This window comes from Neptuniibacter sp. CAU 1671, from assembly GCF_029222905.1.
In the GTDB taxonomy this organism is placed as follows: Bacteria; Pseudomonadota; Gammaproteobacteria; order Pseudomonadales; family Balneatricaceae; genus Neptuniibacter.
On record NZ_JARHUE010000002.1, the window covers coordinates 285,460 to 343,130 of the forward strand.

A 57,671-nucleotide genomic window follows, 5' to 3' on the forward strand; every position below is an offset into this window, starting at 1 on the left:
GGCCGATTTCAGGGCTTCCAGCCAGGCTTCCAGCAGTGGCTGGCAGGCTTCGCCTGAATCCAGGGCATTTTTCAGAGCATCCACCAGGGATTGGTCCGGATCCTGTTTCAGCGCTTGCTGATCATCCATGCACTGCATGTAATTCTTCAGGTAAATCTTGCTGGTATCAGACTGCTGCTGCATTAATTCAGGCAGTTGTTGCAGCCATAGTTGCCAGTGCTCGGGTATTGGCGACTCTTCGGCTGAAGTCACTGCAGAAAATGTAAGCATCATCAGGGCAAGGGTTATATAGATTCTTTTCATGAGTTTTGGGTTACCTCGCTCCAGTGGGTGCCGGGAATCAGGGGCGATACGTCCTGAACTTCAATTTCAGTACGCCGGATACAAAAACGGATGTTCAGGTCATGCAGCTGCACACCAAACACCCGGTCCTCATCCTCACGATCATAGGCCGGGCGTGGGTCGCAACGTAACAGTTCGGTGATCTGAGCTTCCAGGGGTTCCTCTATCTTGGCTGCCAGGATTTTGCACTGCTGCTGCGCCTGTTCAGCGAACACCACCGGCAGATCCAATTCGCCTATCTGTTCAACCAGATCAAATCGCGCTTCAGCCACACAATCAGAATAGGGCAGGTAGGGCTTTATATCGATGATGGGGGTGCCATCCAACAGATCAGCCCCACTGACATGCAGGGTCAGTTTGCCGTCTGTCTGTTCAATCTTTTCTAGTTTGACCGCTGACATGCCGATTGGGTTGGGCCGGAAAGGTGAGCGGGTGGCAAACACGCCATAACGCTTTTTACCCATACGCGGGGGTTGCACAGTGGGGCGCCAGCCCTGATCGGCAGTGGCACTGAAGATAAACAGCAGCCAGATATGGGTACAGTGTTCCAGGCCACGCACCATCTCCTGACGGTTAAAACCCGGCAAAAGTTCTATCTGGCTGATAATTCGGGTGGCGAGTCTGGGTTGCCGCGGGATACCGAATTTTTGTCGATATGGACTGTGAACCCGGGCGATGGGGGTGATGCTGTAGTGGTTTTGCATAAGGGTATCTGTCGCAAGTGATGCGGGTATTTTATCAGTCGCTATGCACAGGGTCATGCACGGTTGGCTGGCGGTGTTGCATTGGCAACATGCTGCTCCAGTAACGGGCTGCTTTTTCCACCTGCTGGCTCAGTTGATGTATCTGACTGAGACTGTCGAGCAGCTCAAGGCTGTCGGTGGTGGACAGGTGACCGGCAACGGTCCATTCCAGTACGCTGTTTTTGAGCCGCTGGTAATGTTTTTCCAGCTGTAGAAATTGCTGGTGAGGCGCGCTGGTTTCGCAACGATCTGGAGTGATTTCACAGCTGTCGATGAGTTGGATGGCGGCTTGCTGATATTCAATCAGCTGATGTGTCAGTGACTGATCGGCCAGTGAATTCAGAACGTCATAGTATTGCGGCAGTCGTGCAGCCAACTGTGCGATATGGCCGTAATACCGGGTAACTCGCAGGGCTACAGGCAGCAGGGTGCTGGTTTCATCTGACAGGCTTTCACGGGCGATTTTCTGGTTGTACTCAATGATATGGCTACAGAGTTCCAGGATGGCATCACGCTCCTGTTCCAGCCGGGCAATGTTTGAGGCTTCAGTGCTTATTGCTTCCCGTGCCAGTCTGGAGGTGTGCTGGCTGACCCGGGCCAGTTCCTGACTCATGGCTTCAAGGGCCAGGCTGGGGGTCGGAAGAATGTTGCGATCCAGATATTGTGGCTCGGACAGTGTTTCACTTTGGGTGCGGAACCACTTCAGCAACAGCTGACTGAGACGGGGGATCAGGCCCCAGAACAGGATAATACCCAACACATTAAAGACGCTGTGGAAGGCGGCCAGCAGTATCACCGGATCTCTGTGCTCAGGGAGCTGATCCAGTTGTTGTCGTAATGAAATCAGGAGCAGGAAGCCGATCAGCCCGGTGATGAGATTAAACAGCACATGTACCGCGGCAATGCGTTTTGCATTAACGGTTGCACCTATGACAGCCAACACTGCTGTCGAAGTAGTGCCCAGATTAGCGCCAATGACGGCGGCCGCCATCATGCTGACGGGTAAGGCAGTGCTGGCGATCAACGACAGTATCACCACCATCGCCGCTGAAGAAGACTGCATCAGCAGGGTCAGCACAAAACCTGCCATCAATGCACTGAGCAGCCCCAGGATGCCGGTAGCTTCGGCCTGCAGACTGATGGTTTGTTCGATGCTCTCAAGCGCTGTTTTCAGCAGGTCCAGACCGACAAAAAACAGGCCAAATCCGGCCAGAGCTGTACCCAGATGTGCAATCTTGCGATGCCCTCCTGCCAGTCGCAGGGCCATGCCCAGTGTCACCAGAGGGAGGGCAAACAGATGGGTGGCCACCTTGAAGCCGATCAGGGCAACCAGCCAGCCGGTGGCCGTGGTGCCCAGATTGCAGCCCAGAATGACAGATATGGACTGTCTGAGGTTTAGCAGACCTGCATTGACAAAACCGATGGTGGCGACAGTCACAGCGCTGGAGGATTGCACCATGGCGGTAATCAGAGTGCCCGAACAGAAGCCGCGCCAGTCAGACTTGGTGCCGGATTGAAGAATCGTTTTCAGTTGCCGGCCTCCAGCCTGTTTGAGCCCTTCGGTCATTAACTGCATACCCAGCATAAACAGGGCTAAGCCCCCAAGCAGTCCTGAAATTGTCTCTAGATCCATTAAGTTGCACTCATTACAGCGGTGTCTATGTCCATTGTAGGTGGCTTTTGTGATCTGCACATCAGGGGGTGCGAGCGAGTACCCAGGCATCTACCCGTTGTGCACCCTGCTGCTTGAGTACCCGACTGGCTTCGTTCAGCGTCGCACCGGTGGTCATTACATCGTCGATTAACACAACATGAGAGCTGATGTTGCCTCTGCATTGAAACACACCTTTCAGATTTTTTTGCCGGGCGGCTTTACTCAGTCTGTGCTGTTGCTCGGTGGCCGTTGTTTTTATCAACCGATCTTTGTGCACCGGGATGTTAAGTAACTTGCCTAAACAGTCAGCCAGCAGAGAGGACTGATTGAACCCCCGGCGCTGCTGGCTTAACCAGTGCATGGGAATCGGTATCAGGCAATCAGGTCTGGGCTGGTCCTGAAAATGTTGTTTGGCCAGTTGCGCAAGATGCCCCAGATAGCCTGGTTGTCCACGGCTTTTAATCCGCTGGATGCAGTGATCAATGGGAAATTTATATAACAGCAGCGCAGATACCTGGTCGAAGCTGGGTGGATGTTTGATACAGTCGGCACAGAGTGCAGGGCTGTTAAGTGACAGCGGCAAGGCGCAGCGTTGGCATGTGGAACCCGGCCAGGGCAGGTCGACACGACAGCCGGGGCAGATACTTTCGGCCGAATAGCAGCGGCCGTGACAGAAAATACACTGCTTATAAAATAAACAGCAGTTCTCGTATAGGAAAGTCATTGGTTGACAGCTCCTTCTGTCATTATAAAATGGCCTCTATACATGCAGCCACCACTCCCATCACTCCGGGCTGCTGATATTCGAGGAATACCTTACGATGCAAGCTAACGCCGAGATTCGACACAACTGGACTGAAGCCGAAGTCAAAGCCCTGCTGGATCTGCCATTTAACGATCTGCTCTTCCGTGCGCAAACCGTGCATCGTCAATACTTTAATCCAAACGAAGTTCAGGTCAGTACTCTGCTATCGATCAAAACCGGCGCTTGTCCTGAAGATTGTAAATATTGTCCGCAGAGCGGTCATTATAATACAGGCCTGGAAAAGCAGCGGCTGATGGAAGTGGAAGCGGTGATTGAAAAGGCCAAACAGGCTAAAGCCACCGGTTCTACCCGTTTCTGTATGGGCGCCGCCTGGAAACATCCCTCTGACAAAGATATGCCGTATGTTGTAGAGATGGTAAAGCAGGTGAAAGCACTGGGTCTGGAGACCTGCATGACCCTGGGTATGCTGGATCAGGACAAGGCGGGTCAGTTGGCTGAAGCCGGTCTTGATTATTACAACCACAATCTGGATACCTCGCCTGAGTTCTACGACAAGATCATCACCACCCGTACCTATCAGGATCGTCTGGATACGCTACAAAACGTGCGTGACTCAGGCATGAAGATCTGTAGCGGTGGTATTCTCGGCATGGGTGAAACCCAGACTGACCGTATTGGTTTGCTCTGCCAGCTGGCTAACATGCCGGTACAGCCGGAAAGCGTGCCGATCAATATGCTGGTTAAGGTTGAGGGGACTCCGCTGGAAAACGTGGAAGATCTCGACCCGCTGGACTTTATCCGTACCATCGCGGTAGCGCGTATCATGATGCCGGCATCCCATGTGCGTCTGTCTGCCGGTCGCGAAAAAATGAGCGATGAGATGCAGGCGATGACGTTCTTTGCCGGGGCTAACTCGATTTTCTACGGTGAATGTCTGCTGACTACGCCGAACCCGGAAACACACCGCGACCTGCAGTTGTTCAAGCGCCTGGGTATCAATCCGGAGCAGCGTATCTCTGAATCCGATGATACGCAGGAAGCCGCGTTGCTCAATAACCTGCAGAAGCAGCAAGACAACACGCACTTCTACGAAGCTTAATGAACGGGCACAGCCGTGCCCCTTTTAATCTGTACGAGTTACCCGATGTCCTTTGATACGCTGGGCGCTGATCTGTTAGCCCGCAAAGAAGCGTCACTTTACCGTGAACGTCGTACCCTTCAGTCTCCACAGGCCCCTGAAGTGCTGGTGGATGGCCGCCGCTGTCTGGCGTTTTGCTCCAATGATTATCTGGGGCTGGCCAATCACCCCGAGGTTATTCGTGCTCTGCAGGACGCGGCTAACCAGTATGGTGTCGGTGGCGGAGCTTCACATCTGGTGAATGGCCACAGTCAGGCGCATCACGCACTGGAAGAAGCGCTGGCAGAGTTTACCGGCCGGCCAAGAGCGTTGCTGTTTTCCACCGGTTATATGGCTAATCTGGGTGCGGTCAATGCGCTGCTCAGCAAGCAGGATGCTGTGTTTGAAGACCGTCTGAATCATGCTTCTCTGCTGGACGCGGGTTTACTGTGTGGCGCCCGTTTTCAACGTTACCTGCATAATGATCCTGAAAGTCTGGCGCAGAAACTGGCCAGGACCGAGGCGCGTCGTAAACTGGTGGTCACCGACGGTGTCTTCAGTATGGATGGCAACCTGGGCAACCTGCCTGAACTGGCCGCCGCGGCGAAGGCGGCAGGGGCATGGCTGATGGTAGATGATGCCCATGGTTTTGGTTGTCTGGGCCAGCAGGGCGGCGGCTGTGTTGAATATTTCAATCTGGGCATGGATGACGTGCCGGTGCTTGTAGGCACCCTGGGTAAAGCCTTTGGCACCGCTGGAGCCTTTGTGGCGGGCAGTGAAGAACTGATTGAAACCCTGATCCAGTTTGCCCGTACCTATATCTATACCACCAGTATGCCACCCGCTGTGGCCGCGGCGACGCTGACCAGCCTGCGTCTGCTGAGAGAAGAAAACTGGCGACGTGATAAGCTCAATGCACTGGTAGGTCAGTTCCGCAAAGGCTGTGAACAGCTTGGCCTGACCCTGATGGATTCCTTTACCCCCATCCAGCCGATCGTCATTGGTGATGCCGCCCGGGCCATGCAGATCAGCCAGAATCTGGAAGCACAGGATATTTTTGTTGGCGCTATCCGGCCGCCGACTGTGCCACAGGGCACAGCCCGGTTACGGGTGACTCTGTCAGCTGTGCATACGGAAGAGCAGGTGGATCGTCTGCTGGACGCACTGGAGAGTGCTACCCGATGAAACTCTACACGGAATCCTACCCAAATGAGGGTGCGCCAGAACTGGTGTTATTACACGGTTGGGGCATGAGCAGTGATATCTGGCAGCCGCTGCTACCTGAGCTCTCTCGTCGTTATAGTCTCACGCTGATCGACCTGCCGGGGCTTGGTCGGTCGCCTGCGCTGCCAGAGCCCCTGACCCTCAGCTCTGTGGTGGATGCGTTATTATCTGCCGCGCCTGAAACAGCCAACTGGCTGGGGTGGTCCCTTGGCGGGCAGCTGGCACTGGCCTGTGCTGCTGCGGCTCCTGAACGGGTTGAACGGCTGGTTACTGTGGCTTCAAATCCCTGTTTTGTGCAGTGTGACGACTGGGACTGTGCCATGGAGGAAGCTGTTTTCGCCGGGTTTGAAACTGCATTGCAGGATCAGCCTGCAAAAACCCTGACCCGATTTATGATGCTGCAAACGCAGGGCGCTGAAGCGGGCAAAGAAACCCTGAAACAGTTACGCGAGATCCAGCAGTCACTGTCCCACGCGATGTTGCCGCAAACCCTGCAATTGCTCCGCGAGGATTGTCGTGAGCTGCTGGCAAAACTCAGCATGCCTGTGATGCAGATCTTTGGTGAACGTGATCAGCTGGTGCCTCAGTCGGTAGCGCAGGCCTGCGCCTCGCTAACCGGTCGGTTCTCTCATCTCTATTCAGGTGCGGGTCACCTGCCATTCCTGTCTCACCCGGATCTGTTTTGTCAGGACCTGAAAGCCTTTCTGGAGAGACCCGTTGGTTGAATCGCAGCGCCTGAAAAAGCAGCGGGTCGCGGATTCCTTCAGTCGTGCGGCCGACAGTTATGACCGGGTAGCGGAGCTGCAGCGTTCTGTTGGCGGGCGGTTAAGTGAGTTTTTGCCAGCGTTTACGCCGCAGGTGGTAATGGATCTTGGCTGCGGTACCGGCTATTTCGGCGAGCAACTCAGGGCGCAATATCCTGATGCATCTTTGCTGAATCTGGATCTTGCCGAGGGCATGCTGCAGTATGCGCGCAAGCACAGGCCGTTGCGGAATGCCCAGTGGCTCTGTGGTGATGCAGAGGCGCTGCCGCTGCAGAATCAGTCGGTGGATCTGATTTTTTCCAGCCTGGCGATTCAGTGGTGTGAACAGCCAGCACTGCTGTTCAGTGAAGTGTCCCGGGTCCTGAAACCCGATGGATATTTTGTTGTGGCGACGCTGGGACCTGATACCTTAAAAGAGCTGCGTCAGGCCTGGGCCTCTGTAGATGACTTTGTCCATGTGAATCGTTTTATTCCGCTGGCAGATCTGCAGAATAATCTGCCTGCTAACCTGCATTGTACCCAGCAGCAGGAGGAGATCAGGCTGCTGAAATATGCACAACTGAAACAGCTGACTGATGAACTTAAAGAGCTGGGTGCACATAATGTGAATCAGGGACAGGCAACGGGTCTGACCGGACGGCAGCAGATCCGCCAGTTTCGGGCCGCCTATGAGGCGCAGCGACTCAACGACGACACACTTCCGGCCACTTATCAGGTCTACTATCTCGTCTTTCAACGCACATTCTGACAGGACTTTTCCATGGCGAAACAGGCTTATTTTGTCACAGGAACCGATACCGATGCCGGTAAAACGGTGGTCTCAGCAGGCTTGCTGCAGGCCGGTAATAACCGGGGTTGGAAAACGCTGGGCCTGAAACCGATAGCGGCAGGTTGTGAAGAAACCCCGGACGGACTCAGAAACAGCGATGCCTTATTGTTGCAGCAAACCGCCTCGGTTGAACTGAGCTACGATCAGGTCAATCCGGTCAGTTTTGCACCGCCAATCGCCCCGCATATTGCTGCCATGCAGTTGCGGCGACAGCTCAGTGCAGATCGTATCGCGGCGTACTGCCGTGGTGCCCTGATGCAGAGTGCTGATCTGGCAATTATTGAAGGTGCCGGTGGTTGGCGTGTTCCTCTCAGTTACCGTGAAACATTGGCGGCTGTCCCCCGGTTGCTCGAGCTGCCGGTGATTTTGGTGGTCGGCATGAAGCTGGGCTGTATTAACCATGCCCTGCTGACGGCAGAAAGTATTGCCCGTGATGGTCTGCCGTTGGCCGGCTGGGTGGCAAACCGGGTTGATCCCGATATGGCCTGTTACGAGGAAAATATGGCGAGCCTGAAAGCCATGTTACGCGCACCGTTGCTGGGTGAAGTGCCCTGGTTGTCATCCCCAGAGCCGGCTGCCGTGGCGACTCATCTTGATCTGGATAAACTGGCTGTACAGTAACTGTACAGTTTTATCTGCTGGTCTATACTCTGGTGTAGCTGTTATCTGAACGCTACACCATAGGTTGCTCCATGAATATTCCCAGTGTTTATCAGGCGGTTCAGCAGTTTCCTGCGCGCAATACAGAATCCAGTCCGCCTCGCGACAGCGCAGCACCCAATCCAGTAAATACACCAGGTCAGGTGTCCCCAGCGGAAGAAACCTCAACCTCTTCTGCTGCTCAGGGCGCCCAATCAGTTGCTGCGTCTGAGCAGGGACAAAACCTGAGTGAGCTGGCGACGACTTTAGTGAACGCATCCGGCAGGCCCCTTGAGCCCGGTGCCATTATTGATCTGTTTATCTGAAAGGCCAGCCTCAGGAAGGGTTGACCGGAGTAGACAACAAGAGGGAGCAGTATCGTGCAGATGAACCTGGCAGTCACTGCGCCAGCGCAATCTCTGAATACCTCAGGGAGGGGCAGTGTCGCGCCTGTATCTGCTATTTCCTCGGCCAGCACCACCCGTGAAGCAAATGCATCTGATGTCGATGTGACCCTATCCGAGGCTGCAAAAAATCGCCTGTTGAATGAACAGCAGGGGGCTGCATCAAATCAGGCACAACCCGCGGCAAACACAGCTATTAATTCCAACGGGGCCGCACAGAATGCTTCATTTGATCCCGAACAGCAGCAACTGATCCGCCAGCTTGCGCAACGTGACAGTGAAGTCCGAAACCATGAACGGATACATGCAACGGTAGGCGGACGTTATACCTCGGCGCCCAGCTATACCTACGAACGCGGGCCGGATGGCCGCCTTTATGCGGTGTCTGGTGAAGTGCAGATCGATACCACGCCAATTCCCAATAACCCGCAGGCAACTCTGGAAAAAGCCACAATGGTACAGCGGGCGGCTTTGGCAGTGCCTGATCCCTCTCCGGCTGATCGCAACGCCGCAGCTCAGGCCCGAGTGATGGCAGCTGAAGCGCGTGCTGAAATTGCCCGGGTAGCGCGTAGTGACTCAGTGGAGAGTGAGAATGCAACGCCTGTGGTACGGGAGACGACACAGGTAGAAAAAACTGAAACTGATGCAGAACGGATTGATGACACAGAAGATCAGCCGAATCAGTTTGAGTTAAACAGTGCCCGCATGGCTGCTATTAGCCAGCAACTGGCGGAACTTAACCGCAAACTCTTCGATGCCGGTGTGATGGAGCAGCTTTATCCTGCCGGTTCTCTGGTTGACCTGACGGTCTGAACTCAGCTTTCGCTTAACAGGAAACGTCGAACAATGCCGGTAAACTCGGTAGGTTGCTCTGCATGGGGCCAGTGACCGGTGTTGCGCATGATCTGGTAACCAGCGTTGGGGAAGTGGCTGAGAATGGTCGAGCGGTACTCGCCCAGCAGGTAATCGGAATTCCCCCCTTTGATAAACAGAGTCGGGCCTTTGAACGGCTCGCCATGGGGCGCGGCGGCAATCTCATCGTAATTTTGGAAGAGACCTTCCAGATTCATTCTCCAGCCAAAACTGTTCTGTTCCTTGCGGTACAGATTAGTCAGCAGAAAAGCCCTGACGCTGGCTTCAGGAATATGTACTGCCAACTGTTCATCGGCGTCGTTTCTTGATTTCAGTGACGCCAGGTCGATTGAGCGTAACCCTTCAAATACATTGTCATGTTGCCGGGGGTAACGCACGGGTGCGATATCAACCACAATCAGCTTTTTAACGTAATCTGCGTGGTTCAGCGCCAGTTGCATGGCTACCTTGCCACCCATGGAGTGACCCAGAATATGGGCCTCATCAAAGCCAAGCTGATCCAGCAATTTGACAATATCCCTGGCCATAATGTCATAGGTCATCAGCGGGTCATGGGGTGATTTGCCGTGATTGCGCAGGTCGACGCAGATAACGTGAAACTCGGCGGCCAACTGGCGGGCAATGCCCGCCCAGTTGCCAAGGGAGCCAAACAGACCGTGCATGATAATCAGCGGAGGACCTTCGCCCTGAGTCTGAAAATTCAGTTGCATATTGGACTCCCTAAGGTGCCAGAAATTAAAGGATATCGAGCAGTTCTACATCAAAGATCAGGGCTGAGTAGGGCGGAATGCCACCCGGAGAACCCTGAGCGCCGTAAGCCAGCTGATAAGGAATGTAGAGACGCCATTTGGCGCCGGTGTTCATCAGCTGCAGCGCTTCAGTCCAGCCTGCAATCACGCCGCCAACAGGAAACTCAGCTGGCTGACCGCGGTTGTAAGAGCTGTCGAAGACCTTACCGTCGATAAAGGTGCCGTGATAATGGGTGCGGACTTTGGAAGACTTGGAAGGCTTCTCAGAACTGCTGTCACCGGCTTCAACAATTTCATACTGCAGACCGGATTCCAGGACCACGACTTCTGAGCGCTTGGCATTTTCCGCCAGGAAGTTTTCACCTTCAGCGGCGGCAGCTTTAGCTTCCGCTTCACGGGCTTCGCGAATACGATCATTGATGGTATTAAACGCCTGCTGGATTTTGGCAGCGTCTACACGCAGGCTTTCACCCTGGTAAGCATCTGAAATCCCCAGTGCAACTGCATTCAGATCAAGGCCTTCAAAGCCGTTCTGTGCCAGTTGATCGCCCATCTGGCGTCCGATGCCGTAGCTGGCATGTTGCTCCAGTGATTCAAGTGTTGTGTCAGTCATTATTCATTCCAATCGGTTGGGTGTTGGCCGAAGCCCTTTACTCTGAAAGAAACAGTGTGGGGTCGACCCGGGTGTTATTCAAGCTCACGCTCCAATGTAAGTGCGCACCGGTGACGCGTCCGGTTTTACCTACAGCGCCAATGATATCCCCCGGCTTGAGCTGATCACCTTCGGTGACATCGATACGACTCATATGGCAATACAGGGTGGTCAGGCCAAAACCGTGGTCGATGATCACAGTGTTGCCGTTAAAAAAGTACTCGCCGGTATCGACCACGATGCCTGCAGCCGGTGCAGTGATGGGTGTACCCTGTGGGGCGGCAATATCCAGACCGCTATGGGGTTTGCGCGGTTGCTCATTAAAAAAACGTTTCAGGCCAAAAGCGCTGCTAAAGGGACCCTGAGTCGGCAGGCCAAATGTTGTCACCGGCTGTGACGGTTCACTCCAGGCAACAAACGCCTTGTTCATCTTTGTCCGTTCGCGTTGCCAGCGCGCGACATCCTCCGGGTTTGGATCGACATGACGTTTGTTGGGTACCGTCAGGTATTGCGCCTCGTACGCTTTGTCCTGAATTGAAAAATAGAACGAAGTGCCCTCAGAGCGAACATGCTGTTGTTCAGTGATTTTGGCGCTCAGCGGGATACCAACTACCGCGACCCATTTTGCCTGATCGGCAAATTCGGTATTGATACTGGGAATGACCATCACGCGATTGCTGCGATACCAGGTTGAGGGCAGGTGAGCCGTGTTGATACCTTTCAGCGGCAGCAGTGCTACGCCACCGGGCACTCTGGATTCTTTGGGCAGTGCCAGTGCTGAGAGGGGTAACAATAAACTCAGAAACAATATCAATGTGCGCATAGTTAATCCGGTTGAGTTGCGTTTACAGTGCAAAGCAGGCTGCCTTTGTGCAGGCGGGCAGATACCTGATCGCCGGGTTGTATGTCGGTTGTGGCAGTCAATACATGCCCCTGCTGGTCCGTCACAATGGCATAGCCGCGCTCCAGTGTTGCCAGTGGGCTGATGCCTTGCAGGCGAGCCACTGCCATGGCCAGTTGCTGTTTTTTCAGGCGGACAAGCACTTCAGACTGGCGGGTCAACTGACGGTTCAATGTATTGAGTTTTTCCTGCAGCCGTTGCCTTAGCTGCTCAGGTGAACGGTATTTGAGCCGTGTGCTCAGCTGGTTGAGTCGATCCTGTTTGGACTGCAGCCGTCTTTGCAAGGCCTGCATTAATCGCAGCTCAAGATGATCCAGCCGCTGGGCCTGTTCACGCAGGGTTTGTCCCGGATGGCGTAAGCGCGCTTTCAGACTCTGGAGTTGCTGCCGTTGCTGCTGGATGCGTTGGCGTGTGCTGCGTTGCAGACGCTGTTCCAGCTGGCGTAAGCGAAATTGCAGTTGCTGGCGGTCCGGACTCAGTAATTCGGCAGCGGCAGAGGGGGTAGGGGCTCGCAGATCCGCGACAAGATCAGAGATCACCACATCCACTTCATGGCCTACGGCACTGACAACCGGCAATGAACAGTTGAAGATAGCCCGCGCGACGCGCTCTTCATTAAACGGCCAGAGATCTTCCAGCGAACCACCGCCGCGGCCGATGATCAGGACATCACATTGGGCATGTTGTTCGGCAAGACGTATCGCCTGACAGATCTGTCCCGCTGCATCGGCACCCTGCACCGCGGTGGGGTATAAGGTGATAGGCAAGGCAGGAAAGCGGCGTTTAAAAACCGTCAGAATGTCATGTATGGCCGCGCCGGTGGCTGAGGTGATAACACCAATATGTCTTGGGTGGGTGGGCAGGGGTCGTTTATGACCGGTATCAAACAGGCCTTCCTGCTGCAGTTTGTTTTTCAGGTCTTCATAGGCGCGCTGCAGGGCGCCACTGCCTTCCGGTTCAAGCGATTCGCAAATCAGCTGATAATCACCGCGGCCTTCATACAGGCTGACCTTGGCGCGTACCTGAACCCGATCACCCTGCTTGGGGATGCTGCTCAGACGTTGATTGTATTGACGGAATAACGCACAACGCACCTGCGCCCGCTCATCTTTCAGGGTGAAATACCAGTGGCCGGAACTAGGGCGGACAAAATTGGAAATCTCCCCCACCACCTGAATGGTGAGAAAAGCACGTTCCAGCAGGTTTTTGACCTGTCGGTTGAGCTCGCTGACACTCAGCGCAAGCGGAGTCGGGTTAAATTGTTCTGACATGACGCCATGGTATATGAACTGTTAAGAAGTTGGCAGTGAGTCCTCTTACTTTTAACCCGAATATGCGTGCTGAATCACTGGCGTTTATCGACTTTTGCACTAGATTTGGATTGTCCGTAATTGGGCAAATCTGTATAATTTCGCGTTTAACTTTTTACTGGACTACAGGCGGGCATAGAATGTTGCGAATTGTTGAGGAAGCACTCACTTTTGACGATGTGTTGCTGGTTCCGGGCTACTCTGAGGTATTGCCCAAGGACGTATCCCTGAAAACTCGCCTGACCCGCGAGATTCAACTGAATATTCCGCTGGTCTCCGCCGCGATGGACACTGTAACTGAATCCTCCCTGGCGATTGCCATGGCGCAGGAAGGCGGTATTGGCATTATTCACAAAAACCTGACCATTGATCAGCAGGCCGCAGAAGTCCGCAAGGTCAAGAAATTTGAGTCTGGTGTTGTGAATGACCCTGTGACCTGTCGTTCCGATATGACCGTGGGTGATCTACGTCAGCTGGCGATTGAAGTCGGCTTTTCAGGTTTTCCGGTAGTCGATGATGGCAATCTGGTCGGTATTGTCACAGACCGGGATTTCCGTTTTGAACACAAGATGGAAGCCTCTGTTGCCTCCATTATGACGCCCAAAGATCGTCTGGTGACAGTGAAAGAGGGTGTGGACCCTGATGTTGTACGCAACCTGCTGCGTAAACACCGTATTGAAAAAATTCTGGTGGTGGATGATGCCTTTAAACTGCAGGGCATGATGACCGTTAAGGATATGAACAAAGCCCAGTCTCACCCAAATGCAGCAAAAGACAGCCGCGGCCGTCTGCTGGTGGGTGCTGCGGTGGGTACCGGTCAGGAAACGCCGGATCGTGTTAAAGCGCTGGTAGATGCCGGTGTGGATGTGATCATTGTAGATACCGCCCATGGTCACTCCAAAGGTGTGATCGACCGCGTAGCCTGGGTGAAGCAGAATTTCCCGCAGGTTCAGGTGATTGGGGGTAACATCGCCACGGCTGAAGCGGCGATTGCGCTGGCGGATGCCGGTGCGGATGGTGTGAAAGTGGGCATTGGCCCCGGTTCTATCTGTACCACTCGTATTGTTGCCGGGGTTGGCGTGCCTCAGATCAGCGCAGTTGCTAATGTGGCTGCAGTGATGAATGAGCGTGGTATTCCGGTTGTGGCGGATGGTGGCGTGCGTTTCTCCGGCGATCTGGCTAAGGCGATTGTTGCGGGTGCATCTACCATTATGGTGGGTTCGATGCTGGCGGGTACCGACGAAGCCCCAGGCGAAGTTGAGCTGTTCCAGGGCCGTGCGTTTAAATCCTACCGTGGCATGGGTTCTCTGGGTGCCATGGGTCAGAGCACCGGCTCGTCTGACCGTTACTTCCAGGATGCCTCCAAAGGCGTTGAGAAGTTGGTGCCGGAAGGTATCGAAGGCCGTGTGCCATGCAAGGGTCCTATGGGCGGTGTGGTGCATCAACTGGTGGGTGGTCTGCGCGCTGCGATGGGTTACACCGGCAGTGCTACCATTGAAAATATGCGCACCGTGCCGCAGTTTGTTCGCATTACCAATGCGGGCATGCAGGAAAGCCACGTGCACGATGTCAGCATCACCAAAGAAGCACCTAATTATCGGGTTGGTTAACAACTTCGGATTCCAGAAGTGGGGTGGTAACTGAGCTGCCCCATTTTTTTTTTGCAGGCCCAGTCGCCGGCAAAGTGAGAGACACAAGGCCATGACCAAAGATATTCATGCACAGCGTATTCTGATTCTGGATTTTGGTTCCCAGTACACACAATTGATTGCCCGTCGTATTCGTGAAATCGGCGTGTATTGTGAGATTCATGCCTGGGATATGCCTCCTGAAGAGATCGAGGCGTTTGCACCCAAGGGTATTATTCTTGCGGGTGGTCCGGAGTCAGTTACAGAAGGTAATTCACCGCGGGCACCAGAGCTGGTGTTCGATATGGGTGTGCCGGTACTGGGTATCTGTTATGGCATGCAGACCATGGCTGAGCAGCTGGGCGGCAAGGTCAGCACATCTGACAAACGCGAGTTTGGTTATGCGCAGGTGCGTCTGGACAGCAGCCCGAGCCGTTTGCTGGAAGGCATTGAGGACCATGTTGCCAATCATGGCGGCCTGTTGCTGGATGTCTGGATGAGTCACGGTGATAAGGTCACTACACTGCCAGAGGGTTTCACGGTCATCGCGTCAACTGACAGCGCGCCGATTGCGGCGATGTGCCATCCGCAGAAAAAACTGTTTGGTGTGCAGTTCCATCCGGAAGTGACCCATACCAAACAGGGCGGCCGTATCCTTGAGCGTTTTGTCATTGAAATCTGCGGTACGGATGCGTTGTGGAACTCTGCCAACATCATCAATGATCAGATTGAAAAAGTCCGCCAGCAGGTGGGTAATAACAAGGTCCTGCTTGGCCTGTCGGGTGGTGTGGATTCCTCTGTGGTTGCGGCGCTGCTGCATAAAGCCATTGGTGATCAGCTGACCTGTGTGTTTGTTGATAATGGCCTGCTGCGTAAAGCAGAAGGTGATCAGGTTATGGATATGTTCGCCAAAAATATGGGCGTACGTGTGATCCGTGCCGATGCTGAAGAACTGTTTCTGGGGCGTTTGGAAGGTGAAAACGACCCGGAGAAAAAACGCAAAATTATCGGTAATACCTTCATTGAAGTCTTCGATGATGAAGCGACCAAACTCAAGGATGTGAAGTTCCTGGCGCAGGGTACGATCTATCCGGACGTGATTGAATCAGCGGCCGCTAAAACCGGTAAGGCGCATGTAATCAAATCACACCATAATGTGGGTGGCCTGCCGGAAGATATGCAGTTTGAGCTGGTTGAACCCCTGCGTGAGCTGTTCAAGGATGAGGTGCGTAAGCTCGGTCTTGAACTGGGTCTGCCATACGATATGGTGTACCGCCATCCATTCCCGGGTCCGGGTCTGGGTGTGCGTATTCTGGGCGAAGTCAAAAAAACCTATGCAGACATTCTGCGCGAAGCTGATGCGATCTTTATTGAAGAGCTGCATAACTCTGGCTGGTATCACAAAACCAGTCAGGCCTTTGCCGTATTCCTGCCGGTAAAATCCGTGGGTGTTGTGGGTGATGGTCGTCGTTACGAGTATGTAATTGCGCTGCGTGCGGTAGAAACCATCGACTTTATGACAGCACGCTGGGCACACCTGCCATATGAACTGCTGGAAAAAGTCTCCAGCCGGATCATCAACGAGATCCCGCAGGTGTCACGCGTTACCTACGATGTCAGCTCCAAACCGCCTGCCACGATTGAGTGGGAGTGATTGATCAAAAGCCTGCTTAAGCAGGCTTTTTCATTCTATTCTGCATAATGTTGAGTTGATTGATGGTAAGTGGCAAATGAGTGAGACCGCTCAATCAGATGAGCTGTGGATGCATCAGGCGCTAACGCTGGCGGATCATGCTGAGCAGGCAGGTGAAGTGCCTGTGGGGGCAGTTGTCGTGCTGAATGGCGAGGTGATTGGTGAGGGTTGGAACCATCCTATCAGTGGTCATGACCCTACCGCGCATGCCGAGATAATGGCGTTGCGTGATGCGGCGAACCGTGTCGGTAATTATCGTCTGGTGGATGCTGATCTGTATGTGACCATTGAACCCTGTACCATGTGCGCAGGGGCGCTGGTACATGCCCGCATACGCCGTTTAATCTACGGTGCATCTGAACCTAAGTCCGGGGTTGTACAGAGTAATGGTCAGCTGCTCTCTCAGGCCTGGTTCAATCACCGGGTTGAGGTGGTTGCGGGTGTGCTGGCTGATCAGTGCAGCGCCAAGATCAGCCAGTTTTTTCAGCGTCGACGTGATGCCAAAAAAGCCAACCGCGGGTCTGACGCCGAGTCATCCTGATCGTCCCGGTTACGGCTTGTACGGCGCGGGAAACCTTAGTCCGGAATCAGGGTGTCGATCAGGTCGATCATAAACTCTGTTTGTTCTTCGCTCATGGGGTCCCAGCCGCTCAGGCCCATGTTTTCGAGTACGATGGCGCCTTTTTCATTATTTCCCATGGTCAGTAACTTTTCTTTCAGTTGCGGAATGTGGGACTGCATTTTGGGGCCGACCAGCAGGGCATGATGAATCACGCTGATCTGACTGCTGACGAGGACTTTCAGGTCTTTCCGTACCAGCTCAGATAACTCTTCATACGCATCCTTGAGAAAAAAACCGATATCCGCGCTGCCATTCAGTAACGCTTTGGCGACGACGACATATCCACCCACCGTGCGGGTGTTGATATTTGAGCGGTCTAGGTCGGCGGGTTCCAGCATGATCATTCCCATGGTATGCACGTCAGGATCATCGGTGGTAGCGACGGTAATGCCGGGTTTAAGGTCCTCAACGCTGTGAATGTCAGATGACCTCAGTGTCACAATCACGGTTTCATCGGGTCTGCGTGCGGGACGTGCTACAGCTTTAAAGCCCAGTTCCCGTACCAGCATTGAGGCGTCATAAGGGTTTGCATAAATCAGGTCGATGCTGCCGTTTTTCAGATCCTCTCGTTGCTGGGCAAAATCATCGTAGAGCTCCAGATGAATACCTACATCCAGTTGCCGTTGCAGCCAGGTATTGAAGTAGTACCAGCCGGAAATATGGCTCGGGGCGAAATCGGGACTCACGGTCAGGTTAAAGGTCATGGTCTTTCAATCCTCTTACATGAGTGTCGCGTAGAGCGTTTCGCTTTCAGAAATTTTGCTGCGCGAAGGTTTGCGCCGAACGGAGGTGTAGCCGACCAGCTTGCCATTGCGAATATTTGGAATCACGGTGGCTTTGACCCAGTAGTAACAGCCGTCTTTACGTAGGTTCTTGACATATCCGTGCCATTTCTTGCCCGACTCTATGGTTTTCCAGAGATCCTCAAAGGCCACGGTGGGCATATCCGGGTGACGCAGAATGGCGTGGTTGGCGCCGATCAGTTCCTCTTTGCTGTACCCTGACATCTCGACAAAAGCGCGATTTACATGGGTGATAATCCCCTTGGTATCGGTGCGCGATACAATCAACTTGCCATCGGGGTATGGCACCTCCTGATTGATGATTTCCGCTTCTCGGCGGGTGCCATCAAAGTAGCGTAGCGTGACTGTACGGGGACCCTGTTTATTCGCTTCCGGCATCTGTCTCACCTTCCTATATCGTTACTGACCGCTGAGTCGTGATTTACACAAGTACCTTGCCAATCTCATCAGCCGCTTTCCTGACATCGAAAAAGATCAGGCCCAGCCGTGCATTGGCGTTAGCGACTACTGTCAGTACGGCATCCTTGCTGGCATTGGTCATCAGGATGTAGCCCTTGTCCCCCTTGACCAGTACCTGCTCCATAACACCTCGGGCCAGTTCTTTGGCGGTGCGTTCGCCAAGTGAGAGCATGGCGGCGCTCATGGCACCCACCCGGTCTTCATCCAGGCCATGCGGCATCTGCGCCGCCATCATCAGACCGTCGATGGAGATCACTGCGCAGGCTTCAATGTCGGCGCTGGTGCCGTTGAGGTTTCTTAAAATGGAGGTCAGCATCTCGGCTCGCATTACGTGTCTCCTCTTGGTTAACAAGCCAGAGCAGCGTAAGTGATTCGGAGAAAATAGGAGTTGATCGTTATCAATAAATGGATAAAACAGATAAAAAAATTATTTATTTCAATAGCTTATTAATTTTTATCCGTTTTTTATCAACCCATTAAAAGTCGAAGGGCTATAGGGCTGGCAGGATATTTTCTTTGACTGTAGCTTGTTCCCAGCTGGGATGGTCGGGGTCAAAATCGGCTGCCTCGTCTTGCTGCCGGGTTTGCATTAACTGAATTTCCCAGTTGAGCAATTTAAGGTAGCGGCGAATATTACGCACATACTGTACCGGCTCATAGCCGCGGGCATAACCGTAGCGTACCTGTTTGTAATATTTCTCCTGGGTCAGCAATGGCAGATACTGTTTTACATCATCCCATTTGTCGGGATTTTTACCGGCTTTGGAGGTCAGTTTGCGCGCATCTTCCAGATGCCCGAAACCGACATTGTAGCCCGCCAGCGCAAACCAGATCCGATCCTGGCCCTGAATGCGTTCCGGGATTTTATCCATTACGCGGGTAAGGTAGTGAGCACCGCCAATAATGCTTTGCTGAGGATCGGTGCGGTCCGTTACACCTACTTCGGCGGCGGCGGCATTGGTCAGCATCATAATGCCACGTACTCCGGTAGGGGAGACCGCATCCGGATTCCAGTGGGATTCCTGATAGGCAATGGCGGCCAGCAGGTGCCAGTCGATGTCGGTTTCCTGTTCGCCCATGAGAAAATACTGTTCGAGGCTTGGGAACCGGGTTTGCATATGCTCTCTGAATGCTGCGGTATCATAAAAATTCAGGGGATTCTGGCGCTCAAAGTATTTGGTTTTCAGTTGCTCAATCAGCTCAAGGGTCTCGGGGCGGGCAAAAAATCGATCCAGCGCCATGGCCAGCGAGTTGTCATGATAGGGGGTAATCATCCAGGCCAGTGGTTGTGGGTCTCCGAGTTCCAGCGCGACTTCAACCCCGGGGAAGAATGAATGCTGGGCGTCAAACGCCACGCCATCAACCACCGTATAATCAATTTCCTGATTGTGAACCATCTCCATCAGCTCGATGGAGGAAAAATCCTGTGTTTCCTGCCAGACCAGCTCCGGCTGAGATTCTTTAAGTTTGGCAAGCAGAGAGGCATGGCTGCTGTCTGCGATGACAACAAGCTGTTTGTCAGGATTAGCGGCCTCTGCCAGCGTCGTCGGTTTTTTTTCACCCTGGGTGATGCGATAGATAAGGACTGCTGAGGTTTCCAGATACGCGGGTGAGAACTGGAACTCCTCCTCCCTGGAAGGGGTTACCGTCAGCATGGCCGCAGCAACGTGCCCATCACGGTGGCGCATGGTGGAGAATATGCTACTGAAATCGATGGGCACGATCAGTTCGAGTTTTACATCAAGGTAATCTGCAAAGGCTTTACCCAGCTCATATTCAAAGCCGGCAGGTTCGCCTTTATCCAGGAAATAGGTATTAGGGGAGTTGCGGGTCACCAGTTTCAGTACCCCGGCCTCCTGAATTGCAGCGAGCTGAGTCTTGCTGTTCCAGCTCAAAAGCACGGGAATGCAAAACATCAGCAGCAGCAATAGGGCATGTACGGCGTCTTTTTTACGTCTAAGGTCAAACATATACTGCTTTTCTGGCAACCCTTTGGCGGTTTCGGTAAAATCCGATGCCTGATTTTCTCCTGTAATCCCGGTTATCACCGGACCCGATCAAGAGGCTCACATCGAGATGCTGGCACTGCGCGGCGCACCCGCCCTTTCTGCTTTTCGCCACGAAAAGCTACTTTCCGTGATTCAGGCAACTGTACCCGAAGTTACCGGGCTATATGCTGAATTTATGCATTTCGCTGATCTGTCTGAACAGTTATCGGCTGAACAACAGGAAGTTTTGCAACAGATTCTTCGATATGGACCCAAGGCGGATGTTCAGGAACCCTCTGGGGATCTGTTTTTAGTTATCCCGCGCCTGGGTACGATATCGCCCTGGTCATCCAAGGCTACAGACATTGTGCATAACTGTGGCCTGCAGATGATTCGCCGTGTCGAACGCGGTATTGCTTATTATATTCAGTCATCGGTCGCGCTTGATCAAGCAGCACAGCAGGCTGTTGCCGCAATCCTGTACGATCGTATGGTCGAAACCGTACTGACTGATCTGTCAGCAGCCGCGGATCTGTTCCGTCAGGATGCACCGCAGCCCCTGACCGCCGTAGATATTCTGGCGGGTGGGCGGGACGCGCTGGCTGAGGCGAATGTTACGTTGGGGCTCGCGTTAGCGGATGACGAGATTGATTACCTGGTAACCAGCTTTGTTGACCTTGGGCGCAACCCAACAGATGTTGAGCTGATGATGTTTGCCCAGGCTAACTCTGAACACTGTCGCCACAAGATTTTTAATGCCTCCTGGGACATTGACGGTGAAGCTCAGCAGAAATCCCTGTTTGCCATGATCCGCAACACCAACGAGGTGGCGGGTGATAATGTATTGTCCGCCTACAAGGACAATGCGGCCGTGATGGTGGGTGCAACCGCGGGCCGTTTCTTCCCTGACGCGCAGAGCAAAGAGTATGGCTACCATCAGGAACCGATTCATATCCTGATGAAGGTCGAAACCCATAACCACCCAACGGCGATTGCACCGCATCCGGGCGCTGCGACCGGTTCTGGTGGTGAGATTCGTGATGAAGGCGCCACTGGTAAAGGTTCAAAACCGAAAGCGGGCCTGACCGGTTTTACCGTCTCTGATCTGAAAATTCCCGGCTTTGTACAGCCCTGGGAATCGGACTACGGCAAACCTGACCGCATTGTGACGCCGCTGGATATTATGATCGAAGGCCCTATTGGTGGGGCGGCGTTTAACAACGAATTTGGCCGTCCGGCACTGACCGGTTACTTCCGTACCTTTGAGCAGAAGGTCAACGGTGCGGCGGGCGAAGAAGTGCGCGGCTATCATAAGCCGATCATGATTGCCGGTGGTTTGGGGAACATCCGAGAAGAACACGTTGAAAAAGGTGAGATTCCGGTGGGTGCCAAGTTGATCTGTCTGGGCGGTCCTGCGATGCAGATCGGTCTGGGCGGTGGTGCTGCGTCCTCTATGTCTTCCGGTACATCTTCTGCTGATCTCGATTTTGCCTCTGTGCAGCGTGATAACCCGGAACTGGAACGCCGTTGTCAGGAAGTGATCGATCAGTGCTGGCAGTTGGGTGATGCTAACCCGATTGCCTTTATCCATGATGTGGGTGCAGGTGGTTTGTCCAATGCGTTCCCAGAGCTGGTAAAAGACGGTGAGCGTGGTGGTCGGTTTGAACTGCGGAACGTCAATAATGATGAACCGGGCATGTCACCGCTGGCGATCTGGTGTAACGAAGCACAGGAGCGTTACGTGCTGGCGGTTGCGCCGGAAGATATGGCGCGTTTTGAAGCGATCTGTGCCCGTGAGCGTTGCCCTTATGCCGTTGTAGGTGAAGCGACCGAAGAAAAACACCTGCAACTGAGTGATGCGCATTTTGGCAATAACCCGGTTGATCTGCCGATGAGTGTTCTGTTCGGCAAGCCACCCAAAATGCACCGTTCTGTTCAGCGTCAGGCCTATGAAGTCAGCGCGTTTGATGCCAGTGCACTTGAGTTGGCCGAAGCGGTTGAGCGGGTACTGAAATTCCCGGCGGTGGCGTCAAAATCCTTCCTGATCACCATTGGTGACCGTTCAATTACCGGACAGGTGGCACGGGATCAGATGGTGGGTCCGTGGCAGGTGCCGGTGGCTGACTGTGCGGTCACAACGGCCTCTTATGACAGCTATGCCGGTGAAGCGATGGCGATGGGTGAACGCACGCCGCTGGCGTTGATTGATGCGCCGGCATCAGGGCGGATGGCGATTGGTGAAACCATCACCAATATGGCGTCGGCACCGATTGCTGAGTTGCGTGACATTAAATTGTCTGCCAACTGGATGTGCGCCGCGGGTCATCCGGGCGAAGATGAAAAACTCTATGACACAGTGCGTGCTGTGGGTATGGAATTGTGCCCTGAACTGGGCATCACCATTCCGGTGGGCAAGGACTCCATGTCGATGCGCACTGTTTGGCAGGATGGTAACGAAAATAAATCGGTCACTGCACCGATGTCACTGATTATTTCCGGTTTTGCGCCTGTCTCCGATGTACGTCAGACCCTGACGCCACAGTTGCGTACGGATCTGGGTGAAACCGATCTGATTCTGCTGGATCTGGGGCAGGGGCAGAACCGTTTGGGTCTGTCTGTATTGGCCCAGGTGTATAATCAGGTGGGTCAGCAAGTACCGGATGTTGATGAAGCTGATCTGCTGGCGACTTTCTTTGCAGCGATTCAGGCATTGAATGCGCAGGGGCTGCTGCTGGCTTACCATGACCGCTCTGATGGCGGTTTGCTGGCGACCGTTGCAGAGATGGCATTTGCCGGTCATGTGGGCGTGGATATCAATCTCGACATGCTGGCCGGTGAAACCAGTGAGCTGGCAGCGGCGCTGTTTGCAGAAGAGCTGGGTGCAGTTATTCAGGTAAAACGTGAGCATCTCGAACAGGTGCTGACAGAACTGAATGCGGCAGGTCTGGGTGACATTGCTCAGGTAATTGGTTCGCCCAATTCGGATGACACGCTGAACTTCTATTTTGATGAAGAGGAAGTGTATTCGGAAAAACGCACAACGCTGCAGCGCTGGTGGGCGGAAACTTCCTATCGAATTCAGTCCCTGCGTGACAACCCTGAGTGTGCCAAGCAGGAGTTTGATGGCCTGCTGGATGCGGAAAATCCGGGTCTGCATGCTGACCTGAGCTTTGAGATTCAGGTTGATGTGGCAGCGCCCTACATCAACACCGGTGCGCGTCCTGAAATGGCGATTATTCGTGAGCAGGGCGTAAACGGTCAGATTGAAATGGCTGCGGCATTTGACCGTGCCGGTTTTGCTGCCCGTGATGTGCACATGAGCGACATCCTTGAAGGGCGTGTCTCGCTGGATCAGTTCAAAGGCCTGGTGGCCTGTGGTGGTTTCTCTTACGGTGATGTACTGGGTGCCGGTGAAGGTTGGGCGAAGTCGATTCTGTTCAACAGCCGTGCTCGTGATGAGTTCCAGCAGTTCTTCCAGCGTGCAGATAGTTTTGCTCTGGGTGTCTGTAACGGCTGTCAGATGTTGTCCAATCTGCATTCTCTGATTCCGGGTGCTGATTTGTGGCCTCACTTTGTGCGCAACCACTCTGAGCAGTTTGAGGCGCGTGTTGCCATGGTTGAAGTGATGGACAGTCCGTCAATCTTCCTGCAGGGCATGGCGGGTTCACGCATGCCGATCGCAGTGGCTCACGGTGAAGGCCGGGCTGAATTCAGTGGTGCAGATCATCTGGCTGCGCTGCAGGGGTCAGGTACAGTAGCGCTGCGGTATGTCGATAACTATGGCCTGCCAACTGAGCAGTATCCGGCTAACCCGAATGGTTCGCCGCAGGGTCTGACGGGTGTTACCACGCCGGATGGTCGTGTCACCATTATGATGCCGCACCCGGAGCGGGTATTCCGTGCCGTAACGAACAGCTGGGCACCGGATGAGTGGCAGGAGGATGGCGCATGGCTGCGTATGTTCCGTAATGCGCGGGTCTGGGTTGAATAACTGCACTCAATAATGAAAAAGGCATCCGGTTGGATGCCTTTTTTGTTTCTGTTTTATCGTGGCTTCGGTTCTGCAGGGTGATTTTTTCCAGGCACAAAAAAAGGTGCCGAAGCACCTTTTTTTAAGTCGCTTGCAGATTACTGCATGATCACTTTTTTACCAGTGATAGCGATTTCTACACGACGGTTAGCGCGCAGACAGTCGATCAGATCCGCACCGCGGTGACCTGTACAGGATTTCGCTGGTGCAGTTTCGCCCATGAAGCCAGTGGTGATTTTGTTGGCATCAACGCCGCCAGCAACCAGTGCGTCCTGAACTTTCAGTACGCGACGCTCAGACAGTGCGTCGTTGTATGCATTGGTACCGATACGGTCAGCGTGACCAACCAGACGCACTGCATCCAGTTCTTTCAGAGACGCGATGTAATCAGTGATATCTTTAACACTGTCGACTTTAGAGCTGTCGAAATCAAAATAAACAATGTGTTTTTCTTCAGCGTCAACCAGAACTGGTTTTGGAGTGTGTGGAGCAGGCGCTGGTTCTGGTGCAGCAACAACCGGTGCTACATAACCATCGCAGCCTTCAACTGCATTTTCTGGCTTCCAGAAGCCGTGACGCCAGCAACCACCAGTACCGGTTTTCCAGATGGTTTTACCCTGTACGTCCCAGTAGCCTTCATTTTCTGGATGTGCTTGAGCACCAGTGGCAAGGCCCATAGCCATTACCAGACCGGTAGCAAGTGCGAGTTTTTTCATGATTGCTGTCCTTACGTATGTGATTCTTTAATTAGAATGATAATAAACTGTGTGGTTATTACAACATTTCACCAGATTGCTTCAATAATGAAACAGTCGTAGAGGGGCTTTTGTGCAAACCACGTTTTTCCAGTTTTCAGAGCTTTTAGTCTTCCCTGATGCTGTATCCCTATTCTAAACGTCAACCATTATAGTTTCCGTAAATCTAAGGTAGAACCTTTTTATACGGTTTAACCGTGACATTTTTGTAAACACCCTGTTGCTTGTAGGGATCCTGATCGGCCCAGGCTTTTGCTTCTTCCAGGCTGTTAAATTCTGCAATGACCAGGCTGCCGGTAAAACCTGCCGGGCCCGGATCTTCAGAATCAATAGCCGGATGAGGGCCTGCTACCAACAGTCGTCCAGCTTCTTTGAGTGCTTCCAGCCTGGCCAGATGTGCGGGACGGGCGGCCAGACGTTGTTCAAGGCTGTTTTCAATATCCTCAGCAATAATGGCGTAATACATGGCTGGGATTTACTCCTTATGTTCTGAGTTCTGAATATGGCGAGACAAATAAAAACCCTGGGCCAGAATAAATAGAACGGTCAGGCCCAGCATGCCAAACAGTTTAAAGTCGACCCATATCTCCTCACTGAAACTGTAAGCCACGAATAAATTGACAATACCCATCAGGACAAAAAATATAATCCAGGCAATGTTCAGATGGCGCCAGGCCTGTGCAGGTAGACTGATGCTGTTACCCATCAGGCGCTCTACAATCGTTTTCTGACCAATAAAGTGGCTACCCAGAAAGGCGATTGCAAACAACCAGTTCACAACGGTGGGTTTCCACTGAATAAAGGTTTTGTCCTGCAGTAACACCGTGGCGCCGCCCAGCAACACGACCAGGCCCAGTGTGACCAGCTGCATGGTTTCTATGCGGTGAGTTTTCAGCCAGCTATACAGCATTTGTACCAGCGTCGCTGGTATCAGAACTGCGGTGGCAATGATAATATCCCCTGTCATCTTGTAGATGATGAAGAAAATCACCACGGGCAAAAAATCTAACAATAACTTCATGACAACCCTTTTTAAAATTTCGCTGGCTCAAGCTGATATTTGAACAGTGTCTAATTAAGTTGCCGCCTAGTATAAAGTTGGGATGCCCGGATATACAGTAGAGATGCATCAACTTGGCACAGCTTTCCTTAACCTAAACAGAACCGTGATCCCTAATATGCTGCCGCGATACGATTTACATTGCCACTCGACTGCATCTGATGGCGCATTGACCCCATCGCAGCTGCTTGGTGTTGCGCTGGAACGCCAGATCGAAGTGCTGGCATTGACAGACCATGACACCGTGTCGGGTGTGCTTTCGCTCCGCAGTGAACCGCTGCCTGATGGGTTGCAACTGATCCCGGGTGTGGAGTTGACCTGTCTCTGGGAGGGTCGAGTGATTCATCTGCTGGGTTTGGGTATAGATCCTGAAACATCCTCGTTAAGCGATTATCTGGAGAAAGTCAGAACCCTGAGGATTGAGCGGGGGAAATCGATTACCCGGCGTTTACAAAAACATAATCTGCCGGATATCTATGCCAGTGCCTGCGAAATTGCCGGCAGTGAGATACTGGGTCGTCCGCATATTGCACGGGCTTTGGTTGCAGCGGGTGCACTCTCCTCTGAACAGGAAGCGTTTAAACGTTATCTGGGGACAGGTAAGCCGTGTGATATTAAGGCGGTATGGCCTTCTCTTGAAGAGGCAGTGGCGGTGGTTGCTGAATCTAAGGGTGTCTCAGTGATTGCGCATCCCACCAAATATAAGATGACGTTCAGTAAATTGCGACGCTTGGTGGCTGATTTTGTAGAAGTGGGGGGCAACGGGGTTGAGGTGGCGTACCCGGGTGCTACACCTGATCAGCAGAGGCATCTGCTCAGAATTGCCGATCAATATCAGTTGATGGTTTCCGGTGGCAGTGATTTTCATACACCTGAATGTAATTGGACAGCGTTGGGTAAGTTTCCGCCAATGCTGAATTCGGATCTGCACGTTTTACACCATCTATAATTCAAAATTATCTCGGTTTTAAACCAAGGACAAATTCGCAGTGAGCCAGTTTTTTCAGATTCATCCAGAGAATCCGCAGGCAAGATTAATCAATCAGGCGGTAGAGATTATCCGTAGTGGTGGTGTGGTTATTTATCCCACGGATTGTGCCTATGCTTTAGGTTGTCATTTGGGCGATAAGGGTGCAATGGAGAAAATAAAACGCATTCGACAGTTGGATGATAAACATAATTTTACGCTGGTCTGTCGTGATTTAAGTGAAATTAGCACCTATGCCAAGGTGGATAACAGTAATTATCGAATGCTGAAATCCTGTACCCCCGGTGCTTATACTTTTATTTTGAAAGCAACCTCTGAAGTGCCGCGTCGGTTATTGCATCCAAAACGTCGCACGATAGGTATTCGTATCCCTAATAATCCTATTGTGCTGGCGCTGACTGAAGCGTTGGGTGAGCCTATCATGAGCACCTCCCTGATTATGCCGGGAGAAACTGACCCTCTGACCGACCCCTATGAGATGCGGGAACTCTTGCAGCATCATGTGGATCTGGTCATTGATGGTGGTTATTGTGGCATGGAGGCAACCAGTGTTATTAATTTAACTGAAGACGTGCCAGAGGTAATTAGAGCGGGCGCGGGTGATGTTTCTCTTTTTAATTAATAAAAAAAATATTATTTAAATGGCTTTGAATCTTGATTCATTTTTCGCTATATAGATAATTACAACTTTAAAAAGCACAGATAGTGAAGCCATTATGTCAGAATTTGCAAAAGTAATTACTCGTAAGAACTCTTTGCGTAAACAATGCCACGAACTTTCCGTCAGTGAAATTGAAAAAGTTATTTCAGATCTCACTGAAATTCTCGAAGAGCGTCGTGCAGAAGAAAATGAACGTCTGGCGGCAGAAAAGGAAAAACTGGCCAAGATTGAATCAATCCGTAAGACCATGCAGGATGCGGGTGTTGATATCAGTGATCTGCTCGAATTAGTGGGTGAAGCTAAACCAGCCAAGAAAAAGGTTGAAGCAAAATACCGCGTGACCGATGCAGAAGGTGTTGTGCATGAATGGTCTGGACGTGGCCGCACCCCGCAGGTATTTAAGGATCACTTCGCTAAAGGATTTACTAAAGACGATTGCCTGATCTAAAATTATCGTCTTGAACAGCAGGCCCTTTCGGGATTACTCGAGAGGGCTTTTTTTATGTCTATATCGATCAAATTTATTGATCGGGTATCAGGTGCGTCAATGGCAGATGAAAAGTTACATAAAGTTTTGGCGCGCTCCGGAATTGGCTCACGTCGTGAGATGGAGCGTTGGATAGAAGCGGGTCGGGTCAAGCTGAACGGTCAGTATGCCCGTTTGGGTGATCGAGTTGGGCCGACAGACAAGGTGTACGTTGATGGTCACCTTGTTAGCATGATGTTTGAAGAGGACACGCCGCGTCGTGTTCTTATTTATAACAAGCCGTTGGGTGAAATCTGTACCCGTCATGATCCTGAGGGTCGGCCCACGGTATTTGAAAAACTGCCCAAGCTGCCGTCCGGTCGCTGGATTGCAGTTGGTCGTCTCGATATAAATACCACCGGTTTGTTGTTGTTTACTACCGATGGCGAGTTGGCGAATGCGTTGATGCATCCCTCAGCCCAGATCGATCGCGAATATGCGGTACGTGTTCTCGGGCAGGTGGCTGATGAAACGTTGCAGCGTCTCAAAGAGGGTGTGTTACTGGATGATGGCATGGCCCGCTTTAGCGACGTTCAGTTTTTTGACGGGGAAGGTGCTAACCGCTGGTATCACTGTGTGGTCATGGAAGGTCGTAACCGTGAAGTGCGTCGTCTCTGGGAGTCTCAGGGGGTTCAGGTTAGCCGTCTGAAGCGTGTACGTTACGGGCCGGTCTTTTTGCCCAGCGATGTGAAAGTGGGCAAGTGGAAAGAGTTAGAAGGTAATCAGGTCAATGCCCTGGCAGGCATGGTTGGGTTGTCAGATAAAGCTGTTTTTCAGCCGACGCCGGGTCAACGGAAAGAGCAGGTTCGTCAGGTGCGTAAGCAGACGGCCCGGCAGCGGGTGGAGCCGGAACGGCGCAAAAAACCAATGCCTAAACCACAAAAAAAGCAGCGTTAAGCTGCTTTTTTTATTTAAGGGCAGTTTACTGAGCGTTCAGTGACTGACCATTGACCTCCAGGCTGTCATCACCCATCAGGTAGAGGTAAACCGGCATGATTTCTTCAGGTGCTGGATTGTCGGTGGGGTTTTCAGCCGGATAGGCCGTGGTGCGCATCTGGGTTCGGGTGGCGCCCGGGTTGATGCAGTTGCAGCGAATCTGGCTGATATTGCCAAGCTCATCTGCCAGTACCTGCATCATGCCTTCAGTCGCAAATTTAGAAACACTGTAGGCACCCCAGAATGCACGACCCTGACGGCCAACGCCGGATGAGGTAAATACGATGGAGGCATGTTCTGCTTTGTCCAGCAGAGGCATGACCGCCTGGGTCAGCATAAAAGGTGCGGTGAGGTTGACCTGCAGGACCTGCTGCCAGATGGTAGGGTCATAGGACGACAGGGGTGTGCGTACGCCGAGAATACTGGCGTTGTGCAAAATACCGTCCAGACGGCCAAACTCATCTTCAAGTTTAACGGCCAGTTCATCAAAATCGTGTTCTGGTGCGCTGTCCAGATTCATCGGTACAAGCGCGGGCTGGGGATAACCAGACGCTTCAATTTCATCATACACCGCTTCCAGTTTTTCCAGTGTGCGACCCAGCAGAATCACTGTGGCACCGTGAGCTGCATAGCTCAGAGCCGCCGCGCGGCCGATACCGCTACCGGCACCGGTTACCAGAATGACTTTATCCTTGAGCAAGTTGGCCGGAGCCTGATAATCAAACATGTTCAGTACGGTCCTGTAACAAACGAGGTCGAATTCTTATATAGGGAGTCTAGCAGGGGAAGTAGCTCTGTAGGTTGTTCGATTAGATAATCGGCCTGCCAGTCTGCGGCATCTTCCCCCTGGTTCAGGTAGCCATAGGCGGCTGCGATGGTGTGCATGCCGGCGCGTTTGCCTGCCTCAATGTCTCTGGCGTGGTCGCCCACATAAATGGATTGTGTGGGAATGCAGCCGACCTCTGTGCAGGCTTTGTAAAGGGCTTCAGGGTGTGGTTTGCGCTCTGTTACGTGGTCAGGGCAGATGACGGTGCCGGCGGTCAGATCGAGACCCAGCTGGTTAAGCAGTGGGGTGGTATAGCGTTCAGGTTTGTTGGTGACAATACCCCATGGAATCTGCCTGGATTGCAGCCAGTTCAGGCATTCGCCTAAACCTGCAAAGAGTTGGCTGTCCACGGCAATATTCTCCAGATAGAGATCAAGCATGCGTTGATGCAACCGGGTAAAGTCGGGATCTTCTTCTTCAAGCCTGAATGCTGCGCCGACCATGGCGCGGGCGCCATTGGAAACATAGCTGCGCAAAAACTCGAAACTGACCGGTGGTTGCGCTTCCTCTGCCAGCAGGAGATTCACCACACGATAAAAATCCGGTGCGGTATCAATCAGGGTGCCATCCAGGTCAAACAGTACAGTGCTTTGCATGGGTGTCATGCGATGTCCGGTTTGTGTGTTGCGAGCAGGTAGTTTACGTCTACATCACCGGGCGTCAGGCGGTAGTGTTTGGTCAGTGGGTTATAGGTCAGCCCGGTGATTTCAAGACTTTCCAGTCCGTTGTTACGCACCCAGTTACCGAGTTCAGAGGGGCGGATAAACTTATTGAAATCATGGGTACCATCCGGTACCAGTTTTAGCAGCTTTTCGGCACCGAGAATGGCAAACAGGTAGCTTTTGGGGTTGCGGTTTAATGTCGAAAAAAACAGATATCCACCTGGGCGGCAAAGAGTTGCGCATGCATTGATGATTGAAGCCGGATCAGGTACATGCTCCAGCATCTCCATGCAGGTCACAATATCGAATGATTCGGGTTGCTGTGCTGCGAGTTCTTCGACGGCGATCTGCTGATAGGTGACGTTAACGCCGGATTCCAGGCCATGCAGACGGGCTACTTTTAGCGGGGCTGCGCCCATATCAATGCCGGTCACTTCAGCGCCACGTTGGGCCATGGATTCGGACAAAATGCCACCGCCACAGCCTACATCCAGTACCTTTTTGCCTGCCAGTTTGCCGATCCGATCAATAAAGCCCAGTCGAAGTGGGTTGATATCGTGCAGCGGCTTGAATTCACTGTTGCGGTCCCACCATTTGCTGGCAAGTTCTTCAAACTTGGCAATTTCCTGAGGATCGATATTCGGGCTGGTCTGAGTCATGGCTGCTGTTCTTATGGCAATTTTGGCCGCATTTTAGCACCCCCGTCTGAGCGGTGACAGTTTGCTGCGCGTGCGTCTTGTAAAGAGGCTGATCCGGGTCGGTAAAACTGTGCGCAAGGGCTTAATTTAACAGGATTCCCCTGTTTCAGTTGTGGTATACTCCTGCGGTTAAAAAACACGCGGAATGTCTCCGTGGAACTATAAGCAAGGAATCGGAATGGGTGATCTAGCCAGAGAGATTCAGCCAGTCAATATCGAGGATGAACTGAAGCAGTCTTACCTCGATTATGCGATGAGTGTCATTGTCGGGCGAGCACTGCCTGATGCGCGTGATGGTTTGAAACCGGTGCATCGTCGAGTGTTGTTTGCCATGAATGAACTTGGCAATGACTGGAATAAACCCTACAAGAAATCAGCCCGTGTTGTCGGTGATGTGATCGGTAAGTATCACCCTCATGGTGACAGTGCGGTTTACGACACCATAGTGCGCATGGCGCAGAACTTTTCCATGCGTTACATGCTGGTGGATGGCCAGGGTAACTTCGGTTCAATCGATGGTGACTCTGCGGCGGCCATGCGATACACCGAAATTCGCATGGCTAAAATCTCCCATGAGTTGCTGGCCGACCTGGATAAAGAGACCGTCAATTTTGTAGATAACTACGACGGTACTGAAAAAATTCCTGAAGTGCTGCCAAACCGTGTGCCTAATCTGCTGGTTAACGGTTCTTCGGGTATCGCCGTTGGTATGGCGACCAATATTCCCCCGCACAATCTGAGAGATGTGATCCTGGGCTGTATCGCGCTGATCGAAAATGCCGATCTCAGCATCGATGAGCTGATGGAATATATTCCGGGCCCTGACTTTCCCACCGGTGGCATTATCAATGGCCGTGCCGGCATTGTGCAGGCCTATCGTACCGGTCGTGGCCGTATCTATGTGCGCGCCAAACACCACGTTGAAGAAGACCCTAAAACCGGTCGTGCGTCACTGATCATTACTGAAATTCCTTACCAGCTGAACAAAGCGCGTCTGATTGAAAAGATTGCCGAGCTGGTTAAAGAGAAAAAGCTGGAAGGTATTTCAGAGCTGCGCGATGAGTCTGATAAAGACGGGATGCGCATTGTAATTGAACTGCGTCGTGGCGAAGTGCCTGATGTGGTGATCAACAACCTGTTTACCCAAACCCAGATGGAATCTGTGTTTGGTATCAATATGGTTGCGCTGGTTGATGGGCAGCCGCAGTTGCTTGATCTTAAGTCAGCACTCGAATGTTTTATCCGTCACCGCCGTGAAGTGGTCACCCGCAGAACAGTCTATGAACTGCGTAAAGCCCGTGAACGTGGCCATATCCTCGAAGGTCTGGCGGTTGCACTGTCCAATATCGATCCGGTTATTGAACTGATCAAACAGTCGCCAAGCCCTGCTGAGGCGAAAGAGCGACTGATTGCAGCGGCCTGGGCGCCGGGCGATGTGATCGAAATGCTGGAGCGCGCGGGTGAAGATGCCTGCCGTCCGGAAGATCTCGACGACTGTTTTGGTCTGGTAGATGGCCAGTACAGGCTGTCTCCGGTTCAGGCTCAGGCGATTCTTGATCTGCGTCTGCACCGTCTGACTGGTCTGGAACATGAAAAGCTGATCGCTGAATATAAAGATCTGCTGGATAAGATCGCTGAGTTGCTGAAGATTCTGGGTTCCCGCGAGCGTCTGATGGAAGTGATTCGTGAAGAACTTGAAGCAGTGCTTGAAGAGTACGGTGATGAACGCCGCACCGAGATCACGGCTTCACGTCAGGATCTGACCATAGCTGATCTGATTACCGAAGAAGATATGGTGGTGACCATTTCTCACGGCGGTTATGCGAAAACACAGCCGCTGGCTGACTATCAGGCGCAGCGTCGCGGGGGTAAAGGTAAGTCTGCTTCTTCGCTGAAGGATGAAGACTTTATCGAGCACCTGCTGGTTGCCAACAGCCACGATACGATTCTGTTGTTTACCGACCGCGGCAAGGTTTACTGGTTAAGAGTGTTTGAGATTCCACAGGCGAGCCGAACCGCCCGTGGGCGTCCGGTGGTGAATATTCTGCCACTGGATGAGAATGAACGGATCAGTACGATTCTGCCGGTGGGTGAATACGAAGCCGATAAATTTATTTTTATGGCAACAGCCTCCGGTGTTGTGAAAAAGACTGAACTGACCAATTTCTCACGTCCACGCACCAGTGGTCTGATTGCGCTGGACCTGCTGGAAGATGATCACCTGATCGGTGCGGCTATCACCAATGGTCAGGACGATGTCATGCTGTTTACCAGTGCCGGTAAATGTATGCGTTTCCGTGAGTCCGATGTGCGCCCAATGGGCCGAACCGCTCGCGGTGTCCGTGGTGTACGCATGGATGATGGCATTAAAGTGATCTCTCTGATCATTCCTCAGGCTGAAGGTAAAGTCCTGACTGCCTCCGCCAATGGCTACGGCAAGAAAACCTCAGTGGATGACTTCCCGGTGAAAGGTCGTGGTGGTCAGGGTGTCATTGCCCAGCAGTGCTCTGAACGTAACGGTGAGCTGGCGGGTGCCGTACAGGTATTCAGCGGTGATGACGTGATGCTGATCAGTAACCGCGGAACGTTGGTGCGTACCTCCTCTGACGGTATCTCCGAACTGGGCCGAAATACCCAGGGCGTTACCCTGATCAGGGTGTCTGATCAGGAAAGTCTGGTCAGTGTGGCCCGTATTGAAGAGCCTGAAACTGACGAGACGGCGGAGCTGGAGGATGCTGTGTCGGACGTTGCTGAAACACCGACAGCAGCGGATGAACCCAACGCCTAATCAGTTAAATGCGGCGCGGTGAGCGCCGCTCTTTTTATCCATGATCCAATTGAAGAGCGATACATGACACGTAATTACAATTTCAGCGCCGGCCCTGCCGGTCTGCCTGATGCCGTCCTGGAACGGGCACAACAGGAATTGCTGGATTGGCACGGCAAAGGACTTTCCATCATGGAGATGAGTCACCGTAGCCAGGAGTTTGTAAGTGTTGCCGAAAAGGCTGAACAGGACCTGCGGGATCTGATGAATATCCCTGCGAACTACAAAGTGTTGTTTTTGCAGGGTGGTGCTACTTCCCAGTTTGCGATGGTGCCTTTGAATCTGTTGCGTGGTAACAGTCACGCAGACTATCTGAATACAGGGATCTGGTCTGAAAAAGCGATCAGTGAAGCCAGCCGTTATTGTGAAGTGGCGATTGCCGGTTCCAGTCAGGCTGATAACTTCACCCGTGTGCCGCGTCAGGATGAGCTGTCGCTGAATCCGCATGCGGCATATGTGCATTACACCCCTAACGAGACCATTGGCGGTGTGGAGTACGATTACATTCCGGATACCGCGGGTGTGCCGCTGGTGGCGGACATGTCCTCCAACATCCTGTCTCGCCCGGTAGACGTAAGTCGGTTTGGTCTGATTTACGCAGGTGCTCAGAAAAATATTGGCCCAGCGGGTCTGACTGTGGTGATTGTGCGTGAAGATCTGCTTGGTCATGCCAGTGGTAATGCGCCGACCATGTTTGACTATAAAGTGCATGCTGATGCTGGTTCCATGTGCAATACACCGCCAACCTTTGGTTGGTATCTGGCGGGGCTGGTGTTTGAATGGCTGAAAGAGCAGGGTGGTTTAACCGCTATGGAAGCACTGAACCGACGCAAGGCAGAAAAACTGTATGCCTGCATCGATGGCAGTGATTTTTATGGTAACCCGATGGTGAAAGCTAACCGCTCCTGGATGAATGTGCCATTTACACTGGCTGATGCATCCCTCGAGAAAACTTTCCTCAAAGAGGCGGAAAGTGCTGGTTTGCTGAATCTGCAAGGGCATCGCTCAGTCGGTGGCATGCGTGCCAGTATCTACAATGCTGTCACTGAAGCGGCGGTGGATGCGCTGATTGATTTTATGCACAGCTTCGAAAAGCAGTACGGTTAAGAAAGGGCTGGCAGAATGTCTGAACAGGAAAAAGAACTGGGTAAACTGCGTGATCAGATCGATGCGATTGATCAGCAGATTCATACGCTGTTGAACCAGCGTGCCACCTGTGCACAGCATGTGGCCGAAGTGAAGCAGAAGTTCCGTGGTGATGAGCCCCCTGTTTTTTACCGTCCAGAGCGTGAAGCCCAGGTACTACGTGCCGTGATGCAGCGTAATCAGGGACCCTTGCCTGATAAGGAAGTGGCGCGCCTGTTTCGTGAAATTATGTCCGTCTGTCTGGCGCTGGAGTCTCCGTTGCGGGTGGCCTTCCTGGGTCCGGAAGGGACCTTCACGCAACAGGCAGCCCAGAAACACTTTGGCCACAGTGCGCAGAATCTGCCGTTGCCTGCACTGAGAGATGTGTTTCGTGAAGTGCAGGCGGGCGCTGCTGAATACGGCGTGGTGCCTATCGAAAATACTACGGAAGGTGTGGTCAGCCACACGGTTGATCTGTTCCGTCAGTTTGATCTGAAAATCTGTGGTGAAGTTGAAGTACCGGTGCATCTTCATCTGTTGATGAAAAAAGACGCTGATCCGTCTCAGATTACCCGTATTCTGTCCCATCAGCAGTCCCTGGCGCAGTGCCGTACCTGGCTGGATCGTAACTATCCTCAGGTTGAAAAAATCTCCGTCAGCTCCAATGCTGAGGCGGCCAGACTGGTGGCTAATTCTCAGGATCTGGGTTGTATGGCCATTGCTGGCGATATGGCGGCAGAGCAGTATGAGCTGGTCAGCGTGGTGCGCAACGTTGAGGATAATCCGGATAACAGTACCCGGTTTTTGATTATCGGGACGCAGGATGTGGGTCCCAGCGGCGATGACAAGAGCTCAATACTGGTCTCTGTAACGAACCAGCCGGGTGCGCTGTATCAGTTGCTTGAGCCTTTCTACCAGCACAATATCAGTCTGACCCGCGTTGAATCCCGTTGTAATCGGCAGCATTCCATTTTTTACATCGATTTCTCCGGACACTACTCTGAGCCTGCGGTGCAGGCAGTGTTAAGTCAGTTGCAGCAGGTGAGTACCGAGCTGAAATTGCTTGGTTCCTACCCGCGTGCGGTGCTCTGAGGGCCGATCATGAGTTGCGATTTCACTGCATTGGCTATCCCGGGAGTTCAGGAGCTGAAGCCCTATCTGCCTGGCAAACCCGCTGAAGAGTTGCAGCGGGAGCTTGGCTTAGCGTCCGTGGTTAAACTGGCCAGCAATGAAAATCCGCTGGGTGTTTCCGAAAAGGTCAAAGCCGCGTTGCAGTCTGAGCTGGATATGCTGGCGCTCTATCCTGATAGCGCGGGTTATCACCTGAAGCAGGCGTTGTCGCGGGAGCTGGGTGTCAGTGTGGATCAGCTTACACTTGGCAACGGTTCCAATGATGTACTTGATCTGATTGCCCGTGCGTTTCTGGCACCGGGCTCTGAAGTGATCTATTCCGAATACGCCTTTCTGGTCTATGCCATTTCTTCTCAGGCTGCCGGTGCGACGGCTATTGTGACGCCCGCAAAAGCATGGGGACATGATCTGGAGGCGATGGCACAAGCGGTCTCAGAACGTACCCGGGTTATTTTTTTGGCAAATCCGAACAACCCGACAGGCACCTGGTTTACCGCTCAGGCGCTGGACCAGTTTCTGGCCCAGGTACCAGAAACGGTGCTGGTTGTTTTGGATGAGGCTTACACGGAATATGTCGAACAGCCTGATTTTCCGGACGGTCTGGCACTGCAAAAGCGTTATCCCAATCTGATTGTGACCCGTACCTTTTCCAAAGCCTATGGTCTGGCAGGTTTGCGTATTGGCTACGCAGTGTCTGATCCGCAGGTGGCGGATGTGCTCAGCCGTGTACGCCAACCGTTTAATGTGAACAGTCTGGGCCTGCTGGCCGCGCGTGTTGCGCTTTCAGATGCAGAGTTTCTACAGCAGACCCTGGTCTGTAATCAGCAGGGTATGCGTCAGCTGGAAACCGGACTGAAAGCGCTGGGGCTGGAATGGATCGCCTCCGCTGGTAATTTTTTGACGGTGGATATGCAACAACCAGCGCTGCCCATTTATCAGGCACTGCTGCAAAAAGGGGTGATCGTGCGGCCACTGGCCAATTATGCCATGCCTAATCACCTGCGCATCAGTATTGGCTTGCCGCATGAAAATGCCCGTTGCCTTGAGGTGTTACAAGAGGTGTTGGGCTTATGAGTCAGATCGCTGTAAAAACCACATTGATTATTGGTCTGGGTTTGATTGGTGGTTCACTGGCAAAAGCACTGCGGCAAAATCGCCTCTTTGGTCAGGTCCTCGGGTATGACCGTGACCCGGATGAAACCCTGGAAGGCCTGCGCACCGGTGTTATAGATCGGGTGGTAACAGCAGAAGGGCTGGCAGAGGCGGTTGAAGCGGCTGATCTGGTGGTGCTGGCGGTGCCCGTGAAAGTGATGGAAACCGTGTTGGGGCAGATCGCGCCCTTTCTTTCCCCCACGACACTGCTGACAGATGTAGGCAGTACGAAACAAAATGTGGTTGAGGCCGCGCGTCGGGTGTTTCCAGCGTTGCCGGAAGGGTTTGTACCTGGACATCCGATTGCCGGCTCTGAAAAAAGCGGCGTGGCCGCAGCAGACAGTGATCTGTTTAAAGCGCATAAAGTGATTCTGACACCGCTGGCAGAGTCCTCTGCTGCAGCGGTAAAAACTCTCTCGGCGATGTGGCGTTCCACCGGCGCTGAAGTTCTGCTGATGGAAGTGGAGCGTCATGATGAAGTGTTGGCCGCGACCAGTCATCTACCGCATATTCTGGCGTTTTCGCTGGTTGATACCTTGGCGCGGGAGCAGGATAACAACACCGATATTTTTCGTTACGCCGCGGGCGGCTTTCGCGATTTTACCCGCATAGCAGGCAGTGACCCGACCATGTGGCACGATATCTGTCTGGCAAACAAGGATGCGTTGCTGGGGCAGCTCGATCAGTTCAGTGCTGGCCTTGAGCGGTTGCGTCTGGCGATCGATCAGGGTGACGGGCAGACAATGCTGGGTATTTTTACCCGGGCAAAGGCAGCGCGTGAGCACTTTTCAAGAATTCTTTCTGGTACAGCATATTCACAAAACATGAACAATCTCAGCGTAATCTTTCGTGCGCAACCTGGTGGTTGCGTCACTGGCAGCATCCGGGTTCCGGGTGATAAGTCGATCTCCCACCGTTCTATTATGTTGGGTTCACTGGCAGATGGCGTGACTGAGGTCACGGGTTTTCTGGAAGGTGAGGACAGTCTGGCGACTTTGCAGGCTTTCCGGGATATGGGTGTGGTGATTGAAGGTCCGGATGAGGGACGTGTCACCATTTATGGTGTGGGTATGCATGGTTTGAAACAACCACCAGGCCCACTGTATCTGGGCAACTCCGGTACCTCCATGCGGCTGCTTTCTGGTTTGTTGGCGGCACAGGCGTTTGATACTGAGCTGACCGGTGACGAGTCTCTGAGCAAGCGACCAATGGGACGGGTTGCCGATCCATTGCGTTTGATGGGGGCGGAGATTGATACCGCTGAGCAGGGTCGTCCGCCTCTGAAGATCAAGGGTGGCAAGGCGCTGAAAGGTATTCATTACGATATGCCGATGGCCAGCGCACAGGTGAAATCCTGTTTGTTGCTGGCAGGTCTGTATGCTGAGGGTGAAACCTCAGTGGTTGAGCCGGCGCCGACCCGCGATCATACAGAGCGGATGCTGAAAGGGTTCGGTTATACCGTTCAGCAGGAGGGGGCGCGAGCTGCGCTGACTTCCGGTGGTGCCCTGCAGGCCTGCGCGATTGATGTGCCGGCGGATATATCGTCTGCCACATTCTTCATGGTGGCGGCGGCAATTGCTCCGGGTTCTGATCTGACCCTGGAGCACGTGGGTATTAACCCGACCCGTATTGGTGTGATCAATATTCTGCGTTTGATGGGCGCTGATATCACGCTGAAAAATGAGCGTGAAGTGGGCGGTGAACCGGTCGCCGATATTCGGGTGCGTTATGCCCCGCTGAAAGGTATTCATGTGCCGGAAGATCAGGTGCCGCTGGCGATTGATGAATTCCCGGCGCTGTTTGTTGCGGCGGCCTGTGCCGAGGGTGAAACCATTGTCACCGGTGCGGAAGAGCTGCGGGTTAAAGAGAGCGACCGTATTCAGGTCATGGTGGACGGCCTTAAGGCGCTGGGTGCTGATATCGAAGGCACACCGGACGGTGCGATTATTAAAGGTGGTGCATTGCATGGCGGTGAAGTTGAGAGCCATGGCGATCACCGAATTGCGATGTCTTTCTGTGTTGCTGCGTTGCGTGCACAGGGCGAAATAAAAATTAATGATTGTGCCAATGTCGCGACCTCCTTCCCTGGATTTGTTGAGTTGGCACAAAAAGCAGGAATGCAGGTGAGTAAGGAGGAAGGCTGATGTCTTCACAAGCGGTGCCGGTTATCACAGTGGATGGTCCCAGCGGTTCTGGCAAGGGCACAATATGCCAGTTGCTGGCGCGTGAGCTGGGCTGGCACCTGCTGGACAGTGGCGCACTCTATCGACTGGTTGCCGTGGCTGCCAGGCACCACGGTGTAGCGCTCACCAACGAGGATGATCTGGTTATCCTGGCTGCGCATCTGGATGTTCAGTTTCTGGCCCGCGAGGATAGCTCTGTTAAGGTGATCCTTGAGGGGGAGGAAGTGACGGATGCGATCCGCACCGAAGAGGTGGGCAAGGATGCTTCTATTGTGGCGGCCATTCCGGCGGTGCGGGATGCGCTGTTGTCTCGCCAGCGGGCCTTTGCTGATGCACCGGGACTGATTGCGGACGGGCGGGATATGGGCACGGTTGTGTTTCCAGAGGCCGTCCTGAAGATCTATCTGGATGCCAGTGCTGAAGAGCGCGCGCAACGTCGCTATAAGCAGTTGATAAGCAAGGGGGTGGGTGCTAGTCTTCAAGCTATATTGGAGGACATAAAGGCACGCGATGACCGTGATATGAATCGTGCTGTTGCCCCCCTTAAGCCCGCGGCTGATGCTGTCATCCTAGATACGACAATTATGTCCATCGAAGAGGTTCTAGCCGCTGTGTTGGATACAGCGAGGCATAAAGGGCTTCGCTGATTAGCCTCAACTTTTGCGGGATTGAGCTGCCATGAGCGAAAGCTTTGCTGATTTGTTTGAAGAAAGCCTTCAACAGCTGGATATGGCCCCGGGTTCTATTGTGACGGGTACAGTCGTGGCCATAGATGGCGATTTTGTCACGGTCCACGCCGGGCTCAAGTCGGAAGGCGTGATTCCGCGAAATCAGTTTATGGATGATGAGGGCAAACTGACGGTTGCCGTTGGCGACGAAGTCAAAGTTGCTCTCGAATCTGTGGAAGATGGTTTTGGTTCTACCCAGCTCTCCCGAGAAAAAGCCAAACGTGCAGAAGCTTGGCTTGAGCTGGAACAAGCCTACGAAAAAGATCAGGTGGTTCAGGGGCAGATTACCGGGCGTGTGCGTGGTGGTTTCACGGTCACCCTGAACACAATCAATGCATTTTTGCCGGGTTCGTTGGTTGATATTCGCCCGTTGCATGATACCTCTCATCTCGAACAGCAAACCCTTGATTTTAAACTGGTCAAACTCGACAGCCGTCGTAACAACATTGTTGTGTCCCGACGTGCTGTGCTGGAAGCCGCCTACAGCGAAGAGCGCGATAAGCTGCTGGCGACGCTGGAAGAGGGAGCCGTAGTCAAAGGCGTGGTTAAAAACCTGACCGATTACGGTGCTTTCATCGATCTGGGTGGTGTTGATGGCCTGTTGCATATCACAGATATTGCCTGGAAACGTGTTAAACACCCCAGTGAGTCGCTGAAAATAGGTCAGGAACTGGACGTCAAAGTATTACGTTTCGACAAGGAACGTAATCGTGTTTCCTTAGGTTTGAAACAGCTGGCTGCAGACCCATGGGATACCCTGATTAAAAATTATCAGGTAGGCAGTCGGGCTAAAGCTAAAGTGACCAACCTGACAGACTATGGTTGTTTTGCTGAGATCGAAAACGGTATTGAAGGCCTGATCCATGTCTCTGAAATGGATTGGACCAACCGTAATATTCACCCGTCCAAAGTGGTTCAGGTCGGTCAGGAAATTGAAGTCATGCTGCTTGATATTGATCCGGAGCGGCGTCGAATTTCATTGGGCATGAAACAATGTATGCCAAATCCCTGGGAATCATTCTCCAGCACGCATAAGCAGGGTGATCAGATTACCGGAAAGGTTAAATCAATTACCGATTTCGGGGTATTCATCGGTCTGGACAACAACATCGATGGCTTGATTCACCTGTCTGATCTTTCCTGGGATGACACGGGTGAAGAGGCGGTCAAGCAGTACAAAAAAGGTGATGAGTTAACTGCCGTAATCCTGTCGATTGATACCGAACGTGAGCGCATTGCGCTGGGTTTGAAACAACTGGATCAGGATCCTTTTGCCGCGTTTACTGAAACTCATCAGAAGGGTGCCGTGGTAAAAGGGCAGATCACCACAATTTCCGATAAATCTCTGCAGGTGCTGCTGGCTGAGGGCATAGAGGGTACTTTGCGGATTGGCGAAGCCAGTCGGGAACACATTGATAGTCTGCAGAATCACTTCAAGGAAGGTGATGAACTGGAAAGCAAAATTATCAATGTAGATCGGCGTAACCGCCAGATTTTGCTCTCAGTGAAACAGCTTGAAATCGAACATGAAAAGCAGGCGATGAAACAGATCAGCCAGAGTGCACCATCATCTGATGGTCCGACCACAATCGGTGATCTGATTAAAGAACAGTTGAAAAAAGGCGAATCTTAACCGGTTGCCCTGTGTATAAAGCCGTTAGAAAAAGCTTAGAGGAAACGCAATGACAAAATCTGAACTGATCGAAGTCTTGGTTGATCGTCATAGCCAGCTTTCGGTGAAAGACATTGAGCTGGCCGTTAAAACCATGCTGGATCATATGACTGAATCCCTGTCTCAGGGCGACAGAATTGAGATCCGCGGGTTTGGTAGTTTTTCTCTGCACTATCGTGCACCGCGCGTGGGTCGTAATCCAAAAACAGGTGAATCTGTTGAACTGGATTCGAAGTACGTGCCGCATTTCAAACCGGGTAAAGAGCTGCGTGAGCAGGTGAACGACTCAATCCTGTCCTGATATCGCAATGCAGTTGAGGTTATTTTTGTGCGTTGGTTAAAGTCTCTTCTGGTAGGCCTGCTGGGTATTTTTGTGGTCCTGGTAGGCATTCTTTTCACTGTCAATAACACGCAGCAGGTGTCTGTTGATCTGTTGTTTTTTCAACTGCCTGAAGCCAGTCTTTCGTTGTGGTTGATTGCTGCTTTTGTTGTTGGCGGTTTTTTGGGTGCGATTCTCAGTGGTTTAACCGTGATTGCACTGCGTACCCGATTAGGTTCTGTACGCCGTCGTCTGACACATACCCAGAAAGAACTGGATCAACTTCGGGTTTCTGCACTGAAAGATGCCGTCTGAAGTGAATGATTCACTTTTTATCATCCCGCTGTTCCTTGCGATTGCCATTGGCTGGTGGTTGGGGCGGCGTCAGCAAAACTGGTCGTTGAAACGGCGACCAGTCCAATCCCTGAATGCAGAATACTTTACCGGCCTGGATTATCTGCTCAATGAAAACGTCGATCAGGCAATTGAGAGTTTTATTCGGGCGCTTGAAGTCAATTCGGATACGATTCCTGCCCATCTGGCGCTGGCAAAATTGTTCCGTCGCAAAGGCGATGTAGAGCGGGCGATTCAGATTCACCAGAATCTGCTGGCGCGGCCCGACCTGACCCGTACCGATTTTATGCGGGTGCAGATGGCACTGGCGCGAGATTATTACGCTGTGGGACTGCTGGACAGAGCGGAAAACCTGTTGCAGGAAATTATTAAGTCCCAGACCACCAAAGCAACTCGTCATAATGCCTTATCACTCTTGATTCGTCTTTATGAAAAAGAGAGTGAATGGCAGCAGGCGCTGGAAACCGCCGAAAAACTCTCGGTGGATGAACGGCGTAAACTGGGTAACGAGCTGGCGCATTATTGTTGTGAGCTGGCTGAAGTTGCATTGCAACGCAAGCAGTTCCAGGTAGCGACCCAGTTTTTGAAAAAAGCGGATGCATTTGACGGCGCTAAAGTCAGAATGGCCCTGATGAATGCACGCATTGCCATGTCTATGGGGCAGTGGAAACAGGCTTTACGTCACCTGAAGCAGATTCCCCAGTATGACAAATTATTCGTCTCAGAAATTATTCCTTTATTGCGCAAATGTTATTCCGAACTTGGGCAGAACGGGGAGTATGTCAGCTACCTCAAAGTGCTGCTGGGTCAGGCGCCCTCGACATCCGTGATGATTGAATTGGCGAATATCATGCAGCAGGAACAGGGTTCCTATGCGGCGGGGGCATTCATTACTGAAGAGTTGAAACGGCGTCCGTCGGTAAAAGGGTTTAACCGTCTGATCGATCTTCATATAGAATACGGCTCCGAAAGTGCCAAAGACAGTCTGCGGGTGTTACGCGGATTGACCGGACAACTGGAGGCGTCTAAACCTGTGTATCGTTGTAACAGTTGTGGTTTTTCCGGTCGTTCTCTGCTCTGGCACTGCCCCAGTTGCAAACAGTGGGGTACAACCAAGCCTATCCAGGGGCTGGAAGGCGAGTAATTCAGATCAGAGATAGCTATGACCCAAGATTCCCGTCGCATAATCGTTGCATTAGATTACGCTTCCTCAGCAGATGCATTAGCCATGGCTGCCCGTCTTGATCCCGTGCGGTGTCGAGTTAAAGTGGGTAAAGAACTGTTTACCCGTTGCGGTCCTTCGATAGTTGAAGCCCTTCAGTCTCGTGGCTTTGATGTGTTTCTGGATCTTAAATTCCATGATATTCCCAACACCACGGCCAAAGCGGTGCGTGCGGCTGCAGAGCTGGGGGTGTGGATGGTGAATGTACACGCCAGTGGTGGACGGCGCATGATGGAAGCTGCGGCCAATGAGCTGGCGCAGGTGCAGTCTGCCGAGACATTGCTGATTGGTGTGACGGTTCTCACCAGTATGGAACGCAGCGACCTGGCCGATCTGGGTCTGGATGTGGAGCCGCTTGAACAGGTGCTGCGACTGGCCCGCCTGACAGAAGAGAGTGGTCTGCATGGTGTTGTGTGTTCAGCCCAGGAAGTGGCGCCTTTGCGTCAACTGATCAGTCCGACGTTTAAACTGGTAACACCGGGTATTCGTCCTGCGTTTGCAAGTGTGGGTGATCAGAAACGCATTATGACACCGGCAGAAGCCGTGCGTACCGGCAGTGATTACCTTGTGATTGGGCGCCCCATTACCCAGGCTGAATCGCCGGTTAAAGCGTTGCAGATGATCGATCAGGAACTGTCTGATTTGCTTTAAGGCTCGCTCCAGTCTATACCGAATGCACTGTCACGGATCGACAGTGTCACTTAACAAGGAGCAAGATTATGTTCGTCAGAACTCTTCGCGCAGTGTTGTTCGCGCTCGTCTGTAGTTTTTCTATCCCATCACTCACCTATGCTGCCCCGGTTGATCTCAATACGGCGGATGTCGCTACCCTGACATCGCTGAAGGGGGTTGGCCCGGCCAAGGCAGAGGCTATCGTTGCTTATCGTGAAGCAAATGGGCCTTTTACCCGGGTCGAGCAGTTAACTGAAGTGAAAGGAATTGGGAGCGCGATCCTTGAGAAAAATCGATCGGATCTGGTGGTAAACGCCCCTGAAAAGGCGAATTGATCCAGGCTGTTACGGCAACCGCACTGCCGGTTGCCGTATTTTTTATAGAATAAAACCAAGCACCAGTGGAATGATGAGCAGGCTGCCGATATTGCCCAGTAATACAATCGACGCAACCTGTTGTGGTTCCTGTTGATAGCGTTCAGCCAGCATGTAATTCAGTACCGCAGGGGGCAGGGCGCCAAACAGAATCAGATAATTAAACTGAGTCGGTTCTAGCTGCAGAAATTGCTGCATCAACAGAGCCAAAGGAATACCGCTTAAAGGGCATAACAACGCGCCTATGGTCCCAACCCGCCAGTTAGAAAGGTCCACGCTGAGCATTCGAATCCCCAAAGCAAACAACATCAGCGGAATTGCTATCTGCCCCAGCATGTCAATGGCGGTTTGCATCGCTGCAGGTAAAGTCAGATCGAATCCACTCCATACCAACCCTGCAATGGTCGCCAGTATCATCGGCATTTTGAGTAATGTGATCACCCGTGTCCGGGTGTCGAGAATGTAGATGCCTACTGTAAAGTGCAGCAGGTTTTCGACCAGAAACAGAACAACGGCAGCAGGCAGGGCTGCTTCACCAAATGCCAGCACAATCAGCGGTATGCCCAGATTGCCGCTGTTGCTGAACATCATGGGAGGCAGGAAGGTTTTTGGGTGTACTTTCAGAAATTTACAGGCGGGATAGAGCAAAACGCCGGACCCAAGCACAATCACCAATGCCCCGATGGCCAACGACTGATAGCGTAAAAGATCAAAGGACTCGGCTGAGAGAACCGAAAAAATCAGGGCCGGGGTGAATACATCCATGTTCATCTTATTCGCGATGGAAATATCCGGCTTGCACTGCCGTGCATAGATATAACCCAGCGTGACAATCGCCACGAGTGGAAATACCGTCAGAAATATTTTTTCGAGTAATAACCCGGTGGATTCCATGAGTGTGATGTCCGTTAAATTCTCGGGCTGATGTTCTTATGCAAATTTGGTCGGTTATTGCGCTATAGCCTGTTCAGCTGGCTGCTCCATTGAATCGGCCAAAGGGATTGTCTTATTTGCATCAATGCAGCGCTTAAGCAGATACACAATGGACTGATAATCGATGCCGCTGTGGTATGTCAGGCCAATTTCGCAGGTACGGCTGGATGAATATCCCGCTTCGCAACTCTGCACGGCGGATTTTAGCGTGCGCAGTGCAGAAGCGTTTAGTTCTGGCGTGCTGAAGCCTTTGTCACCGGCAAAACCGCAGCAGGTGATCTGATCCGGGATCAGTACCTTTTCTGCACAACTGCGTGCGATGCGCTCCAGTTTAGCGGCATCGCCCATGCGGGCGGTGCTGCAGGTAATGTGCAGTGCAACCGATTCTGCCAGTGGTGTAAGGGAAAGTTTAGGCAGCACAAACTGGTCAATAAAGGCCACCGAATCATACACTCTGAGTCGGTTATCCAGGGTTTGTTGTAACCGGAGGCTGCAGGGGCTGGTATCCGAATAGACCGGAATACGACCATTGTCAGTACAGCTCAGCAGATGCTCTTCTGTTTCTCTGCTTTTTTGATCTGCCGCGCCAAACATGCCCTTTGACTGGAATGGCATGCCACAACACTGGTTGTCCAGGCTTTCTGGAATGATGACCTGAAAACCTGCTGACTCCAGAACAGTGACCGTGGTTTCGGCCAGTGACGCTTGCACCCGGCTGCCTCTGGCGGGTCCCATAGTGCGGCTGGCACAGCTGGGCAGATAAACAACTTCAGGCTTATCCCCGCGTGTATTGGTTTGTGGCACCGGTAAAGGTTTTGCGCCAGTTGGCATCGCGGGAGTCCACTGTTGCAGGCGGTTGCCACTGATACGACGCATGCCTTGGGTAAGTGTTAACATAATGCGAGTGCCGACCAGGCCATGGAACAGGTTTGCCAATCTGAAAACTGTCCGGCTGGTGAGGGTAACGCCAGCATAATGGCGGGCAATCCAATCGGCCAGCCCGGCCATGTTCTGATTATTCTGGCTGCGAATGGAGCGCGTCAAATCGCCGGTGTTGATGCCTACCGGACAAGTGGTAGAACAGAGTCCGCAGGCGGCGCAGGTTTCATCGCCCTGATAGCGGTATTCCTTATGCAGCTCAGCCAGCCGTTGCGGGTCTTCACCGCTTGCTTCAAGTCGGGAAATCTCCCGCCAGAGCACAATGCGTTGTCTGGGGGTCAGCGTCAGGTCCCGGGAAGGGCAGGTCGGTTCACAGAAGCCGCATTCGATGCATTTATCAACAATGGGGTCAGCGGCGGGCAAAGGTTTAAGGTTTTTCAGATGAACATTGGCATCACGGTTAAGGATGACACCCGGGTTGAGAATGTTCTGTGGGTCAAACAGTTCCTTTAGCTGCCACATCAGATCGTAGGCGTCTTTACCCCATTCCATCTCGACATAGGGAGCCATATTGCGCCCTGTACCGTGTTCAGCTTTAAGTGATCCGTTGTAACGGCCTACAACAAGCTGGGCGACATCATCCATCAGGCCCTGATAACGTTCTATTTCAGCCTGATTGTCGAAAGATTGGGTAAACACAAAATGCAGATTGCCTTCCAGTGCGTGGCCGAAAATCAGGGCTTCATCGTAATGCCATTTACGAAACAGTTGCTGCAGTTCATGTACCGCCTCAGCCAGTTGCTCAACTGGAAAAGCGACATCTTCAATAATCACTGTAGTGCCGGTTTCACGCACCGCACCCACGGCAGGGAACAGCCCTTTTCGGATGGCCCAGTAACGTGCGTTTATCTCAGGATCAGTCGAGAACTCTATGGGTTGTGCAGTCTGCAAATCACTGATTGTGGAAGTAATCTCGGCAATCTGTTGCGAGAGCTGCTGAGTGTCTGCTGCCCGGGTTTCAACCAGAATGGCGGCCGCATCTTCAGGCAACTGCTTCATAAACTCGGGCATGCCCGGTTTGTTTTCTACGGCTTTAAGGCCAGCCCGGTCCATCAGCTCAACGGCAGAAACCGGTGTTGTTTTGAGTAAGGTGACCGCCTGACAGGTGGTGCGCACATCATTAAAAAAGATCAGTGCTGTGGCTTTGTAAGGGTGCTCGTCCACGGTGTGGTAGGTAATGTTGGAGATAAAACCCAGGGTGCCCTCAGAACCAATCATCAGATGTTGCAGGATATCGATCGGGTCCTGAAAATCGGTCAGAGCGTTCAGTGCATAGCCGGTGGTGTTTTTAAGGCGATATTTATGCTCAATTTTTTTTCGTAAATTTTCGTTTGCACGTGTGTCCGTTGCCAGCGCATCCAGTGCCGCGAGCATAGGCGCGTGACTGTTTCTGAACTGAGTAATGCTACCTTGATCTGACGTGTCCAGCAGGCTGCCATCCGCCAGTACTACCCGCATATGCTTGAGTGTCCGGTAGCTGTTCTGAGCCGTGCCGCAACACATGCCGCTGGCATTATTGGCGGCAATGCCACCAATCTTGGCGGTATTGATGGAAGCTGGGTCAGGTCCTATCTTCTTGTTGAATGGCGCCAGATATTTATTGGCCTGTCCCCCAATCACGCCAGGTTGCAGGCTGATATAACTGGCATCATCAGCAATCTGATAACCCTTCCAGCCATCGCCCAGCTGGATCAGAACTGAGTCGGTAATGGCCTGTCCTGACAGGCTGGTACCGGCTGCCCGGAAGGTGATGGCGATGTTATGTTGTTTGGCGGCAAGAATCAGCTGGATAACTTCCTGCTCGCTTTCGGCGCGCACAACAATCTGGGGAATAAGTCGGTAAAAGCTGGCATCGGTGCCGTAAGCAAGCGTATGAAGCGGATCAGTAAACAGGCGTTCTGCAGGGATAAAGCGTTGCAGTGTGTCGAAAAATTGCGCGTATGCTGGCTTCATATCTTCAATCTCTTTGCCTGCTGTAACTGCCACGTCGAGCGTGATCAATCAGCTTAGTACTCACATCAGTGAATGTTTTTTAGATGGCGATGCGTGCGCGTATGGATGACTGCATCAGCCTTTATGCCCGCTCAGTATCACTCGATGCTCAATTAGACCTTGTTAGAGTCAACGGTTGTAGAGCATTTGAATTTTTATAAATTGGTATTACCAATTTACCAAATGAGTTTCGTTACTGTATTTTTTTTGTGCAGTTTATGTCAATGTTTTTTTGGAGTTGAAGCCGTGAAGCGATATTTTACTCTGTAATATAGATGCTATTGTCTGTTTTTGGTTGTGAAAATAACCTTGCGTTTTAGTAGTGGTTTTATGCAATATTGGTATTACCAATATTGAGGGTCCTTGGATGGCATACAAACCGGTTAAGCAGCAAAAGTTGTCCGATGTGATTGCGGGACAGATCGAAGAGATGGTGCTGGAGGGAATCTTTACGCCAGGACAGCGCCTGCCAGCAGAGCGTGAGCTGGCTGTGCAGTTTGATGTCTCTCGGCCTTCAATCAGGGAAGCGATTCAAAAACTATCGGCTAAGGGGATTCTTGAAAGTCGGCAGGGAGGCGGTAATTACGTTGCAAAAGAGATAGGTAGTTCCCTGTCTGATCCGTTACTGGATTTGTTCAGGCGTCATCCTGAGGCGCGTTACGATTTATTGGAATTCAGGCATGCCCTTGAAGGTGTCTCTGCCTATTATGCGGCGATGCGAGGTACTGCGGCAGATAAGGCTGCCATCCAGAAGTGTTACGCCGTGCTTCAGCGCTGTCATGAGGAAAACGATTTTGAACAGGAAGTGGAAGCTGATGTGGCGTTCCATCTTTCGATTGCTTCTGCCACGCACAACATGGTGTTGCTGCATATGGTGCGCTCGCTACTTAGTTTATTAAGAGAGCATGTCTGGGCAAACCTGAAACACCTTTATCCTCGTGAATCTCACCGTGAAAAGATCCACGCTCAGCACAAACTCCTAATGGGTGCTATCCTCGAAGGTAGGCCTGAAGATGCGCGTCAGGCTGCATATGACCATCTGGCTTATGTTGAAGAAGCGTTACTCGAAGGAGAACGTGAGCATACTCGGCTAGAACGGGCACTCAGACGCAGTCATTTGCAATCAGACGCCTAGGCTGTATAAAAACTACAAAATAAGACTATTTATTTTCGTTATACCAAAGAATCATCTTCGCTATAGACGTTCAGGATAGTATTTTGTAGTATTACTACAAACATATTATAAATGTCTGGGGTTTGCTGCATGTCTCTGGTTATGTCCACCGGAGAGGTAATGCCACCAGGCAATTTTATCTGCCAAGGTAGCGTTAACTCAGAGTGGAGATAGTAGTTGTGCAAGAGATTAAAGAAGATATTGATCCTGTAGAAACGCAGGAGTGGCTGGATGCGCTTGAGTCTGTAGCGAAAAATGAAGGCGATGACCGTGCCCGTTTTTTGTTGGGGCAACTGGGCCGCAAGGCTTCAGACTTGGGCGTCGCCAACAGTCAGTCTCTCAATACCCCTTACCGTAATACCATCAGTGTTAAAGACGAAGTACGGATGCCCGGTGACCTGTTTATGGAGCGCCGGATTCGATCATTTATCCGCTGGAACGCGATGGCGATGGTGATGCGCGCCAATGATAATGATGAGGGTCTGGGCGGTCATATCTCCTCGTTTTCATCTTCCGCCACCCTCTATGATATTGGTTTTAACTACTTCTTCCGGGGGAATGAGGGCGAGCAGGATGCTGATATGGTGTTTTTTCAGGGCCATATTTCACCTGGTATCTATGCCCGTGCCTATCTGGAAGGGCGTCTGACCGAAGAGCAACTGGATAATTTCCGCCGCGAAGTGGATGGTAATGGCCTGTCCTCATACCCGCACCCATGGCTGATGCCTGATTTCTGGCAGTTCCCAACCGTTTCCATGGGGCTGGGGCCGATTCAGGCCATCTATCAGGCGCATGTCATGCGCTACCTCTCTGCCCGCAGTCTCATTAACCGCGGTGACCGTAAAGTCTGGTGTTTCATTGGTGATGGTGAGTGTGATGAGCCGGAAACTCTGGGCGCTATCTCTCTGGCAGGCCGCGAACAGCTGGAAAATCTGGTCTTTGTTATCAACTGTAACCTGCAGCGCCTGGATGGTCCGGTTCGTGGTAACGGTAAAATCGTACAGGAACTGGAAGGTATCTTTAATGGTGCGGGCTGGAACGTAATCAAATGTCTGTGGGGCCGTCATTGGGATCCACTGTTTGAACGAGATGATAAAGGCCTGTTGCAGAAGCGCATGGACGAAGTCTGTGACGGTGAGCTACAGAACTATAAAGCAAATGGCGGTGCTTATACCCGCGAGCACTTCTTCGGCAAATATCCTGAGCTACTGGAAATGGTGAAGGATATGACTGACACAGAAATCATGAACCTTAACCGTGGTGGTCATGATCCTTATAAAGTGTATGCAGCCTATCACAGTGCCATGAATCACAAAGGTCAGCCTACGGTTATTCTGGCTCAGACCGTTAAAGGTTATGGTACTGGCAAGTCTGGCGAAGCCAAAAACGATACTCACTCCATGAAAAAAGTGGCGCTGGATGACCTGATCGATTTCCGTGACCGCTTTAATATCCCGCTGCATGACGATCAACTGAAGTCTGTGCCTTACTACCGTCCGGCACCGGATTCACCTGAAATGAAGTACATGTTTGAACGTCGGGCAAAACTGGGTGGTTTCTATCCGACACGTCGCACTGAATTTGAAAAACTGGACGTGCCGCCGCTGGAAGATTTTGCCAGTCAGTTGAAGGACAGTGGTAAACGTACAGCCTCTACTCAGATGGTTCTGAACCGCGTGATGAGTACGCTGGTGAAAGATAAAAATATAGGCGACCGTGTGGTACCGATTGTGCCAGACGAAGCGCGTACGTTTGGTATGGAAGGTATGTTCCGCCAGTTGGGTATTTATACCTCGGCTGGGCAGAAATATGTGCCGCACGATTCCGACCAGATTATGTATTACAAGGAATCAAAAACCGGTCAGATTCTGGAAGAGGGGATCAACGAATCCGGTGCCTTCTCAGCCTGGCTGGCAGCGGCAACATCGTACACCAATAATAACTGCACCATGGTGCCGTTCTACATCTTCTACTCCATGTTTGGCTTCCAGCGCGTGATGGACCTGACCTGGGCGGCAGGTGATATGCAGGCCCGTGGTTTCCTTATCGGTGCTACATCTGGTCGAACCACGCTGAACGGTGAGGGTTTGCAGCATCAGGATGGTCACAGCCATCTGCTGGCACAGATGATTCCGAACTGTGTCTCTTATGATCCCACCTATGGCTTTGAACTGGCAGTGATTGTGCAGGACGGTCTGCGTCGGATGTATCAGGAACAGGAAAACCGTTTCTACTACATCACCACCATGAACGAAAACTATCATCACCCTGAAATGCCAGCGGGTGCTGAAGAAGGCATCATCAAAGGCATGTACCTGTTGCGTGAAGGGAAAGAGAGCGATAAACGGGTGCAGTTAATGGGATCTGGCACCATCTTGCGTGAGGTAGAAGCGGCTGCGGATATCCTCAAAGAAGAGTATGGCGTGGAAGCGGATGTATGGAGCGCAACCTCGATCAATGAATTGCGTCGTGATGCGCAGACCGTGTCTCGCTGGAACCTGATGAATCCGGAAGCGGAACCTAAAAAAGCTTACGTTACGGAATGTGTTGAAAGTCGAGAAGGTCCAGTGATCGCCTCTACGGATTACATCCGTTTGTATGCCGACCAGCTGCGTGAATATATTCCGCGCCGTTACAAGGTGTTGGGTACGGATGGGTTTGGTCGATCAGACACCCGGACCAAGCTGCGTAGCTTCTTTGAAGTGGATCGTTATCACGTTGTGATTGCATCGCTGAAAGCGCTGCAGGAAGAAGGTAAGTTGGACGCCTCGGTGATTACCAAGGCGATGCAGAAGTTCAATCTTAGCCCGGATAAGCCAGCGCCGTGGACTGTTTAAGTTTGCGCTGACTTTTAATGGCTAATTTTTGGAGGATTGAACGTGAGCATTATCACAATGAATATTCCTGACCTGTCCGGCGCTACTGATGTGGATGTCGTTGAAGTACTGGTCAAAGACGGTGACACCGTAAACGAAGGCGATAGTCTGCTGGTGCTTGAGACCGATAAGGCCTCGATGGAAGTACCTGCTACCCAAAGCGGAACTGTTGTCTCAATGAAAATTAAAGAGGGTGATCAGGTCAACGAAGGTGACCTGATGCTTGAGCTTGAAACTGCCTCTTCTGCTGCTGCGGAATCTGAGGCGCCAACTGCACCAGCGTCTGTGGCTGTATCGGCTCCGGCAGCGGCACCTGCTCCTGCGGCTGCATCAACTGCAGCTGCGGTGGAAAATGTGCTGATCCCTGATCTGTCGGGTGCGACTGACGTTGATGTGGTCGAAGTCCTGGTGAAGGACGGCGATAGCGTGAGCGAAGGCGACAGCCTGATTGTGCTGGAAACCGATAAAGCTTCCATGGAAGTACCCGCACCTAAGTCAGGTGTAGTGGTTTCCATGAAGATCAAAGAGGGTGGTCAGGTCAACGAAGGTGACTTGCTACTTGAGCTGGCAGTTGCAGGCGCAACTGCAGCACCGTCACCTGCAGCGCCTGCTCCGGCACCGAGCGCACCTGCGCCTGTGGCTGAAGTGGCTCCTGCTACACCTGTCAGTGGCGGTATTCAGCCAATACTGATCCCGGATCTGTCGGGTGCAACTGATGTTGATGTGGTGGAAGTGCTGGTGAAAGAGGGTGACACCGTAGCTGAAGGTGATGGCCTGATTGTGCTTGAAACCGATAAGGCTTCAATGGAAGTGCCTGCCACCAAAGCGGGCGTGATTGTGTCCATGAAAATCAAAGAAGGCGACACGGTCAACGAAGGTGATCTCCTGTTGGAAGTTGAAGTTGTAGGCGCAGCTGCACCTGTTGCGGCAGCTAAAGCACCGGCAGCGCCAGCAGCATCCGCGCCTGCGGTTGCGCCAAGTGCACCGGCTCCGGCTCCTGCTCCGGTAAGTGCTGGCAAGGTCGATAAGGCTGCGCTGGAACAGAAAAATAAACAGGTCCATGCCGGTCCCGCAGTACGTGCCCTGGCCCGTGAGTTTGGTGTGGATCTGAGTCTGGTGAAAGGTACAGGCCCTCGTGATCGTATTCTTAAAGAGGATGTTCAGGCCTATGTCAAAACAGCGCTGAAACAATTGGCAGAAAAACCTGCGGCTGTTGTTACGGGTGGTTCAGGTATTCCGTCAATCCCCGAGGTGGACTTCAGTCAGTTTGGCGAAATCGAACTGGAAAAAATGTCGAAAATTCACAAGATCACGCGGGACAACATGTCACGCTGCTGGCTGAATATTCCGCATGTGACCCAGTTTGATAAGGCCGATATCACTGAGCTTGAAGCGTTCCGTAAGGATATGAAAGATGAGGCGGCCAAAGCAGGGGTAAAACTCACTCCGCTGCCGTTCCTGATTAAAGCTGCGGCAATAGCGCTGAAAAATCATCAGAAATTCAATGCGTCCTTGCATGCGGACGGTGAGCATATTGTCTACAAGAAATATGTGAACATCGGTATTGCCGTGGATACCCCGAATGGTCTGATGGTGCCGGTGATCAAGGATGCCGATAAGAAGAGTATCTATGAGATCTCTAATGAGGCGAACGATCTGGCTGCCAAAGCGAAAGACAAAAAGCTGAAGCCAAACGAGATGCAGGGCGCTTGCTTCACGATCTCCAGCCTGGGTGGCATAGGGGGTACTGGCTTTACACCTATCGTGAATGCGCCTGAGGTAGCTATTCTGGGTGTTTCGAAGTCTGATATCGAGCCGCGCTGGAACGGGAAGGAGTTCGAGCCGCGTCTGATGCTGCCACTCTGCCTCTCTTACGATCACAGAGCGATCAATGGTGGCGATGCTGGCCGCTTCCTGACGTATCTGAACAGTCTGTTGAGTGACATTCGCCGTCTCGCACTCTGAGATACGCGCTAAGGCTTAGTTTTTGCGCCCCAAATGGGGCGCTTTTTTTTTATCGGCCTATGCCGTAGTAGGTGAAGCCGAGGCTTTGTGCCAGCGGTTTATCCAGCAGATTGCGTCCATCAATAATCAGAGGCTGGGCCATGCGGGCATGCATCTGATCGAACAGCGGAGAGCTGTATTCGGGCCACTCGGTCAATAACAGCAGGGCGTCGCTGTTATTCAGGGCCTCATAATTATCTGCACATAAAACCAAGTTAGGTTCGTCAGGAAATTTCTCCTGAATCAGCGGCAGTGCCTGAGGGTCGTGGGCGCGCACAATGCAGCCCTGAGCGAGCAGGGTTGAGATGATTTTCAGGCTGGGTGCGTGGTCGATACTGGGTGTTCCTGGCTTGTAGGAAAGCCCCCAAAGACTGATGGTGCGCCCCTCCAGATTGCAGTTGTAGTGACGCCATAATTTTCTGAAGGGCAGCTCTTTCTGTTTTTCATTCTCTGTTAGCACGGTTTCAAGTAGTTTTGAGCTGCGACTTTCCAACATCAGCTCGGCCAGCGCTTCGATATACTGTTGGAAGTTCAGACCACCGAAGCCACAGCCAGGGTGAAGGTAGTGCGGCCCGATGCGGGGGTCGGTGATCAAAGCGTCTCGAATCGCTTCTATATCGACGCCGAGTTTGTCCGCCAGGTTTGCCAGCTCATTGATGTAACCCAGGCGTAATGCCAGCATCCCGGTATTCGCAAACTTGGTAAATTCCGCTTCACGGGATGACATCACCATCCACTGTTTGAGATTTTTACTGAAAGGCCGTAGCAGGGCTTTCAGCGACATCTGTCCCCAGTCATCTTCACAGCCAATGATCAGCGTATCTGGGTATTTGTAATTTCTAAGTGCGGTACCCTCGGCCAGCATGTCCGGAATATAGGCGACATGCTGCTGCGCCTGAGGTTTTAAGAATGCCTGCAACTTATCACTGCTGCCGACACCAAAATTGGATTGGTTGATAATCAGCAGTTGCTGCTTATGTTTGTCGGCCAGCTTTTGTGCCAACAGGCAGGCCGTTTCATATTGGTCGGGGTTCAGTGCAAAAAGATGCAGTGTGTTTTCAAGGCCGGCTTGCTCCGTCGCAAGGGATAAGCGCCCCGACTCATAACTTTCTGCTATCAGTTGACTTAAGCCGGGTTCGTTGGCGGTTTTGCTGAGCAGCTCATCTAACGTACGTGTCTGATCTGCGACCAATGCAACAACATTGCCGCTCTCAGCAAGCGCGGCGGCGGCCACCCAGGCAAGTAACTGGTTTCCCCAAACAGTTATTTTCATGCTTCACCTTTTTGCTTGGCGTGAACCGCAGCCAGAAGGCCGTTCGTTGATTGATCAAAACCCGGTGTGGATTCAGGGTTTTCCAGTGCGCCCAATAGGCTGGTGGCCACCTGTTTACCCAGCTCAACACCCCACTGATCAAATGGATTGATACCCCAGATAACTGCTTGCACAAATACCTTATGTTCGTAGAGAGCAATCAGCTGCCCCAGACTGAAGGGGCAGAGTTCATCCAGAATCAGGGTGGAGCAGGGTTGGTTGCCTCGGTAACGCTTATGGGCGGGTTGCGTGTCGGCGTTATCCAGAATGCTGTCGCCCAGCGCCAGCAGTCTGGATTGGGCAAAGCAGTTGGCCAGGTTCAGTCGGTGTTGGTGCTGAAGTTCTTCGCTGCCGGACGTCTGGTAGCGTCTGGCGGCGACAATAAAATCACACATCACTGACTCGGTGCCCTGATGCAGTAACTGATAAAACGCATGCTGAGCGTTGGTGCCCACTTCGCCCCATAAAATCGGACAGGTATGAAAATCAACCGTTTCGCCGCCTCGGGTTACTGATTTTCCGTTGCTTTCCATTTCGAGCTGTTCCAGATAAGCGGGCAGGCTCCCCAGCCGACCATCATAGGGCAGAATGGCGTGGGCGTGGATATTCAGGAAATTAATGTTCCACACATCGACTAATGCCATTAATACGGGCAAATTGCTGAGGAAAGGGGTGTGCCTGAAATGCTCATCCATGGCATGAGCGCCCTCCAGAAGGCTCAGAAAGCCATCCATGCCTAATTTGAGGGCAATGGGCAGACCAATGGCGGACCACATGGAATAGCGGCCCCCGGTCCAGTCCCAGAATTCAAGCTGGTTGCTGGGTGGAATACCCCACTCGGAGGCTTTTGCAGTATTCGCAGTGACAGCGATAAAGTGCCGTGCAGTGAGCATGTCGTCGGTTGTGGTATGTCCCGAGCGCCGCAGCCATTCCCGTGCGGTTGCTGCATTGGCCAGCGTATCGATGGTGGTAAACGATTTGGAGGCAAGAACAAACAGTGTCCGGGCGGGGTTTAACTGGCTGAGCAGTTCGGAGAGCTGACTGCCATCCATGGAGGAAACAAAGTGAACCTGAACAGGGTTGGCGGCACCGCTTTGGTGTTCAGCAAGTGCTCTGCAGGTCATCAGCGGGCCCAGATCGGAACCACCCACACCGATATTCACAATGGTGTTAATGGAATGCCCGGTAAAACCGCGCCACTGCCCTTGGTGAATGCGGTCGACGATTCTTCGCATGTGATCAAGGTTGTTGTGCACGGCCGCGATAATATCCTGACCGTTGACCGTTAAGCTTGAGGCTTTAGGGCTTCTGAGGGCAGTGTGCAGAGCTGCTCTGTTTTCGGAACAGTTGACCTTCTGTCCAGTGAATAGAGCTTCAATC

52 protein-coding genes (2 of these 52 only partly in view) are annotated in these 57,671 nt (G+C 52.4%); 30 read left to right on the plus strand and 22 right to left on the minus strand.

Going from position 1 to position 57,671, the window contains the following annotated elements:
• The 4 genes from P2G53_RS05325 to P2G53_RS05340 form a co-directional block, all read right to left on the minus strand.
• Nucleotides 1-303, minus strand: the 5' portion of a protein-coding gene (locus P2G53_RS05325; RefSeq protein WP_275814884.1) for a hypothetical protein. It extends 39 nt beyond the left edge of the window; only the first 303 of its 342 coding nucleotides appear in the window; it begins with the start codon at nt 301-303; its stop codon lies beyond the left edge, outside the window.
• Nucleotides 300-1,046: a tRNA (N6-threonylcarbamoyladenosine(37)-N6)-methyltransferase TrmO gene (gene tsaA / locus P2G53_RS05330; RefSeq protein ID WP_275814887.1), complete on the minus strand. Its 747-nt coding sequence runs from the start codon at nt 1,044-1,046 to the stop codon at nt 300-302. The genes P2G53_RS05325 and tsaA overlap by 4 nt, the downstream gene beginning before the upstream one ends.
• 34 nt (nt 1,047-1,080) lie before the next feature.
• On the minus strand, nt 1,081-2,718 hold the full coding sequence (locus P2G53_RS05335) for a Na/Pi cotransporter family protein (RefSeq protein WP_275814890.1): 1,638 nt from the start codon (nt 2,716-2,718) through the stop codon (nt 1,081-1,083).
• 61 nt (nt 2,719-2,779) lie between these two features.
• Nucleotides 2,780-3,463, minus strand: a complete 684-nt coding sequence (locus P2G53_RS05340; RefSeq protein ID WP_275814893.1) for a ComF family protein — start codon at nt 3,461-3,463, stop codon at nt 2,780-2,782.
• A 97-nt stretch (nt 3,464-3,560) separates the two neighbouring features.
• On the opposite strand from P2G53_RS05340, the gene bioB reads away from it, so the two are divergent.
• From bioB to P2G53_RS05375, 7 genes are all read left to right on the plus strand, one after another.
• Nucleotides 3,561-4,604, plus strand: coding sequence for a biotin synthase BioB (bioB, locus tag P2G53_RS05345; protein WP_275814896.1), 1,044 nt, complete (start codon nt 3,561-3,563; stop codon nt 4,602-4,604).
• Between the two features lie 45 nt (nt 4,605-4,649).
• Nucleotides 4,650-5,807: an 8-amino-7-oxononanoate synthase gene (gene bioF / locus P2G53_RS05350; RefSeq protein WP_275814899.1), complete on the plus strand. Its 1,158-nt coding sequence runs from the start codon at nt 4,650-4,652 to the stop codon at nt 5,805-5,807.
• Nucleotides 5,804-6,571, plus strand: a complete 768-nt coding sequence (gene bioH / locus P2G53_RS05355; RefSeq protein WP_275814902.1) for a pimeloyl-ACP methyl ester esterase BioH — start codon at nt 5,804-5,806, stop codon at nt 6,569-6,571. Before bioF ends, bioH begins: the two co-directional genes overlap by 4 nt.
• Complete coding sequence (gene bioC / locus P2G53_RS05360) at nt 6,564-7,358, plus strand: malonyl-ACP O-methyltransferase BioC (protein WP_275814905.1); 795 nt, start codon at nt 6,564-6,566, stop codon at nt 7,356-7,358. The genes bioH and bioC overlap by 8 nt, the downstream gene beginning before the upstream one ends.
• Nucleotides 7,359-7,370: 12 nt before the next feature.
• Nucleotides 7,371-8,060 (plus strand): dethiobiotin synthase, encoded by a 690-nt coding sequence (gene bioD, locus P2G53_RS05365; protein WP_275814908.1) that lies wholly within the window; start codon nt 7,371-7,373, stop codon nt 8,058-8,060.
• Nucleotides 8,061-8,131: 71 nt separating this feature from the next.
• Nucleotides 8,132-8,404: a hypothetical protein gene (locus tag P2G53_RS05370; protein ID WP_275814911.1), complete on the plus strand. Its 273-nt coding sequence runs from the start codon at nt 8,132-8,134 to the stop codon at nt 8,402-8,404.
• A 60-nt stretch (nt 8,405-8,464) separates the two neighbouring features.
• Entirely contained in the window at nt 8,465-9,295 is an 831-nt protein-coding gene (locus tag P2G53_RS05375; protein ID WP_275815253.1) for a putative metalloprotease CJM1_0395 family protein, read from the plus strand.
• Nucleotides 9,296-9,297: 2 nt separating this feature from the next.
• Here P2G53_RS05375 and P2G53_RS05380 read toward each other — a convergent pair whose 3' ends face one another.
• The 4 genes from P2G53_RS05380 to xseA are packed head-to-tail and all read right to left on the minus strand — an operon-like array spanning nt 9,298 to nt 12,928.
• A complete protein-coding gene (locus P2G53_RS05380; RefSeq protein ID WP_275814913.1) occupies nt 9,298-10,065 on the minus strand; it encodes an alpha/beta fold hydrolase in 768 nt (255 codons plus the stop codon).
• A gap of 25 nt (nt 10,066-10,090) precedes the next feature.
• Nucleotides 10,091-10,717 (minus strand): FKBP-type peptidyl-prolyl cis-trans isomerase, encoded by a 627-nt coding sequence (locus tag P2G53_RS05385; RefSeq protein WP_275814916.1) that lies wholly within the window; start codon nt 10,715-10,717, stop codon nt 10,091-10,093.
• Nucleotides 10,718-10,754: 37 nt separating this feature from the next.
• A complete protein-coding gene (locus tag P2G53_RS05390) occupies nt 10,755-11,579 on the minus strand; it encodes a peptidoglycan DD-metalloendopeptidase family protein (RefSeq protein ID WP_275814918.1) in 825 nt (274 codons plus the stop codon).
• A gap of 2 nt (nt 11,580-11,581) precedes the next feature.
• Nucleotides 11,582-12,928: an exodeoxyribonuclease VII large subunit gene (gene xseA, locus P2G53_RS05395; RefSeq protein ID WP_275814921.1), complete on the minus strand. Its 1,347-nt coding sequence runs from the start codon at nt 12,926-12,928 to the stop codon at nt 11,582-11,584.
• A gap of 179 nt (nt 12,929-13,107) precedes the next feature.
• Here xseA and guaB point away from each other — a divergent pair, with 179 nt between their 5' ends.
• The 3 genes from guaB to tadA all read left to right on the plus strand — a co-directional run bounded on the left by guaB (nt 13,108) and on the right by tadA (nt 16,829).
• Nucleotides 13,108-14,577 carry an IMP dehydrogenase gene (gene guaB, locus P2G53_RS05400; protein ID WP_275814924.1) on the plus strand — a complete coding sequence of 490 codons (1,470 nt, stop codon included), beginning with the start codon at nt 13,108-13,110 and terminating at the stop codon, nt 14,575-14,577.
• Between the two features lie 91 nt (nt 14,578-14,668).
• Entirely contained in the window at nt 14,669-16,249 is a 1,581-nt protein-coding gene (guaA, locus tag P2G53_RS05405; protein ID WP_275814927.1) for a glutamine-hydrolyzing GMP synthase, read from the plus strand.
• Nucleotides 16,250-16,325: 76 nt separating this feature from the next.
• Nucleotides 16,326-16,829 (plus strand): tRNA adenosine(34) deaminase TadA, encoded by a 504-nt coding sequence (gene tadA, locus P2G53_RS05410; RefSeq protein ID WP_275814930.1) that lies wholly within the window; start codon nt 16,326-16,328, stop codon nt 16,827-16,829.
• Nucleotides 16,830-16,864: 35 nt separating this feature from the next.
• Here tadA and P2G53_RS05415 read toward each other — a convergent pair whose 3' ends face one another.
• The 4 genes from P2G53_RS05415 to mltF form a co-directional block, all read right to left on the minus strand.
• Nucleotides 16,865-17,614: a phosphate/phosphite/phosphonate ABC transporter substrate-binding protein gene (locus P2G53_RS05415; protein WP_275814933.1), complete on the minus strand. Its 750-nt coding sequence runs from the start codon at nt 17,612-17,614 to the stop codon at nt 16,865-16,867.
• A gap of 15 nt (nt 17,615-17,629) precedes the next feature.
• The gene (locus tag P2G53_RS05420; protein ID WP_275814936.1) at nt 17,630-18,091 is read right to left on the minus strand and encodes a PAS domain-containing protein; all 462 of its coding nucleotides are present in this window, start codon (nt 18,089-18,091) and stop codon (nt 17,630-17,632) included.
• Between the two features lie 43 nt (nt 18,092-18,134).
• The gene (locus P2G53_RS05425) at nt 18,135-18,500 is read right to left on the minus strand and encodes a roadblock/LC7 domain-containing protein (protein WP_275814939.1); all 366 of its coding nucleotides are present in this window, start codon (nt 18,498-18,500) and stop codon (nt 18,135-18,137) included.
• A 163-nt stretch (nt 18,501-18,663) separates the two neighbouring features.
• Nucleotides 18,664-20,142: a membrane-bound lytic murein transglycosylase MltF gene (gene mltF, locus P2G53_RS05430; protein WP_275814942.1), complete on the minus strand. Its 1,479-nt coding sequence runs from the start codon at nt 20,140-20,142 to the stop codon at nt 18,664-18,666.
• Between the two features lie 106 nt (nt 20,143-20,248).
• Here mltF and purL point away from each other — a divergent pair, with 106 nt between their 5' ends.
• Nucleotides 20,249-24,151, plus strand: coding sequence for a phosphoribosylformylglycinamidine synthase (gene purL, locus P2G53_RS05435; RefSeq protein ID WP_275814944.1), 3,903 nt, complete (start codon nt 20,249-20,251; stop codon nt 24,149-24,151).
• Nucleotides 24,152-24,288: 137 nt separating this feature from the next.
• Here the strand turns inward: purL and P2G53_RS05440 are convergent, their stop codons facing one another.
• The 3 genes from P2G53_RS05440 to P2G53_RS05450 form a co-directional block, all read right to left on the minus strand.
• Complete coding sequence (locus P2G53_RS05440) at nt 24,289-24,906, minus strand: OmpA family protein (protein WP_275814947.1); 618 nt, start codon at nt 24,904-24,906, stop codon at nt 24,289-24,291.
• A gap of 205 nt (nt 24,907-25,111) precedes the next feature.
• On the minus strand, nt 25,112-25,411 hold the full coding sequence (locus P2G53_RS05445) for a YciI family protein (protein ID WP_275814950.1): 300 nt from the start codon (nt 25,409-25,411) through the stop codon (nt 25,112-25,114).
• Nucleotides 25,412-25,420: 9 nt separating this feature from the next.
• Nucleotides 25,421-25,966 (minus strand): septation protein A, encoded by a 546-nt coding sequence (locus P2G53_RS05450; protein ID WP_275814953.1) that lies wholly within the window; start codon nt 25,964-25,966, stop codon nt 25,421-25,423.
• 157 nt (nt 25,967-26,123) lie between these two features.
• Here P2G53_RS05450 and P2G53_RS05455 point away from each other — a divergent pair, with 157 nt between their 5' ends.
• The 4 genes from P2G53_RS05455 (at nt 26,124) to rluB (ending at nt 29,077) form a co-directional block, all read left to right on the plus strand.
• Nucleotides 26,124-26,954 carry a PHP domain-containing protein gene (locus tag P2G53_RS05455; protein WP_275814956.1) on the plus strand — a complete coding sequence of 277 codons (831 nt, stop codon included), beginning with the start codon at nt 26,124-26,126 and terminating at the stop codon, nt 26,952-26,954.
• A gap of 40 nt (nt 26,955-26,994) precedes the next feature.
• The gene (locus P2G53_RS05460; protein WP_275814959.1) at nt 26,995-27,615 is read left to right on the plus strand and encodes an L-threonylcarbamoyladenylate synthase; all 621 of its coding nucleotides are present in this window, start codon (nt 26,995-26,997) and stop codon (nt 27,613-27,615) included.
• 94 nt (nt 27,616-27,709) lie between these two features.
• Nucleotides 27,710-28,102 carry an H-NS histone family protein gene (locus P2G53_RS05465; RefSeq protein ID WP_275814962.1) on the plus strand — a complete coding sequence of 131 codons (393 nt, stop codon included), beginning with the start codon at nt 27,710-27,712 and terminating at the stop codon, nt 28,100-28,102.
• A 99-nt stretch (nt 28,103-28,201) separates the two neighbouring features.
• Nucleotides 28,202-29,077: a 23S rRNA pseudouridine(2605) synthase RluB gene (rluB, locus tag P2G53_RS05470; RefSeq protein ID WP_275815255.1), complete on the plus strand. Its 876-nt coding sequence runs from the start codon at nt 28,202-28,204 to the stop codon at nt 29,075-29,077.
• Between the two features lie 25 nt (nt 29,078-29,102).
• Here the strand turns inward: rluB and P2G53_RS05475 are convergent, their stop codons facing one another.
• Genes P2G53_RS05475 through ubiG form a run of 3 tightly spaced genes read right to left on the minus strand, consistent with a single transcriptional unit; the run spans nt 29,103 to nt 31,263 of the window.
• Complete coding sequence (locus tag P2G53_RS05475; RefSeq protein WP_275814965.1) at nt 29,103-29,843, minus strand: YciK family oxidoreductase; 741 nt, start codon at nt 29,841-29,843, stop codon at nt 29,103-29,105.
• Nucleotides 29,844-29,845: 2 nt separating this feature from the next.
• A complete protein-coding gene (locus P2G53_RS05480; RefSeq protein WP_275814968.1) occupies nt 29,846-30,547 on the minus strand; it encodes an HAD-IA family hydrolase in 702 nt (233 codons plus the stop codon).
• Nucleotides 30,544-31,263 (minus strand): bifunctional 2-polyprenyl-6-hydroxyphenol methylase/3-demethylubiquinol 3-O-methyltransferase UbiG, encoded by a 720-nt coding sequence (gene ubiG / locus P2G53_RS05485; protein WP_275814971.1) that lies wholly within the window; start codon nt 31,261-31,263, stop codon nt 30,544-30,546. Before ubiG ends, P2G53_RS05480 begins: the two co-directional genes overlap by 4 nt.
• Before the next feature lie 217 nt (nt 31,264-31,480).
• Here ubiG and gyrA point away from each other — a divergent pair, with 217 nt between their 5' ends.
• The 12 genes from gyrA to P2G53_RS05545 all read left to right on the plus strand — a co-directional run bounded on the left by gyrA (nt 31,481) and on the right by P2G53_RS05545 (nt 45,022).
• Nucleotides 31,481-34,090 (plus strand): DNA gyrase subunit A, encoded by a 2,610-nt coding sequence (gene gyrA, locus P2G53_RS05490; protein WP_275814974.1) that lies wholly within the window; start codon nt 31,481-31,483, stop codon nt 34,088-34,090.
• A 63-nt stretch (nt 34,091-34,153) separates the two neighbouring features.
• Nucleotides 34,154-35,236 (plus strand): 3-phosphoserine/phosphohydroxythreonine transaminase, encoded by a 1,083-nt coding sequence (serC, locus tag P2G53_RS05495; protein WP_275814977.1) that lies wholly within the window; start codon nt 34,154-34,156, stop codon nt 35,234-35,236.
• A gap of 15 nt (nt 35,237-35,251) precedes the next feature.
• The gene (gene pheA, locus P2G53_RS05500; RefSeq protein ID WP_275814981.1) at nt 35,252-36,346 is read left to right on the plus strand and encodes a prephenate dehydratase; all 1,095 of its coding nucleotides are present in this window, start codon (nt 35,252-35,254) and stop codon (nt 36,344-36,346) included.
• 9 nt (nt 36,347-36,355) lie between these two features.
• Complete coding sequence (hisC, locus tag P2G53_RS05505) at nt 36,356-37,459, plus strand: histidinol-phosphate transaminase (protein ID WP_275814984.1); 1,104 nt, start codon at nt 36,356-36,358, stop codon at nt 37,457-37,459.
• On the plus strand, nt 37,456-39,681 hold the full coding sequence (locus tag P2G53_RS05510) for a bifunctional prephenate dehydrogenase/3-phosphoshikimate 1-carboxyvinyltransferase (RefSeq protein ID WP_275814987.1): 2,226 nt from the start codon (nt 37,456-37,458) through the stop codon (nt 39,679-39,681). Before hisC ends, P2G53_RS05510 begins: the two co-directional genes overlap by 4 nt.
• Nucleotides 39,681-40,367: a (d)CMP kinase gene (gene cmk, locus P2G53_RS05515; protein ID WP_275814990.1), complete on the plus strand. Its 687-nt coding sequence runs from the start codon at nt 39,681-39,683 to the stop codon at nt 40,365-40,367. The genes P2G53_RS05510 and cmk overlap by 1 nt, the downstream gene beginning before the upstream one ends.
• 31 nt (nt 40,368-40,398) lie before the next feature.
• Entirely contained in the window at nt 40,399-42,081 is a 1,683-nt protein-coding gene (gene rpsA / locus P2G53_RS05520; RefSeq protein ID WP_275814993.1) for a 30S ribosomal protein S1, read from the plus strand.
• 49 nt (nt 42,082-42,130) lie between these two features.
• Entirely contained in the window at nt 42,131-42,421 is a 291-nt protein-coding gene (ihfB, locus tag P2G53_RS05525) for an integration host factor subunit beta (protein ID WP_275814994.1), read from the plus strand.
• Between the two features lie 27 nt (nt 42,422-42,448).
• The gene (locus tag P2G53_RS05530; protein WP_275814995.1) at nt 42,449-42,754 is read left to right on the plus strand and encodes a LapA family protein; all 306 of its coding nucleotides are present in this window, start codon (nt 42,449-42,451) and stop codon (nt 42,752-42,754) included.
• A gap of 1 nt (nt 42,755) precedes the next feature.
• Nucleotides 42,756-43,937 carry a lipopolysaccharide assembly protein LapB gene (gene lapB, locus P2G53_RS05535; RefSeq protein ID WP_275814997.1) on the plus strand — a complete coding sequence of 394 codons (1,182 nt, stop codon included), beginning with the start codon at nt 42,756-42,758 and terminating at the stop codon, nt 43,935-43,937.
• A gap of 18 nt (nt 43,938-43,955) precedes the next feature.
• Entirely contained in the window at nt 43,956-44,666 is a 711-nt protein-coding gene (gene pyrF, locus P2G53_RS05540; RefSeq protein WP_275814999.1) for an orotidine-5'-phosphate decarboxylase, read from the plus strand.
• A 68-nt stretch (nt 44,667-44,734) separates the two neighbouring features.
• A complete protein-coding gene (locus P2G53_RS05545; RefSeq protein WP_275815002.1) occupies nt 44,735-45,022 on the plus strand; it encodes a helix-hairpin-helix domain-containing protein in 288 nt (95 codons plus the stop codon).
• A gap of 42 nt (nt 45,023-45,064) precedes the next feature.
• On the opposite strand, the gene P2G53_RS05550 is transcribed toward P2G53_RS05545, so the two are convergent.
• Both P2G53_RS05550 and P2G53_RS05555 read right to left on the minus strand, forming a co-directional pair.
• Nucleotides 45,065-45,955 carry an AEC family transporter gene (locus tag P2G53_RS05550; protein WP_275815004.1) on the minus strand — a complete coding sequence of 297 codons (891 nt, stop codon included), beginning with the start codon at nt 45,953-45,955 and terminating at the stop codon, nt 45,065-45,067.
• Nucleotides 45,956-46,009: 54 nt separating this feature from the next.
• On the minus strand, nt 46,010-48,886 hold the full coding sequence (locus P2G53_RS05555) for an FAD-binding and (Fe-S)-binding domain-containing protein (RefSeq protein WP_275815007.1): 2,877 nt from the start codon (nt 48,884-48,886) through the stop codon (nt 46,010-46,012).
• Between the two features lie 406 nt (nt 48,887-49,292).
• On the opposite strand from P2G53_RS05555, the gene P2G53_RS05560 reads away from it, so the two are divergent.
• From P2G53_RS05560 to aceF, 3 genes are all read left to right on the plus strand, one after another.
• Nucleotides 49,293-50,060, plus strand: coding sequence for an FCD domain-containing protein (locus tag P2G53_RS05560; protein WP_275815010.1), 768 nt, complete (start codon nt 49,293-49,295; stop codon nt 50,058-50,060).
• A gap of 218 nt (nt 50,061-50,278) precedes the next feature.
• Nucleotides 50,279-52,936, plus strand: coding sequence for a pyruvate dehydrogenase (acetyl-transferring), homodimeric type (gene aceE / locus P2G53_RS05565; protein WP_275815013.1), 2,658 nt, complete (start codon nt 50,279-50,281; stop codon nt 52,934-52,936).
• A 42-nt stretch (nt 52,937-52,978) separates the two neighbouring features.
• Nucleotides 52,979-54,940: a dihydrolipoyllysine-residue acetyltransferase gene (gene aceF, locus P2G53_RS05570; RefSeq protein ID WP_275815016.1), complete on the plus strand. Its 1,962-nt coding sequence runs from the start codon at nt 52,979-52,981 to the stop codon at nt 54,938-54,940.
• Between the two features lie 49 nt (nt 54,941-54,989).
• Here the strand turns inward: aceF and P2G53_RS05575 are convergent, their stop codons facing one another.
• On the minus strand, nt 54,990-56,252 hold the full coding sequence (locus P2G53_RS05575) for a nucleotide sugar dehydrogenase (RefSeq protein WP_275815019.1): 1,263 nt from the start codon (nt 56,250-56,252) through the stop codon (nt 54,990-54,992).
• A protein-coding gene (gene pgi, locus P2G53_RS05580; protein ID WP_275815022.1) for a glucose-6-phosphate isomerase crosses the window boundary here: on the minus strand, nt 56,249-57,671 show its 3' portion. 224 nt of this gene lie beyond the right edge of the window; only the last 1,423 of its 1,647 coding nucleotides appear in the window; the start codon falls outside the window, past its right edge; it ends in the stop codon at nt 56,249-56,251. Before pgi ends, P2G53_RS05575 begins: the two co-directional genes overlap by 4 nt.

Excerpts from the sequence above, each read along its gene's own strand:
- tadA (WP_275814930.1), top strand. The coding sequence starts at position 16,326 with ATGAGTGAGACCGCTCAATCAGATGAGCTGTGGATGCATCAGGCGCTA.
- xseA (WP_275814921.1), bottom strand. The coding sequence starts at position 12,928 with ATGTCAGAACAATTTAACCCGACTCCGCTTGCGCTGAGTGTCAGCGAG.
- pheA (WP_275814981.1), top strand. The coding sequence starts at position 35,252 with ATGTCTGAACAGGAAAAAGAACTGGGTAAACTGCGTGATCAGATCGAT.
- rluB (WP_275815255.1), top strand. The coding sequence starts at position 28,202 with ATGGCAGATGAAAAGTTACATAAAGTTTTGGCGCGCTCCGGAATTGGC.
- P2G53_RS05335 (WP_275814890.1), bottom strand. The coding sequence starts at position 2,718 with ATGGATCTAGAGACAATTTCAGGACTGCTTGGGGGCTTAGCCCTGTTT.
- P2G53_RS05560 (WP_275815010.1), top strand. The coding sequence starts at position 49,293 with ATGGCATACAAACCGGTTAAGCAGCAAAAGTTGTCCGATGTGATTGCG.
- P2G53_RS05510 (WP_275814987.1), top strand. The coding sequence starts at position 37,456 with ATGAGTCAGATCGCTGTAAAAACCACATTGATTATTGGTCTGGGTTTG.
- ihfB (WP_275814994.1), top strand. The coding sequence starts at position 42,131 with ATGACAAAATCTGAACTGATCGAAGTCTTGGTTGATCGTCATAGCCAG.
- bioB (WP_275814896.1), top strand. The coding sequence starts at position 3,561 with ATGCAAGCTAACGCCGAGATTCGACACAACTGGACTGAAGCCGAAGTC.
- bioH (WP_275814902.1), top strand. The coding sequence starts at position 5,804 with ATGAAACTCTACACGGAATCCTACCCAAATGAGGGTGCGCCAGAACTG.
- tsaA (WP_275814887.1), bottom strand. The coding sequence starts at position 1,046 with ATGCAAAACCACTACAGCATCACCCCCATCGCCCGGGTTCACAGTCCA.
- P2G53_RS05450 (WP_275814953.1), bottom strand. The coding sequence starts at position 25,966 with ATGAAGTTATTGTTAGATTTTTTGCCCGTGGTGATTTTCTTCATCATC.
- P2G53_RS05385 (WP_275814916.1), bottom strand. The coding sequence starts at position 10,717 with ATGACTGACACAACACTTGAATCACTGGAGCAACATGCCAGCTACGGC.
- hisC (WP_275814984.1), top strand. The coding sequence starts at position 36,356 with ATGAGTTGCGATTTCACTGCATTGGCTATCCCGGGAGTTCAGGAGCTG.
- ubiG (WP_275814971.1), bottom strand. The coding sequence starts at position 31,263 with ATGACTCAGACCAGCCCGAATATCGATCCTCAGGAAATTGCCAAGTTT.
- P2G53_RS05425 (WP_275814939.1), bottom strand. The coding sequence starts at position 18,500 with ATGCGAGCCGAGATGCTGACCTCCATTTTAAGAAACCTCAACGGCACC.
- P2G53_RS05415 (WP_275814933.1), bottom strand. The coding sequence starts at position 17,614 with ATGACCTTTAACCTGACCGTGAGTCCCGATTTCGCCCCGAGCCATATT.
- P2G53_RS05575 (WP_275815019.1), bottom strand. The coding sequence starts at position 56,252 with ATGAAAATAACTGTTTGGGGAAACCAGTTACTTGCCTGGGTGGCCGCC.
- P2G53_RS05550 (WP_275815004.1), bottom strand. The coding sequence starts at position 45,955 with ATGGAATCCACCGGGTTATTACTCGAAAAAATATTTCTGACGGTATTT.
- bioD (WP_275814908.1), top strand. The coding sequence starts at position 7,371 with ATGGCGAAACAGGCTTATTTTGTCACAGGAACCGATACCGATGCCGGT.
- P2G53_RS05370 (WP_275814911.1), top strand. The coding sequence starts at position 8,132 with ATGAATATTCCCAGTGTTTATCAGGCGGTTCAGCAGTTTCCTGCGCGC.
- P2G53_RS05545 (WP_275815002.1), top strand. The coding sequence starts at position 44,735 with ATGTTCGTCAGAACTCTTCGCGCAGTGTTGTTCGCGCTCGTCTGTAGT.
- P2G53_RS05340 (WP_275814893.1), bottom strand. The coding sequence starts at position 3,463 with ATGACTTTCCTATACGAGAACTGCTGTTTATTTTATAAGCAGTGTATT.
- pyrF (WP_275814999.1), top strand. The coding sequence starts at position 43,956 with ATGACCCAAGATTCCCGTCGCATAATCGTTGCATTAGATTACGCTTCC.
- P2G53_RS05445 (WP_275814950.1), bottom strand. The coding sequence starts at position 25,411 with ATGTATTACGCCATTATTGCTGAGGATATTGAAAACAGCCTTGAACAA.
- P2G53_RS05475 (WP_275814965.1), bottom strand. The coding sequence starts at position 29,843 with ATGTTTGATTATCAGGCTCCGGCCAACTTGCTCAAGGATAAAGTCATT.
- mltF (WP_275814942.1), bottom strand. The coding sequence starts at position 20,142 with ATGTTTGACCTTAGACGTAAAAAAGACGCCGTACATGCCCTATTGCTG.
- rpsA (WP_275814993.1), top strand. The coding sequence starts at position 40,399 with ATGAGCGAAAGCTTTGCTGATTTGTTTGAAGAAAGCCTTCAACAGCTG.
- P2G53_RS05555 (WP_275815007.1), bottom strand. The coding sequence starts at position 48,886 with ATGAAGCCAGCATACGCGCAATTTTTCGACACACTGCAACGCTTTATC.
- purL (WP_275814944.1), top strand. The coding sequence starts at position 20,249 with ATGCTGGCACTGCGCGGCGCACCCGCCCTTTCTGCTTTTCGCCACGAA.
- P2G53_RS05390 (WP_275814918.1), bottom strand. The coding sequence starts at position 11,579 with ATGCGCACATTGATATTGTTTCTGAGTTTATTGTTACCCCTCTCAGCA.
- P2G53_RS05480 (WP_275814968.1), bottom strand. The coding sequence starts at position 30,547 with ATGACACCCATGCAAAGCACTGTACTGTTTGACCTGGATGGCACCCTG.
- P2G53_RS05380 (WP_275814913.1), bottom strand. The coding sequence starts at position 10,065 with ATGCAACTGAATTTTCAGACTCAGGGCGAAGGTCCTCCGCTGATTATC.
- P2G53_RS05375 (WP_275815253.1), top strand. The coding sequence starts at position 8,465 with ATGAACCTGGCAGTCACTGCGCCAGCGCAATCTCTGAATACCTCAGGG.
- guaB (WP_275814924.1), top strand. The coding sequence starts at position 13,108 with ATGTTGCGAATTGTTGAGGAAGCACTCACTTTTGACGATGTGTTGCTG.
- P2G53_RS05455 (WP_275814956.1), top strand. The coding sequence starts at position 26,124 with ATGCTGCCGCGATACGATTTACATTGCCACTCGACTGCATCTGATGGC.
- gyrA (WP_275814974.1), top strand. The coding sequence starts at position 31,481 with ATGGGTGATCTAGCCAGAGAGATTCAGCCAGTCAATATCGAGGATGAA.
- P2G53_RS05440 (WP_275814947.1), bottom strand. The coding sequence starts at position 24,906 with ATGAAAAAACTCGCACTTGCTACCGGTCTGGTAATGGCTATGGGCCTT.
- serC (WP_275814977.1), top strand. The coding sequence starts at position 34,154 with ATGACACGTAATTACAATTTCAGCGCCGGCCCTGCCGGTCTGCCTGAT.
- bioF (WP_275814899.1), top strand. The coding sequence starts at position 4,650 with ATGTCCTTTGATACGCTGGGCGCTGATCTGTTAGCCCGCAAAGAAGCG.
- P2G53_RS05420 (WP_275814936.1), bottom strand. The coding sequence starts at position 18,091 with ATGCCGGAAGCGAATAAACAGGGTCCCCGTACAGTCACGCTACGCTAC.
- guaA (WP_275814927.1), top strand. The coding sequence starts at position 14,669 with ATGACCAAAGATATTCATGCACAGCGTATTCTGATTCTGGATTTTGGT.
- P2G53_RS05465 (WP_275814962.1), top strand. The coding sequence starts at position 27,710 with ATGTCAGAATTTGCAAAAGTAATTACTCGTAAGAACTCTTTGCGTAAA.
- cmk (WP_275814990.1), top strand. The coding sequence starts at position 39,681 with ATGTCTTCACAAGCGGTGCCGGTTATCACAGTGGATGGTCCCAGCGGT.